The sequence below is a fragment of the Arthrobacter gengyunqii genome (genome assembly GCF_023022985.1).
GTDB lineage: Bacteria > Actinomycetota > Actinomycetes > Actinomycetales > Micrococcaceae > Arthrobacter_B > Arthrobacter_B gengyunqii.
In genome coordinates, this window is sequence record NZ_CP095461.1 from 3,465,257 (window position 1) to 3,520,633 (window position 55,377).

57 protein-coding genes and 1 tRNA gene (1 of these 58 running past the window's edge) are annotated in these 55,377 nt (G+C 65.7%); 24 read left to right on the forward strand and 34 right to left on the reverse strand.

Annotated elements, in window-relative coordinates; translation table 11 throughout:
- Nucleotides 1-3: 3 nt before the first annotated feature.
- Both MUG94_RS16070 and MUG94_RS16075 read left to right on the forward strand, forming a co-directional pair.
- Nucleotides 4-522 carry a GNAT family N-acetyltransferase gene (locus tag MUG94_RS16070; RefSeq protein ID WP_227907131.1) on the forward strand — a complete coding sequence of 173 codons (519 nt, stop codon included), beginning with the start codon at nt 4-6 and terminating at the stop codon, nt 520-522.
- A 9-nt stretch (nt 523-531) separates the two neighbouring features.
- Nucleotides 532-1,116 carry a GNAT family N-acetyltransferase gene (locus MUG94_RS16075; RefSeq protein WP_227907132.1) on the forward strand — a complete coding sequence of 195 codons (585 nt, stop codon included), beginning with the start codon at nt 532-534 and terminating at the stop codon, nt 1,114-1,116.
- A 32-nt stretch (nt 1,117-1,148) separates the two neighbouring features.
- Here the strand turns inward: MUG94_RS16075 and MUG94_RS16080 are convergent, their stop codons facing one another.
- From MUG94_RS16080 to MUG94_RS16090, 3 genes are read right to left on the reverse strand one after another with little or no spacing between them, the layout of a single operon-like run.
- The gene (locus MUG94_RS16080; protein WP_227907133.1) at nt 1,149-2,027 is read right to left on the reverse strand and encodes an ABC transporter permease; all 879 of its coding nucleotides are present in this window, start codon (nt 2,025-2,027) and stop codon (nt 1,149-1,151) included.
- On the reverse strand, nt 2,024-2,959 hold the full coding sequence (locus tag MUG94_RS16085; RefSeq protein ID WP_227907134.1) for an ABC transporter ATP-binding protein: 936 nt from the start codon (nt 2,957-2,959) through the stop codon (nt 2,024-2,026). Before MUG94_RS16085 ends, MUG94_RS16080 begins: the two co-directional genes overlap by 4 nt.
- A 54-nt stretch (nt 2,960-3,013) precedes the next feature.
- Entirely contained in the window at nt 3,014-3,568 is a 555-nt protein-coding gene (locus MUG94_RS16090; protein WP_227907135.1) for a GNAT family N-acetyltransferase, read from the reverse strand.
- A 77-nt stretch (nt 3,569-3,645) separates the two neighbouring features.
- Between MUG94_RS16090 and MUG94_RS16095 the strand changes: the two genes are divergently transcribed.
- The 4 genes from MUG94_RS16095 to MUG94_RS16110 all read left to right on the forward strand — a co-directional run bounded on the left by MUG94_RS16095 (nt 3,646) and on the right by MUG94_RS16110 (nt 6,508).
- Nucleotides 3,646-4,329 (forward strand): DUF6308 family protein, encoded by a 684-nt coding sequence (locus tag MUG94_RS16095; protein ID WP_227907136.1) that lies wholly within the window; start codon nt 3,646-3,648, stop codon nt 4,327-4,329.
- On the forward strand, nt 4,326-4,679 hold the full coding sequence (locus MUG94_RS16100) for a hypothetical protein (protein WP_227907137.1): 354 nt from the start codon (nt 4,326-4,328) through the stop codon (nt 4,677-4,679). Before MUG94_RS16095 ends, MUG94_RS16100 begins: the two co-directional genes overlap by 4 nt.
- An 87-nt stretch (nt 4,680-4,766) precedes the next feature.
- A complete protein-coding gene (locus tag MUG94_RS16105) occupies nt 4,767-5,192 on the forward strand; it encodes a LexA family protein (RefSeq protein WP_227907138.1) in 426 nt (141 codons plus the stop codon).
- Between the two features lie 29 nt (nt 5,193-5,221).
- A complete protein-coding gene (locus tag MUG94_RS16110; protein ID WP_227907139.1) occupies nt 5,222-6,508 on the forward strand; it encodes a Y-family DNA polymerase in 1,287 nt (428 codons plus the stop codon).
- On the opposite strand, the gene MUG94_RS16115 is transcribed toward MUG94_RS16110, so the two are convergent.
- Genes MUG94_RS16115 through MUG94_RS16125 form a run of 3 tightly spaced genes read right to left on the reverse strand, consistent with a single transcriptional unit; the run spans nt 6,505 to nt 7,752 of the window.
- Nucleotides 6,505-6,873, reverse strand: a complete 369-nt coding sequence (locus MUG94_RS16115; RefSeq protein WP_227907140.1) for an SdpI family protein — start codon at nt 6,871-6,873, stop codon at nt 6,505-6,507. The genes MUG94_RS16110 and MUG94_RS16115 overlap by 4 nt on opposite strands.
- A 34-nt stretch (nt 6,874-6,907) precedes the next feature.
- Nucleotides 6,908-7,297 (reverse strand): helix-turn-helix transcriptional regulator, encoded by a 390-nt coding sequence (locus MUG94_RS16120; RefSeq protein ID WP_227907141.1) that lies wholly within the window; start codon nt 7,295-7,297, stop codon nt 6,908-6,910.
- A gap of 2 nt (nt 7,298-7,299) precedes the next feature.
- Nucleotides 7,300-7,752: a hypothetical protein gene (locus MUG94_RS16125; RefSeq protein WP_227907142.1), complete on the reverse strand. Its 453-nt coding sequence runs from the start codon at nt 7,750-7,752 to the stop codon at nt 7,300-7,302.
- A gap of 85 nt (nt 7,753-7,837) precedes the next feature.
- Here MUG94_RS16125 and arfB point away from each other — a divergent pair, with 85 nt between their 5' ends.
- Complete coding sequence (gene arfB, locus MUG94_RS16130; RefSeq protein WP_227907143.1) at nt 7,838-8,260, forward strand: alternative ribosome rescue aminoacyl-tRNA hydrolase ArfB; 423 nt, start codon at nt 7,838-7,840, stop codon at nt 8,258-8,260.
- 529 nt (nt 8,261-8,789) lie between these two features.
- Here the strand turns inward: arfB and MUG94_RS16135 are convergent.
- Nucleotides 8,790-9,674, reverse strand: coding sequence for an NAD-dependent epimerase/dehydratase family protein (locus tag MUG94_RS16135; protein WP_227907144.1), 885 nt, complete (start codon nt 9,672-9,674; stop codon nt 8,790-8,792).
- Nucleotides 9,675-9,805: 131 nt separating this feature from the next.
- Here MUG94_RS16135 and MUG94_RS16140 point away from each other — a divergent pair, with 131 nt between their 5' ends.
- Entirely contained in the window at nt 9,806-10,255 is a 450-nt protein-coding gene (locus MUG94_RS16140) for a hypothetical protein (protein ID WP_227907145.1), read from the forward strand.
- Nucleotides 10,256-10,355: 100 nt separating this feature from the next.
- On the opposite strand, the gene MUG94_RS16145 is transcribed toward MUG94_RS16140, so the two are convergent.
- Nucleotides 10,356-10,428, reverse strand: a tRNA-Ala gene (locus MUG94_RS16145).
- A 231-nt stretch (nt 10,429-10,659) separates the two neighbouring features.
- Here MUG94_RS16145 and MUG94_RS16150 point away from each other — a divergent pair.
- Nucleotides 10,660-11,079: a four-helix bundle copper-binding protein gene (locus MUG94_RS16150; RefSeq protein WP_227890738.1), complete on the forward strand. Its 420-nt coding sequence runs from the start codon at nt 10,660-10,662 to the stop codon at nt 11,077-11,079.
- Between the two features lie 48 nt (nt 11,080-11,127).
- Here the strand turns inward: MUG94_RS16150 and MUG94_RS16155 are convergent, their stop codons facing one another.
- Nucleotides 11,128-11,643, reverse strand: a complete 516-nt coding sequence (locus MUG94_RS16155; protein WP_227890739.1) for a mycothiol transferase — start codon at nt 11,641-11,643, stop codon at nt 11,128-11,130.
- 190 nt (nt 11,644-11,833) lie between these two features.
- Here MUG94_RS16155 and MUG94_RS16160 point away from each other — a divergent pair, with 190 nt between their 5' ends.
- From MUG94_RS16160 to MUG94_RS16180, 5 genes are all read left to right on the forward strand, one after another.
- Nucleotides 11,834-12,058: a hypothetical protein gene (locus MUG94_RS16160; RefSeq protein ID WP_227890740.1), complete on the forward strand. Its 225-nt coding sequence runs from the start codon at nt 11,834-11,836 to the stop codon at nt 12,056-12,058.
- Between the two features lie 41 nt (nt 12,059-12,099).
- The gene (locus tag MUG94_RS16165; protein ID WP_227907146.1) at nt 12,100-12,846 is read left to right on the forward strand and encodes an IclR family transcriptional regulator; all 747 of its coding nucleotides are present in this window, start codon (nt 12,100-12,102) and stop codon (nt 12,844-12,846) included.
- Between the two features lie 88 nt (nt 12,847-12,934).
- Nucleotides 12,935-14,857: a heavy metal translocating P-type ATPase gene (locus tag MUG94_RS16170; RefSeq protein ID WP_227907147.1), complete on the forward strand. Its 1,923-nt coding sequence runs from the start codon at nt 12,935-12,937 to the stop codon at nt 14,855-14,857.
- A gap of 119 nt (nt 14,858-14,976) precedes the next feature.
- A complete protein-coding gene (corA, locus tag MUG94_RS16175; RefSeq protein ID WP_227890743.1) occupies nt 14,977-15,972 on the forward strand; it encodes a magnesium/cobalt transporter CorA in 996 nt (331 codons plus the stop codon).
- Entirely contained in the window at nt 15,963-16,343 is a 381-nt protein-coding gene (locus tag MUG94_RS16180) for an META domain-containing protein (protein WP_227907148.1), read from the forward strand. The genes corA and MUG94_RS16180 overlap by 10 nt, the downstream gene beginning before the upstream one ends.
- Nucleotides 16,344-16,347: 4 nt before the next feature.
- Here MUG94_RS16180 and MUG94_RS16185 read toward each other — a convergent pair whose 3' ends face one another.
- The 5 genes from MUG94_RS16185 to MUG94_RS16205 form a co-directional block, all read right to left on the reverse strand.
- Nucleotides 16,348-17,457, reverse strand: coding sequence for an alcohol dehydrogenase catalytic domain-containing protein (locus MUG94_RS16185; RefSeq protein WP_227907149.1), 1,110 nt, complete (start codon nt 17,455-17,457; stop codon nt 16,348-16,350).
- Nucleotides 17,454-18,806 (reverse strand): MFS transporter, encoded by a 1,353-nt coding sequence (locus MUG94_RS16190; protein WP_227907150.1) that lies wholly within the window; start codon nt 18,804-18,806, stop codon nt 17,454-17,456. Before MUG94_RS16190 ends, MUG94_RS16185 begins: the two co-directional genes overlap by 4 nt.
- A 191-nt stretch (nt 18,807-18,997) precedes the next feature.
- Entirely contained in the window at nt 18,998-19,987 is a 990-nt protein-coding gene (locus MUG94_RS16195; protein ID WP_227907151.1) for a glycosyltransferase family 2 protein, read from the reverse strand.
- Nucleotides 19,988-20,079: 92 nt separating this feature from the next.
- Entirely contained in the window at nt 20,080-20,961 is an 882-nt protein-coding gene (locus MUG94_RS16200) for a manganese catalase (RefSeq protein WP_227890748.1), read from the reverse strand.
- A gap of 180 nt (nt 20,962-21,141) precedes the next feature.
- On the reverse strand, nt 21,142-22,302 hold the full coding sequence (locus tag MUG94_RS16205) for an acyl-CoA dehydrogenase family protein (protein ID WP_227907152.1): 1,161 nt from the start codon (nt 22,300-22,302) through the stop codon (nt 21,142-21,144).
- Between the two features lie 180 nt (nt 22,303-22,482).
- Here MUG94_RS16205 and MUG94_RS16210 point away from each other — a divergent pair, with 180 nt between their 5' ends.
- Entirely contained in the window at nt 22,483-24,003 is a 1,521-nt protein-coding gene (locus MUG94_RS16210; protein ID WP_227907153.1) for a S10 family peptidase, read from the forward strand.
- A 20-nt stretch (nt 24,004-24,023) separates the two neighbouring features.
- Here the strand turns inward: MUG94_RS16210 and MUG94_RS16215 are convergent, their stop codons facing one another.
- Nucleotides 24,024-24,524 (reverse strand): DUF456 domain-containing protein, encoded by a 501-nt coding sequence (locus tag MUG94_RS16215; RefSeq protein ID WP_227890751.1) that lies wholly within the window; start codon nt 24,522-24,524, stop codon nt 24,024-24,026.
- A gap of 254 nt (nt 24,525-24,778) precedes the next feature.
- Here MUG94_RS16215 and MUG94_RS16220 point away from each other — a divergent pair, with 254 nt between their 5' ends.
- Nucleotides 24,779-25,783 carry a YrzE family protein gene (locus MUG94_RS16220; protein WP_227907154.1) on the forward strand — a complete coding sequence of 335 codons (1,005 nt, stop codon included), beginning with the start codon at nt 24,779-24,781 and terminating at the stop codon, nt 25,781-25,783.
- Between the two features lie 95 nt (nt 25,784-25,878).
- Here the strand turns inward: MUG94_RS16220 and MUG94_RS16225 are convergent, their stop codons facing one another.
- On the reverse strand, nt 25,879-26,787 hold the full coding sequence (locus tag MUG94_RS16225; RefSeq protein ID WP_227907155.1) for an SDR family oxidoreductase: 909 nt from the start codon (nt 26,785-26,787) through the stop codon (nt 25,879-25,881).
- A gap of 276 nt (nt 26,788-27,063) precedes the next feature.
- A complete protein-coding gene (locus tag MUG94_RS16230; RefSeq protein ID WP_227907156.1) occupies nt 27,064-28,269 on the reverse strand; it encodes a multidrug effflux MFS transporter in 1,206 nt (401 codons plus the stop codon).
- Nucleotides 28,270-28,382: 113 nt separating this feature from the next.
- Here MUG94_RS16230 and MUG94_RS16235 point away from each other — a divergent pair, with 113 nt between their 5' ends.
- On the forward strand, nt 28,383-28,829 hold the full coding sequence (locus tag MUG94_RS16235; protein ID WP_227907157.1) for a universal stress protein: 447 nt from the start codon (nt 28,383-28,385) through the stop codon (nt 28,827-28,829).
- A gap of 42 nt (nt 28,830-28,871) precedes the next feature.
- Here the strand turns inward: MUG94_RS16235 and MUG94_RS16240 are convergent, their stop codons facing one another.
- On the reverse strand, nt 28,872-30,395 hold the full coding sequence (locus MUG94_RS16240) for an MFS transporter (protein WP_227907158.1): 1,524 nt from the start codon (nt 30,393-30,395) through the stop codon (nt 28,872-28,874).
- A gap of 128 nt (nt 30,396-30,523) precedes the next feature.
- Between MUG94_RS16240 and MUG94_RS16245 the strand changes: the two genes are divergently transcribed.
- From MUG94_RS16245 to MUG94_RS16255, 3 genes are read left to right on the forward strand one after another with little or no spacing between them, the layout of a single operon-like run.
- On the forward strand, nt 30,524-31,096 hold the full coding sequence (locus tag MUG94_RS16245; protein WP_227890757.1) for a TetR/AcrR family transcriptional regulator: 573 nt from the start codon (nt 30,524-30,526) through the stop codon (nt 31,094-31,096).
- 19 nt (nt 31,097-31,115) lie between these two features.
- A complete protein-coding gene (rraA, locus tag MUG94_RS16250) occupies nt 31,116-31,583 on the forward strand; it encodes a ribonuclease E activity regulator RraA (RefSeq protein ID WP_227890758.1) in 468 nt (155 codons plus the stop codon).
- An 8-nt stretch (nt 31,584-31,591) separates the two neighbouring features.
- Nucleotides 31,592-32,194 carry a dienelactone hydrolase family protein gene (locus tag MUG94_RS16255; protein ID WP_227907159.1) on the forward strand — a complete coding sequence of 201 codons (603 nt, stop codon included), beginning with the start codon at nt 31,592-31,594 and terminating at the stop codon, nt 32,192-32,194.
- Here the strand turns inward: MUG94_RS16255 and MUG94_RS16260 are convergent.
- The 9 genes from MUG94_RS16260 to MUG94_RS16300 form a co-directional block, all read right to left on the reverse strand.
- Nucleotides 32,173-33,018: an HpcH/HpaI aldolase/citrate lyase family protein gene (locus tag MUG94_RS16260; protein WP_227890770.1), complete on the reverse strand. Its 846-nt coding sequence runs from the start codon at nt 33,016-33,018 to the stop codon at nt 32,173-32,175. The genes MUG94_RS16255 and MUG94_RS16260 overlap by 22 nt on opposite strands.
- A gap of 70 nt (nt 33,019-33,088) precedes the next feature.
- A complete protein-coding gene (gene allB / locus MUG94_RS16265) occupies nt 33,089-34,441 on the reverse strand; it encodes an allantoinase AllB (RefSeq protein WP_227907160.1) in 1,353 nt (450 codons plus the stop codon).
- A complete protein-coding gene (locus tag MUG94_RS16270; protein ID WP_227907161.1) occupies nt 34,438-35,292 on the reverse strand; it encodes a bifunctional allantoicase/(S)-ureidoglycine aminohydrolase in 855 nt (284 codons plus the stop codon). Before MUG94_RS16270 ends, allB begins: the two co-directional genes overlap by 4 nt.
- Entirely contained in the window at nt 35,293-36,600 is a 1,308-nt protein-coding gene (locus MUG94_RS16275; protein ID WP_227907162.1) for a DUF6986 family protein, read from the reverse strand. It lies immediately after the preceding gene.
- 4 nt (nt 36,601-36,604) lie between these two features.
- On the reverse strand, nt 36,605-38,110 hold the full coding sequence (locus MUG94_RS16280; protein ID WP_227907163.1) for a nucleobase:cation symporter-2 family protein: 1,506 nt from the start codon (nt 38,108-38,110) through the stop codon (nt 36,605-36,607).
- A complete protein-coding gene (gene pucL / locus MUG94_RS16285) occupies nt 38,110-39,045 on the reverse strand; it encodes a factor-independent urate hydroxylase (protein ID WP_227907164.1) in 936 nt (311 codons plus the stop codon). Before pucL ends, MUG94_RS16280 begins: the two co-directional genes overlap by 1 nt.
- A gap of 3 nt (nt 39,046-39,048) precedes the next feature.
- Nucleotides 39,049-39,390, reverse strand: coding sequence for a hydroxyisourate hydrolase (uraH, locus tag MUG94_RS16290; RefSeq protein WP_227890775.1), 342 nt, complete (start codon nt 39,388-39,390; stop codon nt 39,049-39,051).
- The gene (uraD, locus tag MUG94_RS16295) at nt 39,387-39,875 is read right to left on the reverse strand and encodes a 2-oxo-4-hydroxy-4-carboxy-5-ureidoimidazoline decarboxylase (RefSeq protein WP_269436904.1); all 489 of its coding nucleotides are present in this window, start codon (nt 39,873-39,875) and stop codon (nt 39,387-39,389) included. Before uraD ends, uraH begins: the two co-directional genes overlap by 4 nt.
- A 371-nt stretch (nt 39,876-40,246) precedes the next feature.
- A complete protein-coding gene (locus tag MUG94_RS16300; RefSeq protein ID WP_227907166.1) occupies nt 40,247-41,617 on the reverse strand; it encodes an 8-oxoguanine deaminase in 1,371 nt (456 codons plus the stop codon).
- 227 nt (nt 41,618-41,844) lie between these two features.
- On the opposite strand from MUG94_RS16300, the gene MUG94_RS16305 reads away from it, so the two are divergent.
- From MUG94_RS16305 to MUG94_RS16320, 4 genes are all read left to right on the forward strand, one after another.
- Complete coding sequence (locus tag MUG94_RS16305; RefSeq protein ID WP_227907167.1) at nt 41,845-42,354, forward strand: DUF3995 domain-containing protein; 510 nt, start codon at nt 41,845-41,847, stop codon at nt 42,352-42,354.
- Between the two features lie 282 nt (nt 42,355-42,636).
- A complete protein-coding gene (locus MUG94_RS16310; protein ID WP_227890778.1) occupies nt 42,637-43,791 on the forward strand; it encodes an XdhC family protein in 1,155 nt (384 codons plus the stop codon).
- A 10-nt stretch (nt 43,792-43,801) separates the two neighbouring features.
- Nucleotides 43,802-44,698, forward strand: coding sequence for an FAD binding domain-containing protein (locus MUG94_RS16315; protein WP_227907168.1), 897 nt, complete (start codon nt 43,802-43,804; stop codon nt 44,696-44,698).
- Complete coding sequence (locus tag MUG94_RS16320) at nt 44,695-47,448, forward strand: molybdopterin-dependent oxidoreductase (RefSeq protein WP_227907169.1); 2,754 nt, start codon at nt 44,695-44,697, stop codon at nt 47,446-47,448. The genes MUG94_RS16315 and MUG94_RS16320 overlap by 4 nt, the downstream gene beginning before the upstream one ends.
- Before the next feature lie 44 nt (nt 47,449-47,492).
- Here the strand turns inward: MUG94_RS16320 and MUG94_RS16325 are convergent, their stop codons facing one another.
- The 7 genes from MUG94_RS16325 to MUG94_RS16355 form a co-directional block, all read right to left on the reverse strand.
- Nucleotides 47,493-48,179 carry a DUF8175 domain-containg protein gene (locus MUG94_RS16325; RefSeq protein WP_227907170.1) on the reverse strand — a complete coding sequence of 229 codons (687 nt, stop codon included), beginning with the start codon at nt 48,177-48,179 and terminating at the stop codon, nt 47,493-47,495.
- A 117-nt stretch (nt 48,180-48,296) separates the two neighbouring features.
- Nucleotides 48,297-48,479, reverse strand: coding sequence for a hypothetical protein (locus MUG94_RS16330; protein ID WP_227907171.1), 183 nt, complete (start codon nt 48,477-48,479; stop codon nt 48,297-48,299).
- 68 nt (nt 48,480-48,547) lie between these two features.
- Nucleotides 48,548-49,945: an FAD-binding oxidoreductase gene (locus tag MUG94_RS16335; RefSeq protein ID WP_227907172.1), complete on the reverse strand. Its 1,398-nt coding sequence runs from the start codon at nt 49,943-49,945 to the stop codon at nt 48,548-48,550.
- Nucleotides 49,946-51,769: an L-lactate permease gene (locus MUG94_RS16340; RefSeq protein ID WP_227907173.1), complete on the reverse strand. Its 1,824-nt coding sequence runs from the start codon at nt 51,767-51,769 to the stop codon at nt 49,946-49,948.
- 260 nt (nt 51,770-52,029) lie between these two features.
- Nucleotides 52,030-53,604, reverse strand: a complete 1,575-nt coding sequence (locus MUG94_RS16345; RefSeq protein WP_227890785.1) for an alanine/glycine:cation symporter family protein — start codon at nt 53,602-53,604, stop codon at nt 52,030-52,032.
- Nucleotides 53,605-53,741: 137 nt separating this feature from the next.
- Nucleotides 53,742-54,164 (reverse strand): ChaB family protein, encoded by a 423-nt coding sequence (locus MUG94_RS16350; protein ID WP_227907174.1) that lies wholly within the window; start codon nt 54,162-54,164, stop codon nt 53,742-53,744.
- Between the two features lie 43 nt (nt 54,165-54,207).
- A protein-coding gene (locus MUG94_RS16355; RefSeq protein WP_227907175.1) for an L-serine ammonia-lyase crosses the window boundary here: on the reverse strand, nt 54,208-55,377 show its 3' portion. 246 nt of this gene lie beyond the right edge of the window; only the last 1,170 of its 1,416 coding nucleotides appear in the window; its start codon lies beyond the right edge, outside the window — the gene reads right to left on this strand; it ends in the stop codon at nt 54,208-54,210.

A 55,377-nucleotide genomic window follows, 5' to 3' on the forward strand; every position in this document is an offset into this window, starting at 1 on the left:
GGTGTGGAGATTCTTCAGCTGCCGCCGGCCGCCATCGACGCGCTGGCCGACGGGGACCTGGACACCGCCAACCAGCGTTCCCAGGTTGCCCTCACCCGGCATTTTTCCCTCGACCGGCAGTCACTGTGGAAAATGCGCAGCGCTCAGCTGGCAGCAGCGCCCGACGACGCCGGCTGGATCACCGGGGCGATCGTCGACCAGGTATCGGGGCAGGCTGTGGGCTGCGCAGGTTTTCACGGACCGCCGGATCCCGACGGCATGGTGGAACTGGGCTATTCCGTGGACCCTTTGTTCCGCCGCCGCGGCTACGCCCGCGCCGCACTGGAACTGCTGCTGGCCCGGGCCGCCCGTGAACCGGACGTCCGCACTGTGCGCGCCACCATCAGCCCGGATAACGAAGCGTCCCGCAACCTGGTGCTGCAGTACGGGTTCGAGGAAAACGGTTCCCAGTGGGATGAGGAGGACGGGCTGGAGATCATTTTCGAAGCCGCGGCGGGAAACCAGTCCGCACAACCCCAGTAGGCTGGCCGGATGCTTCCCGGAAACCTTTTCGCCGATCAGGCCACACTGACCACCGCCCGGCTTCGGCTGGAACCGCTGGGACCCGAGCATTTCGACGGCGCTTGGGCCGCCCTGCAGGATCCGGAAGCACGGCGCCTGACCGGAACCCACGCAGAATTCACGCCCGAACAGATCCGGGCGTGGCTGGCTGGGCTCGCCGCGCAGCATGACCGCGCAGACTGGGCAGTCATCCGCCGCGCAGACGAACAGCACCCGGAGGAACGGTATCTGGGCGAAGTGGTGCTGAACGATCTCGATGCCGACAACGAGTCGGTGGGATTCCGGATTGTCCTGTCCCCGGCCGACGTGCGCGGTCTGGGGTACGGCACCGAGGCGACTGCCGCCGTCGTCGGGCATGCGTTTGACGACCTGGGCCTGCACCGGGTGGCGCTGGAGGTTTTTGCGTTTAATCCGCGCGCCCAGCGGGCCTATGAAAAGGCCGGATTCACCGTGGAAGGACGCCAGCGCGACGCCCTGCTGTGGGACGGCGCCAGGGTGGACGCGGTCAGCATGGGGATTCTCGCTCGCGATCCGCGGCCCGCGCCGGCACCGTAGTCCAGCTGATCCGTAGTTCAGCTGTTTCTGGTTCAGCTGATGCGGCGCCGGATCTGCACGGCAGCCAGCAGGGTGAAGACCACCGTCATGGCGGCCAGGATGAACACCACATATGTGTTGCTGACGGCCCAATCCCCCACCGCCGCCGTGATGCCGAAGAGCGACTCCAGATCGCTGACCGCCTCCGGCTCGCCGCCGGTCATGGCCTGCAGGGAATCGGCCGTCATTTCCTGCCGGACCGGGAGGAACGCCTGCATGAACGGCAGCGCGCTGATCACGGTGCGCACCCCCTCGGGCAGTGCTCCCACCGGAATGTAGGCGCCGGCGAGAAACCCGAGGATGGTGCCCACAATGGTCGAGAGCGCCGAATACGCCCCCGCAGAACGCACCATGGACACCACAAAGGCGCTTAGCGCCGCAAAGGCCAGGCAGCTCAGCGCAAGGAACCCGTACACCGTGACGATCTGCCCCGCGTCAAAGCTGACCCCGTCCACGAAAAACAGGTAGGCGAGGCTGATGATCAGCACCACCGTGGTCATGATCAGGGCGACGACGGCAGCAGAGAGCAGGTAGCCCACGATCAGCGTCTCGCGGCGGATCGGGGAGACCAAGAAGTCCCGGAACCGCCCCGACGACGAATCCTCCACAAACACGTTCATTGCGCCCAGACCGGTGGTGATCGAGGTGATGCCAACAATCCCGGCGAACATCCAAGTGTCCACAAAGCTCTTGACCTCACCTCTGGAGACCCTGGGAAAGGACTCCTGAAGGTTGTCGATCTGGCTGCTGCCCAAAAACAGGGTGTACAGCAGGAAGAGGATCAGTGCCGAGAGCAGCGAGAAGAACACCCCCAGCCGGTCACGGAAGAACAGCCGCAGATTGCGGGACATCAGGGTTCCAACAACACTCATGACGCATCCCCTTCGTGCCCGGTCAGCGCCAGGAAAACGTCGTCCATGGTCCCGTGCCGGAACTCAAAGTCCAGGACGTTGTCCCCGTGCTCCACCAGGATCCTGCGGGCCGACTCGGCACTGTCCACCACCAACCGCACCACCCCGCCGTCGTCCTCCTCGCGGATGCCGGCGCCCTCCGCTGCGGCAAGCGCCAGCAGGGCGGGACGGTCCGCCGAGGTAATGCTCAGGACGGAGTTGCTGTGCCGGGCCCGCAGCTGGGCGGGAGTGCCGTCGGCAATGATCCGGCCGCGTTCGATGATGCACACCCGGTCTGCCTCCTCGGTTTCCTCCATGTAGTGCGTGGTGAGGAAGACGGTGAGCCCGTGCCGATCCCGCAGCTCGCGGATGGTGGACCAGACCATGGCGCGGCTGGCCGGATCAAGTCCGGCGGTCGGTTCGTCCAGAAAGAGGATCGACGGCGAATGCAGCAGTGCGCGGGCAATGTCCACCCGGCGCCGCTGTCCGCCGGAATAGGTGCCGTAGCGGCGGTCCATGAAGTCGTCCAGCCCAATCAGGGCACTCAGTTCGGCGATCCGGGCGTCCGTGGCCGAGGTGTCGGAAGTGTAGAACCGGGCCCGGGACTTCAGGTTCTCCCTGCCGGTGAGCAGCGGGTCCAGCAACGAATCCTGAAACACCACGCCGATGTCCCTGCGGACTTTGCCGGCTTCGCTGCGCACGTCGTGCCCGCTGACGCTGGCTTCACCGGCATTGAAGGTAATGACAGTGGTGAGGCAGGAAATAGTGGTGGATTTACCGGCGCCGTTGACTCCGAGAAAGGCAAAGACGGTGCCGGGCTGAACCTCAAAAGAGAGGTCATCAACAGCCGTGGTGGCACCGTATTTCTTGGTCAGTCCACGCACGGATATAGCGGCGTCTCCGCTTGTTGCCACGATTCCCCCGGATCTTTCAATTCCTCCGGCGGCATCGGCCGGGCTGGGGAAAGTCTAGCGGGAGAGCTGTTCCAGATCGTCCCATTCAAGGGGCGTGGTCTCATTGTTTTCCCAGTCCTGCCGCAGGATGGCATACGCGACCGAGGCGACGCGCGTACCGTCCGCCGTGGGCCAGCCGAGGCGGTAGTGGGCCTCCTTGAGGAAGCCTGCCCGGACGAAAGTCTTGCGCATGGCAACGTTGTCCTCCCGTGTCTGGCCTTCGAACCGCACCGGTTCGGGGAACTTTTCGAACACCAGCGAGCACAGGACCTTCAGGATCTGCGGCCCCAGTCCCCGGCCCCGGCATGCCTCCGCCAGCCTCAGGTCGAACATGGGGGTGTCTTCCTCCAGGTCGTCGAGCACCACCATTCCCACGGTTTCGTCCTCAGCGAGGATCCAGTAACCCACGGATTCTTCCGACCAGAACCTGCCGCTGTCCACCGCTTCCCGTGCCGACTCTGCCGTGTGTTGTGCCGTCACATGGAAAGGAAAACTGTTTGAGGTCAGGAATTGCACAATGGCCTCCGCCTCGGCTGCCGATTCGGTCATGGGGCGAAAGTTGATAACCATGGTGGGAGCCTATCCGACACCAGTAGGGTGATGATTATTATGTCCAGCGGCATTCCTACCCAGACTTGGGGTTATTCATGAGACGAGTTGTTTCGACCGGGGAAATCACTGTTGAGTCGGCGGCACGGAATCTGCAGGACTATTTCACCGAACTCATGCCGCGAACCGGCAGGGTCCGCAGCAGTTCACGGTTTGATTCCTGGGCCGGCGGCGGCGATGCCCCGGAAGTGGTGAACCGGTTCACGTCCGACGACGTCGTGGCCGCATCCTTCCGCTCGGTGAAGATCCCCGCCCGGACGGCGGTTGGCCTGCTGGAAACCCGGGCCGGGGACATTTCCGACCTGCTGGCCGCCATTCCGGCGGACATTGATCTGCCCGACGCGGACGCGGTGCAGGATTTGGGCGCGGGCAGCCCGGCCCGCCAGCTGTGGAACCTCCTGCGCGGCAGGCACGACGACGACGGCGGCTGGGGCGTGGGCCCAAGCACCGCCAGCAAACTTCTTGCCCGCAAGCGGCCCCGGCTGATTCCGGTGTACGACTCCATCATCCGCAGGGTTACGGCGCTGCCCGGCCCCAAGGACCAGTGGGAGTATTGGCACGCCTCCTTCGCGGACGGCGTCCTGGCCGAACGGCTGGCGGAAATCCGGGCCGAATCGGGGATCACGGAACCCATTTCCGACCTTCGGGTTCTGGATATTGTGCTGTCCATGCACGGCAAACGGCAGGGGTTCGAGCCGCAGGAAGAGGATCTCGAGGCATGAGCTCCCACCCGTCTCCACCAGCCGCACCGGCCGTGCGCCCAGGACCCGCCAGCCCGTGGCTGGGCACGCCGTCGGGCATTATTGCCCTCACGGCGCTGGTTCTCTCCATTGTGCTCATTCCGCTTTTCTTTCCGCTGGCCGGGCTCGCTCTGGTGCTGGCGATCATTGCCCTGGTGCGGCGGCGGCCGCGGCCCCGCAGCGCCTGGGTCGTTGCCATCATCAGCGGTGTCCTGCTCGTCGTCGTGGCGGCGATCAGCATTCTGGCGACCCTCGCTTTTCTTGTTCCAGTGGAGTCGGACAGCCCGGGAGTTCCGCAGCCGGCCATCACCTCGGTACCGGCTGCACCCTAAACCCGCGCCCTTCGCCAAGACGTTTTCCGAGGTCGGTGCTAACCTGTTGGTATTCGAAAGTGTGTTCTAGGGAGGTGCGCGGTGCCCGTGTTTTCCTCAGGCCCCGCGCCGCGTTCCGGCAGCGCGAATGAGCAACCGGCCACCCGCGGCTCAACCCTTCCCGCCGGATTCGCGTCGCCCGCCCAGGACTATTACGACGCCGGCATTGACCTGAACCGGCATCTGATCCGCGACGCCACCTCAACGTTCATCATGCGGGTCGCCGGCAATGCCATGGACGGAGCCGGCATCAGTGACGGAGACGAGCTGATCGTGGACCGTTCGCTGACCCCCAAAGACGGGTCCGTCGTCGTCGCCGTCCTCAACGGAGAGCTGATCATCCGGCGGTTGCTGCTCACGGGACAGGGCATCTTCCTGCACGCGGAGAGCCCGGATTCAGAAGACATCCGGGTACCGGACCCGGCGGAACTGTCCGTCTGGGGCGTCGTGACCCGGTGTCTGCACCATGTTTGATTTGCCTTACCACCACAGTGCGGCGTGCCATGGCTGAGCGGCACCGCATCGCCCTGGTGGACGTGAACAGTTTCTACGTCTCCTGCGAGCGCGTCTTCGACCCTTTGCTGGCCGGCATTCCCGTGGTCGTCCTGTCCAACAATGACGGCTGCGTGGTGGCGCGCTCCGATGAGGCCAAAGCCCTGGGCATCAAGACGGGTGAGCCGTGGTTCAAGCTGGCGGAGGCCGCTCCGAAGCTGGGCCTGGTGCAGCGCTCCAGCAACTATGAGCTGTACGGGGATCTGAGCTCACGCGTGATGCAGCTGCTGGCACGCTTCTCCTCCGAGCAGGAGATCTATTCCATTGACGAGTGTTTCCTGCACCTGCACGGCACCGATGAGGAACTGCGGAACCGGGGCACTGACATTCGTGCCGCCGTGGCAAAGAACATCGGCCTGCCGGTCTGCGTGGGGATCGGCCCGACCAAAACCCTGGCCAAATTCGCGAACCGGATCGCCAAGCAGAATCCGCACATGGGCGGGGTCTGCAACCTCGACACCCTGGATCCCGCCGTCGTCGACACCATCATGTCCCGTGTGCCGGTCACCGGACTGTGGGGCGTGGGCGCGCGCAACGGTGCCCGGCTGAACGCGCTGGGCATCCACACCGTCGCGGATCTGCGCGCCGCTGATCCCGCCGTCATCCGCGCGAAGTTCTCCGTGGTGCTGCAGCGCACGGTGCTGGAGCTGAACGGCACCGCCTGCATTCCCATGGAAACCGAGTCCGCGGACAAGCAGCAGGTCCTCTTTTCGCGCAGCTTCGCGACGCCGGTTACTACGCGGGAATCGATGCGTCAGGTCATGAGCCTGTACGCCCAAAAAGCGGCCATTCGGCTTGCCAAGGAGGGGCAGCTGGCCAGCGTCATGACCGTCTTTGCGTCCACCTCGCGGTTCAGCGGCACTGAAGCGTCCTCACCCTCGGCCACGGTCCGGCTCCAGCGGCCCACCGCGGATCCGCTGGTGCTCACCCGGGCCGCGATCACCGCCATGGACTCTCAGGTGGTGGAGGGCGCCCGGTACGCCAAGGCCGGGATCATGCTCACCGGCCTCTCCCCCGCCGGCGCCGAGCCGGTGTTCGACCTGTTCGATGCCGGACCCGAACAGAAGGACATCGGGCCGCTGCTGGCTCAGGTCACCGACAAGTACGGTGCCGCCAGCATTGGCCTGGGCCTGGCCGGAATGTCCTCGGCCAAGCCGGACTGGACCATGGCCCGGAACTTCGCCTCTCCCCGCTACACCACCGAATGGTCCGACCTGCCGGTGGTCAAGGCGGTTTAGCCGTTTTGGCTGTCCACGGACTCGACAACCACACGTTCCGCCGCCCGGCCAGCCTTGACGGAGGCCGCAATGACAAGCCCCAGCGCGACCAGGCAGCCCGCGATGGCGATGAGGGCACCTGTTTCGTCCGTGATGCCGGGCAGCATCAGCGAAAGAACAGCGGCGACAGCGAAGGCCGCGCTCGAAGCGTGCAGAAGGAGCCGCGCCGCACGGTGCCCGGCTAGCCACGCGTCGGCCGAGTGGGTCACGTAGCCCACCCGGATGCCGACTCCTGAATTCACCCCGAGCTGGCCTCTTGCGGTTGCTTCCGCGGTCCAAGACACGGCGACGGCGGACACGATCAGAACGAATTCCAGTAACCCCATTGCGGAAGTCTAGTCGCGCACTGCCGGGACGCCGTTACTCCGGCACGGACCGTTTGGCTCCGGCACCGCCGGACTCAGGGACCGGAAACTCAACCAGGCTGGCGGTGATTCCGGCCAGGAACTGCGCCCCCAAACCCGTCAGGGAGATCTCCTTGCGTTTAGCCCCCGTGCGTGGGACATCAACCTCTGCGCTGTGCAGGAGACCGCTGTCCTGCAGTCTTTTCAGGGTGCGGTAGAGACTGCGTTCGGTGATCTGCCATCCGGTGCTTGCGGCAACCGCCGCTGCAACACTGGCCACCGTCACCGGCTGACGCTCGGCGACCGCCCGCAAAACCACCGGCGTCAACATCGACTTTTTGTAGGTCTCCACCCAGGATTCGACCCGGGCTTCCACCCATTCCTGCTCCTCCCCGGGATGGGCCACGCTCAGTCCTCCCAGCCGCGGCCCAGCACGACGCCGGCGAGATGGATCAGCAGCCCGGCTCCCCAGGCGGCACTCATCACCAGGGTGGCACCGAACCACGGGGTGGCCAGAAGCTCATGGGCAGCGGCGCCGTCGGCTCCGCCGGAAGAACCCAGGGACAGCGTACGGATGACGGCATGCAGGTTGAAGGACGCCGTTACGGTGACAAACGCAAGGGTGTGCGCGATGGCCGGCCCGAAACGGATCTTGGTGAGTTTCCGGCGGGTGCACCAGAACCAGACGGCGATTCCGACTGCAACGAGGGCCGTGAGGACACCGGCGAGAAGGGTAATTCCTCCTCCGGTGAAGGCGATCACTGCTTGTATTGCCGTCATGGCAACCACCAGAACCAGAAGGTACGGCAGGAGCACGGATCGGGCGTTGACTGAAGCCTGAGGCAGAGTGGAAGTAGTCATGTGCGGCACTGTACCAATGGAACACTACCTGCGGAAGAGGGATCCGGCGGATGCCGGATCCCCGAAGCCGTGCGACGCTGGTTGCATGGACTTGACGGTGTCGCCCGCGCTCACGATTCCCGCCTCGGAACTTGCCTGGCGCTTCTCGCGCTCGTCCGGCCCCGGCGGACAGCATGTCAACACCTCCGACAGCCGCGTGGCGCTGTCCTGGAATGTGGCCGCTTCGACGTCGCTGTCGGATACCCAGCGGCAGATCCTGCTGCGACGCCTCAAGCGGCGTCTGATCGCGGGAACCATCACCGTCACCGCCTCCGAGCAGCGCTCCCAGCTGCGCAACCGGGAGATTGCCCTGACCAAACTTGCCGAGATGGTGGCGGACGGTCTTACTCCCGAAGCTGCCCTGCGCCGAAAGACCAAGCCGACCCGAGGCTCAAACTATCGACGTCTCGATGCCAAGAAACAACGGGGCGCCACCAAACGCCAGCGGCAGCGCCCGCCGACCGATTAGCTACCCGCCGGCACATTCCCGGCCGATGTCTCGGAGTTTCAGATCGCAGGACAGTTCAGCGGGCACGGCGGCCTCCTTCAGACAGCACCTTGCGCATCAACGGACCTGACGACCGTGACTTCAGCTGCCCGGTTGGCCTTAATGGAGGCGGCGATCACCAGACCCAGTGAGGCCAGGCAAGCAGCGACTCCGATGGTGCTGCCGGTTGCCTCTGAGATCCCAGGCAAAGTCAGGAGCAGAATCCCGACTACCGCCAACAGCGCCGCCGCAGCATGGAGGAGGACTCTGGCGGCGCGATGCCCGGACAACCAGGCCTCTGGGGAGTAGGTCACGTATCCAACCCGAAGACCTATAACGCGATTGACGCCAATTTTCCCGCGAGCAGTGGCCTCAGCCGAGCATGAGAACGCAACCGCGGCCAAGATCAAGATAATTCCCATAAACCCCATACGAGCACCCTAGCGGGTAACTGCATCTTGCCGGGGATCTTCTGACTCTGCTGCTCCGACTGCCGGCTGCTGCGGCCGATCTACTTGTTGAGTGCCTTTCCATCGGCGTCCAGGTAGTCGTGCCAGGAGCGCTTGGGCTTCCAGCCGAGCATCCTTTGAGCCTTGGCACTCGAGATGCCTGAAGCATCGGTCCGGTCGAGATCCTTCAACTGGATCTGGTCGCCGTAGTACTTCGTCAGGACCTCGGCGAAGTCGTGACCGCCCGCGTTGTCCGGTGAGGCGATGTAGAAAACTTCGTGTCCGGGCAGGTCGGATTCGGCGGCGAGGACAATGGCGTCGGCCAGGTCATACACGTCGATGTAGCTCCACAACCCGGGGCTGAGCACTGAAGCGTCGCGGATCTGCGGGCCCAGATTGTTTTCGTAGTTGCCCTCGAACTGCACCCAGCTGGGCCGGATGGAGATGCATTGGATGTCCGACCGGGCAACAGCGGCGTCCATGAGCTGCTCGCTGAAGTGCTTGGCGAGCGCGTACGGGTCCTGCGGGTGGATCGGGTGCTCTTCATCCACGGGGGCGTACTCCGGAAGGAAATCGCGTTCCGGGAAGAAAAAGCCGGGCACGGTTTCGCTGGAGAGGAAGACAAAACGCTTGATGCCGAAGCTGACGGCTGCCTCAAGGACGTTGAACGTGGACATGAGGTTGTTCTGGAAGACAACGTGGGGAGCGTGGCCCGTGGGCTCGGGGATGGCGGCAATGTGCACGACGGCGTCGGCTCCCTTGACGACGGCGTAGGCCTGGCCGGCGTCGGTGAGGTCGGCCATGACGTAGCGCGGCGTGCCTTCCGGCTTCCGCTCGTAGCTTGGCCGGCTGAGGTCGGTGGTGATGACTTCGTGTCCGGCGTCGATCATTGCCTGCGTGGCGGCGCGTCCGACTTTTCCGTGGGCTCCGGTGATGAGGACTTTCATGGTTGCTCCTTGGATGTGATGCACGTCGGATCTGTGCTGTCGGATTCATTGCACGTCGCCCGAGTATAGGTCAAGGAATCGTGCGGGACTCAGCCACATGACTTCGGGACACAGCTTATAAAATTGGGGATATGCCCCGAACCGATGCAATACAGGTTCGGCCCCGGGAGTCTGGTCGAAGAGCCCTCCCCAAGCGTCCTCCCTCATCAACTACTGAAAGGAAGACCGTGAGCATCCCGATCCTCGAGTTCGCTTCCCACACCAAAGGCAGGAACGCACAGGTTCGCATTTTCCACGACCGCATTGAGTGGGAATTGAAACGGGGCCTGTCCGCCGGCAAGCTCACTGCCGGGGTTTTGACTGCGGGCGTATCCCTCTTGGGCACCGGGGTGAAGCACGGAAACGCCTTCACGGAGATGATCCCGCTCAAGAGAGTTTCATCTGTGGTCACAAGGCGTGACGGAATGATGTACACCATCGTTTCCGTGATCACGACCGGAAACACCATCGATTTCCGCGTCTCCCACTCCGAGGCAAAGCACATAACGGACACGCTGAACCGCCTCATCATGCAGGCGTGACCATTCGGCGTCGTTTCGACGTAACTGATTGGCCTCTTTGCCGACAGAGAAAGGGGCCTGCTTTCCTTTGTGACAAGGAAACAGACCCCTTTTGAAAGGGTGGAGCTTAGGGGAATCGAACCCCTGACCTTTTCATTGCGAACGAAACGCTCTACCAACTGAGCTAAAGCCCCAGCCCGGCCAAAGCCGGACAGCCCCTGAGGGCATAAGCACGATTCTAGACCCGGGCACAGGCCCATAGGCAAATCGCCGCGGCGTTCTGGCTGCCCGCGGCACCTGCGGCCGCTCCAGCTCTGGTCCGGTCTTCCGGCACGGAGCTATCCTGACAGCCCGGGCCGCAGAACTTCCCGGCCGCACTCCCCGCGAAACCGCACCAATCAGCGAACGCAAAAAGGAGCAGTGCCATGAGCCTCATCGAATCCATCCTCAGCGAACGTCCCGACGGCGCCGGAACGGACCTCGAAGCCGTCTCCACCTGCGTCATCGCCTGCTTTGACTGCGTCCAGGTCTGCACCGCCTGCGCCGACGCCTGCCTCAGTGAGGACATGCTCGGCGACATGGTGGAGTGCATCCGCAAGGACCTCAACTGCGCCGACATTTGCGCCGCCACCGGAACGGTGGTGGCCCGGGTCGGAACCCGGTACGCCGGCTATCCGGACAGCACGGCGGCTCTGCTGCGTGCCTGTGCCGCAGCCTGCCGCCAGTGCGCGGAAGAATGCGCCCAGCATGCCGCCGAACACGGACACTGCCGGATCTGTGCGGAAACCTGCCGCCGCTGCGCCGCCATGTGCGAAGAACTGCTGGTGGTCATGTCCCGCAGCTGAGGAAACCCCTGCCCGCCAACGGCTGGCCCTACGACGACGGCCAGCCGGCTACAAACCGGCCGCCACCACCATCCCGCGGAGGTAGGCGGCCTGGCCAACATGTTCCAGCCCGTCACCGAGGATGCTGATCAGCCGTACCCCCAGGGTTACGGGCGGATCCCAGGCGGTGTCCACCACTTGATCCAGGTCCTGTCCGGAAAGACCGGAGACAAAGGCAGACGTGCGCGAATGCACCGCCTCGTAATATCCGAGCAGCACGTCCGCCGACGGCACCTGAACGAGGGCCACCTGGTCGGAATCGTGGCCGTATCCGGTGTCTTCGACAGCAAGCGGCAGCCCCACCCGCTCGTACCAGCCATCTGCGGTCCAAGCCTGTTCATGCCCGGCCAACGGAGCAATCTGGGCATCCTCACCCCGGGCTAAATGCCAGATCAGCCAGGAAATGGAGTTGCCCTGCGGGTAGGGGCGGTGGTTCAACGCCGCCGCGTCCAAGCCGTGGGTTGCCTGGCGGACGGTCTGGGGAAGGCGGCCGAAGGCGTCGATGAGGAGATCGCTCTGTTCCATGTCAGTGCTCCAAGGGTTACGGTGACGGGCGGCCGCAGCGGCAACGTGCAGGGCGCGGCACACAGGATCGCGGCAATCCTTTCACGGGCACACGCGCCGGGAAAGAGCAGCGGCGCGCACCGGGGGCCACTGCGAAAAAAGGCACCTGCAACCGGGTGCATCCGGGTGCAGGCAGTCCTAAACTTTCCGCATGAGTTGGACCGACGAGCGTCCTCCATGGCTTCCGCCCCTGCCCTCGCCCCACCCCGGCCGCATCCGCATCGTGGTGGGCATGACCATGGTGGTTGCCTGCATGCTGGGAATCCTGGTTGTTGCCTTTCTGGGCGAAACCCTGAGCATGTACACCTGGTGGCCGCTGGCTGCCGGCCTCACGTTCCTGATGTCCGGCCTGCTGAGCCGCCGCCGGATGCCGTAGCCGCAGCCGTTCCTGCGCCGAGTCATCCTAAGATGGGGCTCATGACTGAACCCTCCGGCCCTTCCGCATCCGCACCTTCCCCGGGGTCCGGCGGAGCCGGGTCCTTGTCCCAGACCCTCTCGCGCGGCCTGCGGGCGCTGGAACTGCTGGCCGACGCCGAGGCGCCGATGACCATCGCTGAACTGTCCCAGGGCCTCGGCGTCCACCGCTCCATCGCCTACCGCATCCTGCGGACGCTCGAGGCACATTCGCTGGTAATGCGCGACGACGCCGGCCGGGTGGCGACGGCGCCCGGCCTCGCCGCGCTGGCCCGCGGCGTATCCCGGGACCTCCAGACGGCGGCATTGCCCGAGCTGACGGTGCTGGCCGATGAACTCTCCATGACCGCGTTCGTGGCTGTGTGGGATCAGCATGACTGCGTCACGCTGGTGACGGTGGAGCCAAGACACAGCCGCACGGCACTGGTTCAGCGGCCGGGAACCCGGCACTCCTTCGCCTCCGGAGCCCCCGGCATTGCCATTCAGTCCGCCGTGGGCGAGGAACAATGGGCCAAGCTGGCCCCCGGGCAGCCCTACCGGCCGGAATCCACTCTGGCCCGAACCCGGGGTTATGCGGTCAGCCACGACGAAGTCATCGGCGGAGTCTCCGCCGTGGCATCGCCCATCACCGTGTCCGGGCAGCTGCCTGCGGCCGTGTCGGTGGTGTACTTCGGTTCCGGCAGGGATGAGGAAACCCTGGGCCGGCGGCTGGCGAAAACCGCACGCCTGATCACTGCCCGGCTGAACTAATCCGGCGTGGGCAGTCAGGCCCGCGTGGGCAGTTAGGCAAGCCAAATCTTGCTGGCGGGGCGCGCACAGCAGGCCTATAACAAGAGACATGACAGTTCTTCGCGCAATCCGGAAGTACCCGGTGGTGGCGGCAACCGTCGTCGTCGGCTTGGCAGTTTTTGCGCTGCTCGGAGCCGATCTGGACACCGCCGCCGCCTGGCTGGCCTCAACTTACGCCGTGCTTATCGCGGCTGGAGCCGGCGTCCGCATGATCCGGGACATTATGCACGGCCACTGGGGCCTGGACATCCTGGCGGTGGTGGCCATCCTCTCCACCGTGGCGGTGGGCGAATACGTCGCCTCGCTGATCATCGTGCTCATGCTCTCCGGCGGCGAAGCCCTGGAAGACTACGCGGCGGGACGGGCACGCGGAGAACTGGATGCCCTGCTTTCCCGGGCGCCGCAGGCAGCGCACCGCTTGCCGCCCAACTCCCAAACACCCGCGGATATCGCCGCAGACGAGGTGGTTCCGGGTGACGTTCTCCTGGTCAAACCCGCCGAGCTGGTTCCCGTGGACGGCGTCCTGCTCAGCCCGGAAGGCAGCTTTGACGAATCCTCGCTGACCGGAGAACCGCTGCCGGTGACCATCTCCGAGGGACAAACAGTGATGAGCGGCTCGGTCAACGGATCGCAGGCTGTGCTGATCCGGGCAACGGCGGCAACGGCGGACAGCCAATACCAGCGCATCGTCGCCCTGGTGCGCGAGGCCGCGGAATCCAAAGCGCCGGTGGTCCGGCTGGCGGACCGTTTTGCCGTCCCGTTCACTGTCTTTTCCCTGCTCCTTGCCGGCGTTGCCTGGTGGGTGAGCGGGGAGCCGGTCCGTTTCGCCGAGGTGCTGGTGCTGGCCACTCCGTGCCCCCTGCTGATCGCTGCACCGGTGGCCTTCATGGGCGGCATGAGCCGGGCCGCCAAGGACGGCATCATCGTCAAGGGCGGAGCAACCCTGCAGCAGCTGGCCGGAGCCCGCAGCATTGCCTTCGACAAGACCGGCACGCTGACCTACGGCAAACCCGAGCTGACAGCCATTCAGCCCGCTTCCTCCTTCACCGCCGAGGACGTGCTGCGGCTGGCGGCCTCCGCTGAACAGTATTCATCCCATGTGCTGGCCGCTGCCGTGCAGAATGCCGCCCAGGAACGCGGGCTGCAGCTGAGCCCGGCCACCACCGCTTCCGAAGTTGCGACCAACGGCGTGCGGGCGATTGTGGACGGCCGCACCGTTCTCGTGGGCAAGCGCCGCTTCGTTGAGGCTGAGGCTCCGGACACCGGAGACGGCGCTGAAGCGCCGGCCGGAGCGCCCGGAGCCGGTCAGCTCAGGGTGTACGTGGCCGTGGACGGACACTTCGCCGGCACCCTGCTGCTCAGTGACACGCCGCGGCGGAACGCAAAAGCCACTTTGGAGCGGCTCGCCCGGCTCGGCTTGGAACCGCCCGTCATGCTCACCGGGGACGGCCCTGCTTCGGCGGAAAGCACCGCTGCGGCCTTGGGAATCCAGCAGGTCCACGCGGAGCTCCTGCCCGAAGACAAGGTCCGGCTGGTCGCAGCGATGCCCTCGCGTCCGGTGATCATGGTGGGCGACGGTGTCAATGACGCGCCGGTGCTGGCTGCGGCCGACGTCGGCATTGCCATGGGCGCACGCGGTTCAACCGCCGCGGGAGAATCAGCCGACGCGGTGATCGCAACGGACGACATTTCCAAGGTGTCAGACGCCGTCATCATTGGCCGGCGGACGATGCGGATTGCACTGGGCAGCATCTGGCTGGGCATCTCCCTCAGCGTCGGGCTGATGGTGGCGGCGGCCTTCGGGTTCATCCCCGCCGTGGCCGGCGCTCTGATCCAGGAGCTCGTGGACCTGGCCGCCATCCTCAACGCCCTGCGAGCCCTGGGCGGCGGATCCGCCTCGGAGAAGCTGCAGCCCGGGGCCAGGGCGCTCCCGCAGCCGCGCGACTCTGTAACGCGGCCGGCTCAGAACTGAAGTCTGCGAAACAGTCCTCCGGCCGCGGGCCCGCTTCCGGAGACAACAGCAGGGATAATGGTCTTTCGTCCGCCGCACTTGCCGCGGACGGTCGGAGGCAGCACAGCGAGGGGACGTTCATGACACTGATCGACAATGGAGTGTATGTGGACGGAAAGCGCCAGCACACGCCGGACAGTCTGGATGAGACCTTCGAGCTGACCCGCACTTCAGGCGGCATGGCGTGGATCGGCTTGTACCGCCCCGATGACATTGAGCTGCTGGCCGTGGCCGAGGAGTTTGGCCTGAACCTGCTGACCGTGGAGGACGCGCTGGCGGGCCACCAGCGGGCCAAGCTGGAGCACTACGACACCACGCTGTTCACGGTCCTGCGTCCGGCCCGGTACCTGGACGACGTCGAACGCGTCGAGTTCGGTGAACTGCACCTGTTTGTCGGGCCGAACTTCGTGGTGACGGTCCGGCACGCCGAGTCCCCGGATCTGGGCCGTGTCCGCAAACGCCTGGAACAGGAACCGGAGCTGCTGGCCCTTGGCCCCCACGCTGTGCTGTACGCCGTCCTGGACCAGGTGGTGGACGAATACGCACCGGTGGCAGCCGGGCTGGAGAACGACATCGACGAGATCGAGGACCAGCTTTTCGGCGGCGACGCTGAAGTGTCCCGGCGCATCTATGAACTCTCCCGCGAAGTCATCCAGTTCCAGCGCGCCATCGCACCGCTCGAAGCCATGGTGGGCACCCTGCGGAGCAACACCGGAGAGTTTGGCATCCCGGATCAGCTGCAGGACAACCTGGGCGACGTCCTGGACCATGTCCTGCGCCTGATCGACCGGGTCAACGCCTACCGCGCGCTGCTGGAGAACGCGCTGAACCTCTCCTCCACCCTGGCATCGAACCGGCTGGCAGAAACCTCCATTGCGCAGAACGAGCAGGTCAAACGCATCTCCTCCTGGGCTGCCATCCTGTTCGCCCCAACCCTCATTGGCGCCATCTACGGCATGAACTTCGAAAACATGCCCGAACTGTCCTGGGAATGGGGATACCCGTTGGCCCTGGGCGCGATGGTGGTCATGGCGGCAGCTCTGTATCTGACCTTCAAACGGAACAAGTGGCTGTGAGCCGCCGGGCGCGCGGCGCAATCCTGCTTGCAGCCGCTCTGGGGGCCGGCCTGTTGTCATCCTGCGTGGGCCCCGCCGGTTCGCCCGACTCGTCCGTTGAAGGCAGCTGGGGCAACACCGAGGATTCGAGCATGCCGTCCCTCGTGTTTGAGTCCGCCGGCCGGTTCAGCGGCACCGACGGCTGCAACACCCTGATGGGCCGCTGGGACCAGGAAGGCTCCTCGGTGGAGCTGACAGACGTCACCTCCACCTTGGTGGGCTGCATCGGCGTCGACACCTGGCTGTCCGACGCGGCCGCCGCCGAGGTTGACGGCGAAACTCTCGCACTGTTCAACAACGACGGCGACCCCATCGGCACGCTTCAGCGCTAGATGATCATTCCGCCTCAAAATGGATGATCTGGCGCAGGGCCCGGCCTTCGGCGAGATCGTCCATGGCGGCGTTGATGTCCTCCAGCGGGATTCGGGCGGAGACCAGTCTCTCCACCGGCAGCCGTCCCTGCCGCCAGAGGTCGGCAAAGATGGGCACGTCGCGGGAAGGGACCGCTGATCCCAGGTAGCTGCCGATGATGGTCCGAGCCTCAGCCACCAGCGTGAGCGGTGAAATCTGCGCCATGGCAGTCGGCGCAGGCAGCCCCACTGTGATGGTGGTGCCGCCGGGCTCGGTCAGCGCCACAGCGGTCTCAAAGGCACGGGCGTTGCCGGCGGCTTCCACCACGGTGGGTGCCGTGATGCCCAGCTCCGCCGCAGCCGCCGGCGTGTAGGCGGCCGCGGCACCCAGCGCCTGGGCCTGTCCCAGTTTTTCCTCGTTGGCGTCAATTCCAATGACCTCCGCGCCGAGGGCGCGTGCCGTGAGCAGGGCGGCCATTCCCACACCGCCCAGACCCACCACCATCAGGGTGTCCCCCGGCTTAGGTTTGGCCAGGTTGAGCACAGCCCCGCCTCCGGTGAGGACGGCGCAGCCCAGCAGTGCGGCAACTTCGGGCGGCACATCGGCAGCAACTTTGACCACCGACCGCTTGTCGACGACGGCGTGGGTGGCGAAGCCGGAAACGCCCAGGTGATGCAGCACATCTTTGCCGCCGCGGTGCAGCCGGACCTGTCCCGACAACAGGGTTCCTTTGGTGTTGGAAGCGGTTCCTTCACTGCAGGGAAGCAGCCCGTTGGACCGGCATCCGCGGCATTGCCCGCAGCGGGGCAGGAAGGTCATGACCACGCGGTCACCCGGAACCAGCTCGGTCACGGTGTCGCCGACGCTTTCCACAATGCCTGCGGCTTCATGCCCCAGGAGCATGGGCACGGGGCGCATCCGGTCGCCGTTGACCACGGACAAGTCCGAGTGGCAGATCCCGGCGCATTCGATCCGGACCCGTATTTCATCGCCGACCGGCTCATCCAGTTCCAGGTCACAGATGGTCAGCGGCCGGGAATCTGCGTAGTTGGGTGTCCTGCCGATCTCCTCGAGCACCGCTCCCCGGATCTTCACCGCTTGGTCTTGTGCACTTCGTCGACGTGCAGGTCAGCACCCCTGGTCTCTTTGACCATGGTCACTGCAGCGAACGAGATCACGCACAGCACCATGATGTAGATTCCGATTGACGGCGACCATCCGGTTTCGTTGAGCAGCATCTGCGCGATGGTGGGAGCAAAGGCGCCGCCGAGGATTGCACCCAGCGCATAGCCGATGGACACCCCGGAGTACCGGACCCGGGCGGGGAACATCTCAGCGTAAAGAGCCGACTGCGGCCCGTAGGACAGACCCAGTCCGATGGTCAGCACAAAGATGGCCACGGCAAACAGGACGATGTTGGCGGTGTCGATAAGCAGGAACATGGGAACGGCCCAGAGGAACACCCAGGCGTAACCGATCTGGAAGGTCCGGATCCGGCCGATCCGGTCCGAGAGAATCCCGCCGTACATGGTGAAAATCAGCCATCCGAAGGAGCCCAAAGTGGTGGCCAGCAGCACTGAGGGGCGGTGCATCCCCAGCCCGCCGGCGTCGGCCTTGCCTGTGGCATAGGAGGCGAAAAACGCGATGACCAGGTAGCCGGCGGCGTTGTTGGCGATGAAGATCAGGGCGCTGAGGACCACTTCGCGGGTGTTGTGCTTGAACAGCTGGGCCAGCGGTGCGGAGGATTCCTTTTTGCGTTCCTGGATTTCCAGGAAGACCGGGCTTTCATCAACGGAGCGGCGGATGAAGTAGCCCACCCCGATCAGCACCACGGAGAACAGGAACGGGATGCGCCAGCCCCAGGACAGGAACTGGTCTTCTGTGAGGCTGGTGCTGAGCACGTACATGACGAACGTTGCCAGGATCATTCCAATCGGCACGCCGATCTGCGGATAGGCGCCGAAGAGGCCGCGCTTGTTCACCGGCGCGTGTTCCACCGACAGCAGGGCCGCACCGCCCCACTCGCCGCCGGCTGAGAAGCCCTGCAGGATGCGCAGGAGCACCAGCAGAATGGGAGCGGCGACGCCGATTTGGGCGTAGGTGGGAACGATGCCGATCAGGGCCGTCGAAGCGCCCATCATCAGTAGGGTGAAAACCAGCATTTTCTTGCGGCCGAGCTTGTCGCCCAGGTGGCCGGCGACTACGGCGCCCAGCGGACGGAAAAGGAAGCTGATGCCGATGGTGGCAAAGGACACCACCTGCCCCAGCGGCCCCTCGCTCACCGGGCCGAAATAAAGCGTGGCCAGAACCAGCCCGGCGGCCTGGGCATAAATGAAGAAGTCGTACCATTCGATGGTGGTGCCCACCAGGGTTCCCGCAAGTACCTTGCGTTCCTCTCTGGTCATCTTGCCGTCGGCGGGGGCTCCCGCGATGCTGCTGCTCATGAAAACTCCATTGTTCACTCAAGGGGGTGGGAATAACTGAAAGAACGTTCGGTAGTGTGCCTGCGGATAAGATACCGGAAATGTGACCCAAAGCACAGACCTGTCCGGAGTCTGGTTTGAGTTAGATTCACGGCCCGGTTGAGGCCCGGCTTGAGGGCTGGTTTAAGGGCTGGTTTGAGGCCCGGCTCGGGTCAGAAATGCCGCGGCGTTCCGCGCCGGACCGTCCTGCGGAGCTGCCGCAGGGAATGCCCGGCAGTGAAGAGCCGCTTCCCGGCGTAGGGCACTCCGCCCCGCAGCCTCCACCCCAGCGCCAGCCAGATGCTGACGGCACGCTCACCCACCCACAGCGGAGCCCACAGGGCAGCATCCGCCGCGAACACCCGTCCTCCGTCCGCGCGGCGCCGGCCCATCTCGGCCGTAATAATGGTGGCGCCCGCAAACAGCACCAGACGCACCGGCTTCCGCAGGAGCGTCAGCAGCAGCGGCAGCAGTGCGGCCTCAACGGCCAGGCGTCCCGGCTGGGCAAAGTCGTCATAGGCCTGCCGCACCCGCTGGCCCCGGAAATGACGGGCTGAACAACAGATCCGGGCGACAAAGAGGTCATCGGCGCGGATCTCACGGCCGCCTGCGGCCCGGATGGTGCGGAGGAGCTCGAGGTTCTCGAAGAGGACATCGCCGCTGTAACCGCCGGCGGCCTGGAGTGTTGATCTGCGGACGGCCAGCGTCCCGGGATAGTCGGACCCAAAGGCCCGGTTGATCAACGTTCGGGCAGTGTCCCACCGTGCGTGCCAGGGCCTTAAGTCCTCGAAATAATTCTGGGGCCGGACAACATCGGCATCTGCGAGCAGCGAGACGACACGCTTCAGGGATTCCCGGGTGTACCGCACATCGTCGTCGGCAATCACGAGGTATTCAGACCCGCTCAGCTGTACGCCGGTCAGCACACCCTCGACTTTTCCGTTCGCGCAGCCCAGCGGATGAGGGTGGCATTGCCGCACGGCTGCTGGAAAAACCTGCGCATGCAGCGCGAATTGCGCGTCCGGGGAACCGTCAACCACCAGTACACAGATCCACTGACTCAGCTCTTCCAGATACTTGCAGAGCGAGGAAAGGTCTCCGCCGTCGTTCCATTTAAGCGGCAGGATGTATGCCGCCTCTGCCAATCCGGGCCCGGCCAACACCCGAATCACCCCCTTGTTGAGCCGGTCATTATTGCGCCGGCGCCCGGGACTGCCGCTGAACCTGCGGCAGTCCCGGGCCCCGGGCGTTTCCGCTATTCCTTGTTCAGTTTGTCCTGCACCGCCCCCGCAGTCTTCTCGACGATATTGGGAAGATCGGTGGTGCCGTAGTAGCGGGCATCCACCCGGGTGGGCGGCGGCATGGGCGCCGTCGTCGTGGGTCCATCGTGGTAGGTGAATTCGCCGTGTCCGTCCGGAGTGGGGCCGGACGCCCAGCTGCCCTCGGAGGCAGCCTTGCCATCGGAGAAGTTCAGGTACTGGTAGGAAACCTCGCGGTGCTCCTTTTTCAACGGGAAGTTGCTGGGAACGGGCAGCTGCTCCATTCCGCTTGCCTGGAGCTCCAGGGCGGCAGTGGTCCACTGGTTCTGATGCATGGTGTCACGGGCCAGCAGGAAGGAGAGCAGGTCCCGCACGCCGTGGTCATCGGTCATATGGTAAAGCCGGGCAACAGCGAGCCTGCCCTGCATTTCGGCGTTGGCGTTGGCGGTGAAGTCGGCCAACAGGTTACCGCTGGCAGTGATGTAGCTGCCCTGCCAGGGATTGCCGTTGGAATCCACCGGACGCGCACCGGCGCCGGCCACGATGGCATGCTGCACATCCATGCCTCCAACCACAGCCGCCACTGTTGGGTCATTCTGGACGGCGTCTTCCGTGATTCCCAGCGGCGCCTTCTCCAGCAACTGAGCAATCATGACGGCCAGCATCTCCACGTGACCCATTTCCTCGGCGCCAATTCCGAAGAGCAGGTCACGGTATTTGCCGGGAATGTGCGTGTTCCAGGCTTGGAATTCATACTGCAGTGCAACCGTGATTTCGCCGTACTGGCCGCCGAGCACTTCCTGAAGCTTGCGGGCGTAGACGGCATCCGGCTGATCCGGCGTGGACTTGAACTGGAGTTCCTGCTTGTGGAAAAACATAGATACCTCCGGGAGGGGTTGGAGCACCCGCTTCCGCGCCGTCGTAGGGGCCGGCGAGCCGGTGCGCGTTTGCCCAAACTAGCCCGGGGACACGTTCCAATGGAAGAGTAATCAGCCTACTTATCAATCCCGCACCCGGCGGTGATGACGTGGTGTCCCGATGCAGAGGAAGCCATCACCTCAGCGGAACGCGGGAATCCCGGTAATGTGCTGGCCCAGGATCAGCAGATGGACCTCGTCTGTGCCTTCGTACGTGCGCACTGATTCCAGGTTGTTCGCGTGCCGCAGGGGTGAATAATCCAGAGTGATGCCGTTGCCGCCCAGGATGGTGCGCGCCTCCCTGCAGATGGCGATCGCTTCCCGGCAATTGTTGAGCTTGCCGGCCGAAATCTGATGCTTTTGCAGCCGGCCGGCGTCCTTCAACCGGCCGATCTGCAGGGCCAGAAGCGTTCCCTTGTTAATTTCCAGCGCCATGTTCACCAGCTTCTCCTGGGTGAGCTGATAGCCGGCCAGCGGCTTGTCAAACTGCAGACGCTCCCGGGCATAGCCCAGCGCCGCCTCGTAACTGTCCCGGGCTGCGCCCATGGCTCCCCAAATAATCCCGTAGCGCGCTTCGTTGAGACACTCGAACGGCCCGCGCAGGCCCTTGGCCTTGGGCAGCACGGCGCTGCCGGGCAGCCGCACATCGGTGAGTTCGACGTCGCACTGGATGGACGCACGCATCGAGAGTTTCTGCACAATGGGCGTGGCCTTGAAGCCGGGGGTGTCAGTGGGCACCACGAAGCCGCGGACGCCGTCGTCGGTCATTGTCCAGATCACTGCCACCTGTGCCACTGATGCCAGCCCGATCCACCGCTTGGACCCGTTGATGACCCAGTCATCCCCGTCCCGGCGGGCGTAGGTGAGCATGTTGCCCGGATCGGATCCGGCGGTAGGTTCCGTCAGCCCAAAGCAGCCGATGGCGGTTCCGGCGGCCATCCGGGGCAGCCACTCGTTTTTCTGCTCCTCGGAACCGTGCTTGTGGATTGCGCTCATGGCCAGGGACCCCTGGACGGAAACAAAGGTTCGCAGCCCCGAGTCCCCTGCTTCGAGTTCCAGGGCCGCCAAGCCGTATTCGACGGCGCTCCGTCCGGGGCAGCCGTACCCCTCCAGATGCATGCCGAGCAGCCCCAGCCCGGCCATCTGCGGAACGATTTCAAGCGGAAAGTAAGCGGTGTCGTACCAGCGGGCAATGTGAGGCTTGATCTCGGTGTCCACGAAAGTGCGCACGCGGTCGCGGAGGGCCAGTTCCTCGGTGCTCAGGAGGGAATCAATGTCCAGAAGATCGGTGCTGTCCGTCATGGTCTTCACTTTCGGTAGGGGCGGCGGCCGGGGCGTCGGTCACGGGTACTCCCGCACTGGATATGCGCTCACCTGGCAAAGCCTAGCCGCTGCGGCGGGGACACCCCGTCACAGCGTGCAGCATGAAGGACTCCGGCCTGCCGCGGCCGGTCCGCCGGAAGGAGTCGCTAGACTACCCGGATGCCTCATGATGATCAGCCCCGGGATGCCGAAAACCAACCCTCCCCGAAAGACGAAGCCACCGACGACTTCGTGGAGCGCAGCCACACCCTGCCCTCCGGACTTCGCTACACCACCACCGCCGGACGCATGGTGCTGCGGCGGGAGGAAACCAAGGACGGGAAGACGGACGGCTTCCGGCCCAAGGCGGAGATTTTCCTGGTCGCCTACACCGCTGATCCTGCCGGCACGGCCGAGTCAGCGGGCACCGATTCCCAGGCCGCCGACTCACAGGCATCTGTCCCGCCGGCCAACCGCCGGCCGGTGGTGTTCGCATTCAACGGCGGCCCCGGTTCATCGTCGGTGTGGCTGCACATGGGCCTGCTGGGACCGCGGATGGTGGACTCCGGGGATGTTGGCGCACTGACCCCTCCCCCGTTTGGCTTGGTGGACAACCCGGAAACGATCCTGCAGCACGCAGACCTCGTGATGATCGATCCGGTCAACACCGGGTTTTCCCGGGTGGTGGACGGCAACGAGGCCGGAGAGTTCCACGGCTTCGAAGAGGACCGGGACCTGGTGGCGGAGGTGATCCGGCTTTGGACCACCCGCAACAACCGCTGGCTGAGTCCGAAGTATCTGGTGGGCGAGTCCTACGGCACCCTCCGCGCTGTCGCCGTCGCCGGCCGGCTCTTCGACGCCTACGGCATGGCGGTCAACGGACTCGGCCTGATTTCCACCGTCCTGAACATGGCCACATTGGACTTTGCGCCGGGCCGCGACACCCCGTACGCGCTTCACCTGCCCACCTACGCGGCCATCGCCCACTTCCACGGGCGGCACGGGAACCGGCAGCTGACTGACGTGGTGCGCGAAGCCGAGGACTTCGCCGGACGCGAATTCGGCTACGCCCTCACCCGGGGTTCCCGGCTGAGCGCGGAAGAGTTCGACGACGTCGTCCGCCGGCTGGCCGAAATCACCACCCTGGACGAGGGTTTTATCCGGCGCACCAACCTGCGCTGGGACTACGCCCAGTTCTCCGCCGAGCTGCTGCGGGACGAGAATCTGGTGGTGGGGCGGATCGACGGCCGGTTCACGGCACCTCCTGCGAACCAGCAGGATTCCATCAACTGGGATGATCCCAGCCTGAGCGCCATCAACGGACCGTATTCGGCGGCCGTCAACCACTATGTCCGGGCCGAGCTGGGCTACGAAAATGACCTGCCGTATGAAATCCTCACCGGCCGGGTCCAGCCGTGGAGCTACAAGAGCTTCGAGGGGGTTCCCGTGGACGTCACCGGCACGCTCGAACGGCTTCTGGCCCACAACGCCCACCTGCGCGTGCACGTGGACTACGGCTACCACGACGGCGCCACGCCTCACTTCGCGGCCGAATACGTCTGGGCGCACATGCGGCTGAATGACGCGGCGCGGGCCCGGTTCACGCACCATTATCACGAGGCCGGACACATGATGTATCTGAAGCCGGAGTGCCGGACCGACCAGCTCGCCGCCCTGGCGGAGTTTGTCAGCGCGGGCTAGCTCGACGGCGGGTTAGCTGGTCAGCGGCTGGCGAAATGCCACCAGATCCCGCCCACGAACACGGTTCCCGCAGCAAAGGCCAGCCCCAGCTCCACCAGGATGCCCAGGCCCATCGCTTTCAGCGCGGCATAGCTGGCCGACCATGCCGCGGCGAGGCTTCGGCGGCGAAGAAACTCGCTGAGCAGCAGCCCCACCACAAAGCCCACGATGAGCCCCACCACGGGGATGAGGAACATCCCTACAACGCCCACCACCACTCCGGCCAGCACCGAGGTGTTGGGGACCTGACGCTGCTTCAAGCGTCTCCCGGTCAGCACCGCACTGGAAAGCAACCCTGCCAGCGCCAGCACCGCACCCACCCCGAAGGCCCACCAGGCGGCGGCACTTTGCATTCCCAGCGCCCAGCCCAGGAGCGCGGCAATGATAAGGATGCTGCCCGGCAGGACCGGAATGACGATTCCGGTCAGACCCACGGCAATGGCTAGCGCAGCAATGACGGTAATGACGATATCGGGGTCCATTCCCCCAGTGTTTCATTGGCCGTCCTGCCCCGATTGCACACCTCCCGCTGCGTGTTTCCCTCCGGTATGGGATTCTGCTCCGGTTTGGGAAAATCCGTCCGGTCCGCAGTGGCAGGAATTTCCCAAACCGGTCGATTTTTCCCTGACCGGAGTTTAATCAGCCAAGGCAGCTCGCCGGCAGGTGGAGAAAATAGTAAGGATGCTTATAAACTGGCTCCGACAGTCCGATTACTCGATGGCAACAGGAGACACTTATGAGCACCGAACCAGGCAACAACGGCCGGGCCGGAGCCGACGGCTCCGGCGACTTCGGAAATTCCACGGGTCCGGACGGCGGACGCCTCCGCGACCGGTCGGACCGGATGGCTTCGGCCGACGAAACCCAGGTCCTGCCCACAGGCAACGGATCCGACGCACCCACATCGCCGGCAACCGGGGCAACCGGGGCGACCGCCGCCGGGACCTCTGCAACAGGAACCTCGGCGGACACTTCCGCCAACAGCACCGACGACGGCGGGCGCACCCGGGCGATGCCGCTGAGCCACACCAAGGATCCCAACGCGGATTATGACGACGACTCCGACTATCGCCCCGAGGACAACAGAAGGCACACAGGCAACGACGCCGGCAACACGGGCACCGCCCGCACCGCTGACGCCGGGGTTGGACTGCCCGGCAAGGCCAACCGCGAGGCGCTGCTGGCAATGGAAAAGGAACGCTTTGGCGGCATGAAGTTCGGAGCAGCCTTCTTTGGCTGGCTGACCGCCACCGGAATGGTGGTGCTCCTGTCCGCACTGGCTGCGGCCATTGGCGCCGCCGTCGACTTCAACACCGACAATGACCTGGGCCAGTCCCTGGACCAGGCGATGGCCAACCAGAGTGCCGGCATCATCGGCACGATCATCCTGCTGCTGGTCCTGCTGCTGGCCTACTTCGCCGGCGGGTACGTGGCAGGACGGATGGCACGCTTCAACGGCCTCAAGCAGGGTCTGGCCGTTTGGCTGTGGGCACTGATCGCCGGAGTCATTGTGGTGGTACTGGGACTCATCTTCGGTGACGATATCCGCAGCATCACCCAGCTCAACACGGTGGCGCCGCTGCCCGAGGACCTTGACGGCGCCACCGCGGCAGCCTGGATCGGTGTGGCGGCAACCCTGGCGGCAACGCTGATCGGTGCACTGCTCGGCGGCCTGGCCGGCATGCGCTATCACCGCCGGATTGACCGCGCCGACTACAGCGACACGGACGTCCGCGCCTGATCTGTTCTGACTTTCCGGAGCAGACGAAAGAACCGGCCCGCACCTCGAAGGTGCGGGCCGGTTCTCTTTAGGTATTTACGCGATGCGCCTGCCCGCTACGGGGTGGGCATGCCGCCGTTGACGTTCAGGGTTTCACCGATGACATAGCTCGATTCCGGCGACGCCAGGAAGACGTAGGCCGGGGCAAGCTCGGTGGGCTGTCCGGCGCGGCCAAGCGCGGTGTCCTTGCCGAACTCCGGCAGGGCTTCCTTGGGCTGGCCGTCGGACACCTGCAGCGGCGTCCAGAACGGACCCGGAGCCACGGCGTTGACGCGGATTCCCTTGGGTGCCAGCTGCATCGACAATCCCTTGGTGAAGTTATTGATGGCCGCCTTGGTGCTGGCGTAATCCAGCAGGAACGGCGAGGGGCTGTAGGCCTGAATGGAGGTGGTGTTGATGATGCTCGATCCGGCCGGCAGGTGCGGCAGAGCAGCCTTGGTGATGCGGAAGAACGCGTAGATGTTGGTCTTGAACGTGTCATCCAGCTGCTCGTCGGAGAGTTCTTCAAGATTTTCCACGGCAACCTGCTTGCCTGCGTTGTTGACCAGGATGTCCAGGCCGCCGAGGGCCTCCACGGCATCCGCCACCAGCTGCTTGCAGTAAGCCGCGTCGCGCACATCGCCGGGAAGGGCCACGGCCTTGCGGCCGGCATCCTCAACGAGGCGCACAATTTCCCGGGCGTCTTCCTCTTCTTCGGGCAGGTAGGCCAGTGCGACGTCGGCGCCTTCACGTGCGTACGCAATGGCAACGGCAGCACCAATACCGGAGTCGGCGCCGGTGATCAGGGCCTTACGGCCTTCCAACCGGCCGGTGCCGCGGTAGGAATCCTCGCCGCGGTCCGTTTTGGGTTCCAGGGTCGCGTCCAGGCCGGGCTCTGGCTGGTCCTGCTTCGGCGGCGTGATGGTCGGGAAGCGGTCGACGGGGTTCTGGAAGGTGTACTGGTCGTTCGTGTTGCCGTTGGTCATAGAGTTTCCCACTTTCGGTAGGTCATTCTGCATGCGGTACGCCTGTTGCGGGCGGACTTTCACCGCCCCAACATGAAGCGTAAGTATGCTTACTACCCTAGACCCATGAGCCTGCGGGGCTCAAGTTTGAGGCCGCCGCGCACGTGGGACGGTGGCGCGGGGCGGTCAGAAAAGCATGCCGAGGAAACCGACGCTGAGGCTGCCTACCAGCGCAATAATGAGGAGCCAGACAATGAGCGTTCGGTACTTGTTCATGGTTCGCATAGTCCGTCGAGTCTACCGACCGGGGGCGGAGCGCGTGCGGGTGGCCACCAGGGCAGCCACGGCCAGCAGTGCGGACAGCGTCATGATGATCGCCAGCGGCACCGCGGATTCCTTGCCCGCAAGCCCCGTCAGCGGCGAGACCAGCGCACCGGCAAAGAACTGGCCGGCGCCCAGCACCGCGGATCCGCTTCCCGCTGCGAGCCCCACTTCTGCGAGAGCCAGGGACGTGGTGTTACCCATGATGAAGCCCACCGAGCTGGCCGCGAAGAAAATGGGCACCGCCAGCAGCTGCGGAGGTGCCGCCGAAACGGACAGCACCAGCACGGCAACGGACATGGTGAGCAGCACGCTCACGGCCACAGTGACGGTTTTCCGCGGCGGTATCCGGCGGGCCAGCCGGGCGGAGATAAAGCCGGCACCCACCAGTCCCATGGCGTTGAGTCCGAAGGCAAGCCCGTAGGCCGACGCCGTGATCCCCATGAGGTTTTGATACACAAAGGGCGAAGCCGAGATGTAGGCCATGAGCACGCCGAAGGTGCTGGCAAACAGGACCGCGTATCCCAGGAACTTCCGGCTGGCCACCACCCCTTTCAGCCCGGCCAGCACCGGACCGCTGCTGCGGTGGCTCCGGGGCTGGGACTCGGCAAGCACCCCAGCCACGCACACGAACATGAGCAGGGCCAGCCCGGCCAGCACCCACAGAACGCCCCGCCAGCCCAGATGCTCCGCGAGCAGACCGCCCACGGTCGGCGCCACCACCGGAGCCACCCCGCCGATGGTCATGAGCAGGCTAAAGGTTCGCGCCGACGTCGCACCCGTGGTCAGGTCAGCCACCATGGCGCGTGCAATGACGACCCCGGCCGAAGCACAAAGTCCCTGCACCAGCCGGGCCGCCACGAGCACGGCCAGATTGGGTGCCAGGGCGCACGCCGCCGACGCCACAACAAAGCCTGCTGATCCCAGGAGCAGAGGGCGGAAGCGGCCGTACCGGTCCGAGAGCGGGCCGAACACCAGCTGGCCGGTCCCCATGCCGAGAAGGAACGCGGTGAGGGTCAGCTGCACTGCGGTGGCGGATGCCTTGAGCTCATCGGTCATGGCCGGGAAGGAGGGCAGGTAGAGATCCGTGGCGAAGGGGCCGGTGGCCGAGAGCAGTGCCAGAACCAGCAGCAGGCCGGTGGTCATGGCCGTGACCGGCTTCCGGCGAAAAGGACTAAACATAGGCCTGATGGTACGGGGGACCCTCCCCCGCAGCTCCATTCAGGGGGAGGATGGCAGCAAAACATCAGTCGGCACGCCCCAGAAAACCACCAGCAAGAAGGACGGAATGCATGATGAGCAACGGCGAACAGGACCGCAAGCGCATTGTTGTGGGGGTGGACGGCTCCCGGCTCTCCATTGAAGCGCTCTGGAAAGCCCGGCGTCTGGCTGCTGTCCTGGGCTGTTCTTTGGAGGTGGTGACGGTCTGGGAGTACAGCATCTCCCTTGCCCCGCCTGTTCCCTCGGACGTTTGGTCTCCGCAGACCCAGGCCGAGCGGACGCTCAAGGAGGCGGTGGGCGAAGCCTTCGGCGAGGACATCCCGCCGGATCTCAAGCAGACTCCCCTGGTGGGCCTGCCGGTGGAGCTGCTTATCGAAGCCAGCCGCGGGGCGGAAATGCTGGTGGTGGGCAACCGCGGGCGCGGCGGCTTCGCCGGCCTGCTGCTCGGATCCGTCAGCTCAACGCTGGCGGCTCATGCGCACTGTCCGGTGCTGATCGTGCACCGCGGCGAATCGGCCTAGTCGGGAAAGCAGCGAAGTCCGGAACGGCTTCCGCGGCGGCCCTTAGTGTCCGGCCGGGGCCTTGCGCAGCAGCACTCCGGCACCGGCGGCCGCCGCCAGCATGATCACGACGCCGATCAGGGACGTGATGCTGACGCCTGAGTCGAACGCCGCCTGCGCCGAGTGCAGCAGGGCCGAGCCCTGCTCCGGCGGCAGCGCCTGCACTGCATCCACGGCACCGCCGAGGGTTTCGCCCGCCGATTCGGCCTGTTCCGGGCTCAGCCCGGAGGGAACCTGCACGCCGTTGCGGTAGGCGGCGGTGAGGATGCTGCCCAGCACCGCAGTGCCCAGGACGGAGCCGATCTCATACGCCGTCTCGGAGATGGCCGAGGCGGATCCGGCACGGGACGGCGGAACACTGGCAAGGATCAGGTCATTGGAAATGGTCTCCGCTGCCCCCACGCCCACGCCCAGGAAGAGGAAGGCCACCACGAGCTGCAGCACGGTGACCGTTTCTCCGGCGAAAAACACCACGGCATAGCCGGCAGCATTGAACAACAGCCCGCCGACCACCACGTAGGCCGGGCGCAGATGCTTAACCAGCGGCACTACGGCCAGGCCAGTGATGACGGTCAGCACCAGGCCGGGCAGCATGGTCAGGCCGGCTTCGATGGGTGACTGCCCCACGACCAGCTGCAAATGCTGGGAGAGGAAGAAGATGAAGCCCACCATGGCGAAGAGACTGAGCAGGTTGGCGCTGATGGAGCCGGTGAACACCGGGTTGCGGAACAGGCGGACGTCCAGCATCGGCTTTTCACGGCTCAGCTGCCGGCGCACAAACAGCGTGCCCAGCACCAGACCGAGGAGGATGAACGGCAGGCCGTGGGCCGCGCCGTCGGACGCAAAGGACTTGATGCCGTAGGTGATGGACAGCATGGCACCCATCACCAGCAGGACGCCGGGCACGTCCACGGCGCCCGGGCTCGGATCCTTGGATTCAGGCAGGAGCCGGGGGCCGAAGACCAGCAGCGGCAGCAGCACCGGAATGGACAGCAGGAACACCGAGCCCCACCAGAAGTTCTCCAGCAGCACGCCGCCCACGATCGGGCCCAAGGCGGCACCGCCGGAGAAGCCCGCCGCCCAGATCGCCACTGCAACGCGACGCTGGGATGGAACCGTGAAAATATTTCGGATCAGGGACAGCGTGGCGGGCATCAGCATGGCACCGAAAACACCCATGAGGGCGCGGGCCAGGATCAGCATGGAGGCCGAGGGGGCAAACGCGGCAACCAGCGACATAACGCCGAAGCCCACGCTGCCGATCATCAGCACCCGCCGGCGTCCGATCCGGTCTCCGAGACTGCCCATGGGTACCAGCAGTCCTGCCAGCACCAGGGCGTAGATGTCCACGATCCAGAGCAATTGCGTGCCGCTGGGTGCCAACGCCCGGGACAGCGACGGGATGGCGAAGCTGAGCACGTTGTTGTCGATGGAGATCAGCAGAACGGGCAGCATCAGGACAGCAAGTCCCCACCATTCGCGCTTGCCTGCACGCGTATCAGCGGGCCTTTCCTGAACGGCCGTCACGGCGTCCTCCTTCTAAAAAGTCTTGGGGGTTTTTGGGCAGAGAGAAGCCCAGCAAGCTACTGTACCGTCTAGACTGTACAGTACCCAAATTGCGGCTGTTTCCCGTCCCGATGGCGTAGCGTAAAAGCATGTCCAACACTCGTCCCGCTCGGGACCGCATCCTCGACGCCTATGAGGAGCTGCTGATCAACGAAGGCCCGCGCGGCGCCACCATGGATGCCGTCATTGCTCTGGCCGGGGTGTCGAAAGGCGGGCTCCTCTATCACTTCAAGAACAAGGAAGCGCTGGCTTCGGCCCTCATCGGCCGCCTCGAGGAACTTGCGGCTGCCGACATCGAGCGCATGGGCGCCGACCCGGAAGGACCGTCACGGTACCTGGTCCGGGAGTCCGTCTACGTGGGCAGCGCCCTCGACCGCGCCCTCATCGGCGTCGTCCGCCTTGCCCAGGCCTCCGATCCGGAAGCATCAGCGGTGCTGGAACGGATCCACCGCAGCTGGATGGACCTCGTCCTCGAAGAAGTTGGCAATCCGGCCATTGCCCGCGCCATTGTCCTGCTGGGCGACGGCCTCTATTACAACGAGGGACTGCCGGGAGGATGGCCGCGGGACAAAGACTCTTCCGCCGCCCAATCGGTGGCTGACCTGCTGGAGGTCGTGGACGTCCTGAAGTCGCATGCGGCCAACGTTCCGCAAAACCAATAACTCGTGCCACAGTGGACGCATGGAAATCAGCACAGCAGATCTGTATGACCAGCACGGTGAGTCATTGGCTTCCGTTTCCCTGCAGTTCCAGGACCTCGGCGGGCACCTCTCCTTCACGGGTCCCGTCCGGACCATCCGCTGCCGGGAAGACAACGGCCTGGTGAAGTCCGTCCTCAACTCTCCCGGCAACGGTGCGGTGCTGGTGGTGGACGGCGCCGGTTCCCTCAACAGCGCACTCATGGGCGACATGATTGCGGAGGCGGCCGTTGCCAACGGCTGGGCAGGCGTGATTATCAACGGCCCCATCAGGGACCGCTCCGCCGTCGCCAAGCTGCCGCTGGGCGTGAAGGCGCTGGGCTCCAACCCGCGCAAGAGCGCCAAGGACTCTGTTGGTGAGGTGGACGTGCCCGTAGAGTTCGGCGGTGTCACCTTCCGTCCCGGGGCTACGCTGTACGCCGACGAGGACGGAATCCTCGTAGAACGTTAGGAGCCGGGATGGCCAATGTCCTGCTTTTCCATCACGCCCAGGGCCTGACTCCCGGCATGGATGCGTTCGCGGACGTCCTGCGCGAAGCCGGCCACACCGTCACCGTGCCCGATCTTTATGACGGGCGCACCTTCAGCGAACTGGAGGACGGAGTTGCCTACGCCCAGAAGATCGGCATGGACACCATCGAGGAGCTGGGCGTCAGTATTGCGAACCGGTTCCCGGAGGAAATGGTCTACATCGGCTTCTCCCTCGGCGTGATCCCGGCCCAGCGGCTGGCGCAGACCCGCCCCGGTGCCCGTGGCGCGGTGCTGATCAGCGGCTGCGTGCCGCTTGGCGCCTTCGACGACGCCTGGCCGGCCGGTGTGCCGGTGCAGATCCACGGGATGGATGCCGATGAGGAGTTTGTCGACTCCGGCGATCTGGACGCCGCAGAGAACCTGGCCGCGTCCACCCCGGACGCCGAGCTTTATCTATACCCGGGCACCTCACACCTTTTCGCGGACATCAGCCTGCCGGATTATGACCCGGACCATGCCTTTGCCCTCACCCGCATGGTGTTGCAGCTGCTGGACCGGGTGGATGAAGGCTACGCGTTCCAGAGCCCGTAGGAATCGGCCAGCGAAGAGATCTTCTGGGCACGCGCCAGGCGCGGCAGGTAGGACCCGTCACCCACGACGGCGCCCGCGGCGTGTGCCTCCAGCAGCTCATGGGCCCACTGGACCTCGGATTCGCTGGGAGAGAGCCCGTGGTTGATGGTGTCCGCGGCGTCGGGCAGGAGGCACAGCTTGCCCGTCATGCCCATGGACTGTGTGACCTTGCAGGCGTCGAGGAGTTTCTCGCCCAGGGCGCCGACGGTGGGGCCGTCGATCGGACCGGGAAGCTGCCCCACGCGGGACGCCACCACAAGCTTGGACCGGGCGTAGGCCAGCGCCATGGGATCGTCGGAGGCACCCGTGTCGCGGCGGAAGTCCCCCACGCCGAAGGCCAGCCGGAAGGTGCCGGGTGCCGAGGCGATCGCCGTCGCGTTTTCAATGCCCAGCGCGGACTCCACCAAAGCCAGCACGGGGGTGCCGGCCTGCAGGCGCATGGCCGTGTGGGTGACCTGCTCCGGCTTCTCGGTCATGGCCAGCATGACGCCGCGCAGGCCCGGAGCCTTGGACAGCGCCGCCAGGTCATCGGCCCAGTAGTCGGTCTCGATGCCGTTGACTCGCACCCAGGCGGTCATACCGGTGGACAGGGCTTCGACCACGCGATCCCGGGCCTCAGCCTTGCCGGGCGCAGGAACAGCGTCCTCCATGTCAAAGACGACGGAGTCCGCTTCCGACGCAAGCGCCGGCCCAAAATTGGCTTCATCGGCAGCAGATGCCAGAAGCCAGGAACGGGACAGTTTTGCAGGCAGCGACGCGGCGCGGCTGTTACGGAAAGGAGCCATACCTAGACCCTACTTTCCGGGCTGGCCGTTCCTTAAATGCGACGCCCGCATTTGTGGCGGCCATCACTGTCTACCGGCGCAGCAGGCGACCGGCCGGAACAGCAGGGTCGACGTCGGCACCCGCCAGCACGGTGCGGCGCACCACGCCGGTGAGCTGCTTGCCGGCGTAGGGGGTGATCGGATTGCGGTGCTGCAGCGCGGCCGGGTCCACGGTGAAGGTGTCCTCCGCCGCGAACACCGCAAAATCGGCGTCCTTGCCCTCAACAATGCCGCCCTTGCGGTCCAGACCGGCCAGAGCCGCCGGCGCCGCGGACATCCAGTGCAACACCCGTTCCAGCTCGATGCCGCGGGTGCGGGCCTCGGTCCAGATCAGCGACAGGCCCAACTGCAGGGAGGACACCCCGCCCCAGGCCACGCTGAAGTCTCCGTTCTCGAGATCCTTCAGATCCAGCGTGCTGGGCGAATGATCCGAGACAATGCAGTCGATGGTTCCGTCGGCGAGACCGGCCCAGAGCTGTTCCCGGTTGGCATCCCCGCGGATGGGCGGGCAGCACTTGAACGCGGTGGCGCCGTCGGGAATCTCCTCTGCCGCCAAGGTGAGGTAATGCGGGCAGGTTTCGGCTGTGATCCGGACGCCGTCGACCTTTGCCGCCCGGATCCGCGGCAGCGCTTCGGCGGAGGACAGGTGCAGGATATGGGCGCGCGCGCCGGTGCGTGCCGCCGCGTCAATGACACCGGATATGGCGGTGTTCTCCGCCGCCGGCGGGCGGGAGGCCAAAAACCCCGCATAACCGCTGCCCGGCGGTGTGTCCCGGATGGCTGCCGGATCCTCGGCGTGCACAATCAGCAGACCGTCAAAGGACTTCAGCTCGGCGAGCGCTTCCTCCATTTCCGCCGGTTCCAGGTGCGGAAACTCATCGACGCCCGAGTGGACCAGGAAACACTTGAAGCCGAAGACCCCGGCCTCGTGCAGCGGCCGCAGATCGGCAAGGTTTCCCGGAACGGCACCGCCCCAGAAGCCCACGTCCACCACAACCTGCGGACCGGCGCAGGCCCGCTTGGTGTCCAGAGCCTCGACGCTCACGGTGGACGGAATGCTGTTCAGCGGCATGTCGATCAGCGTGGTGACCCCGCCGGCGGCCGCGGCGCGGGTGGCGGAAGCAAAGCCCTCCCACTCCGTGCGTCCGGGCTCGTTGATGTGCACGTGCGTGTCCACCAGGCCGGGCAGCAGGGTTTCGTCCGCGGCCAGTTCAATGAGCCGCCCCCCTTCCAGCCCGGCACCTAAGGGCACGACGGCGGCAATCACCCCGTTCTTCACTCCCACTTCGGCCGGGATGGTTCCCCCGGGGGTCAGCACGGCGTGCCCGCGGATCACCAGGTCAAAAGGTTCAGGCGCCGATGCATCCGGCAACCCAGCGGTCACGGCTGGCCGCCGAGCACGATCTGGCGGTTGACGTCCTTATAGAGGAGGTAGCGGAAGTTGGCAGGTCCGCCGGCGTAACAGGCCTGCGGGCAGAAGGCGCGCAGGGACATGTAGTCGCCCTCTTCCACCTCCACCCAGTCCTGGTTCAGCCGGTACACGGCCTTGCCCTCCAGCACGTACAGCCCGTGTTCCATGACATGGGTTTCCGCGAACGGAATGACGGCGCCGGGTTCAAACGTCACCACGTTGACGTGCATGTCATAGGCGACGTCATCCACCGGGATCATCCGGGTGGTGCGCCACTTGTTGTCCGTGCCCGGCATGGGTGTGGGCTCAATCTCTGTCTCGTTGCCGAACACCGGCTGCGGGGTGTGGCCCGCCAGCGGCTGATAGGCCTTGCGGATCCACTGAAACTTGACCGGTTCACCGGATTCGTTGAAGGCACTCCACTGTGCGTCGGGCGGCAGGTAGGCGAAACCACCGGGAGCCAGGACGTGGTCCTCACCCCGCAGGCGGACGGCCAGCGTGCCCTCGAGGATAAAGACGAAGGATTCCACGGTGGGCTGCGGTTCCGGTGAGTTGGAGCCGCCGCCCGGGGCAACCTCCACCAGGTACTGGGCGAAAGTGGTGGCGCCGCCGGCCACCGGCCGGTTCAGGATCCAGGTGCGGGTATCGGTCCATTCGGGCAGCACGCTGGTGACAATGTCGCGCAGCACGCCGCGCGGAATCACCGTGTAGGCCTCGGTCACCACGGCCCGACCGGTGAGCAGCTCGGTCTGGGCGGGCAGGCCGCCAGCGGCTGCGTAGTAGCGCGGGGTGCCCCGGTGTGGGGTGTTGGGCTGGGCAGTCATCTAGCGGACCTTCTCTTTGGTGGGCGATGCGGCAGCTTTGGGATGGGCCAGGGCGGCGAGTTCGACGCCGGTCAGCCCGGTGCCCTGTTCAATTTCCGTTTCGGTCAGGGCGCCGCAGAGCAGGCCGCGGTGTACAAACCGGGCCAGCGCGCGGGCGGTGGCCGGTTCATCCAGGACCGTGCCTTCCTGCTTCCGGACGTAAGTGTCCAGCCGGCGGGCAGCGGCGTCGAACCCCTCCCGGTAGAAGGCGTAGGTGGCCAGGAAACGGGTGGGAAGCTGCGCCGGGTGCAGGTCCCAGCCCTGGTAGAAGCCGCGGGCCAGGGAGCGGCGCACCAGCCGGGCGTGCAGCTGCCAGGCGGAGCGGATTTCTTCGGGCGTGCCCAGCGGCAGGATGTTCGTGGAGCCGTCCGAAAGCCGGACTCCCGTGCCGGCGGCGGCCACCTGCATCACGGCCTTGGCGTAATCCGCGGCCGGGTGCTCCATGGACTGGTATTCCGCTGCAATCTGCACCGAATCACTGTAGTCATAGGTGCCGTAGTGCAGGGCCAAGACGCGGCCCTGCCCACGGTGGATCAGCTGGGCGGCAGGCACGGTGCCGTTGGCGGCCAGGATCAGCTGCGGGGTTTCCACCTGCACCTCGAACCGCAGCCGCCCGGGCTCCAGACCGTGCGTCTCTTCGAGCCGCTGGCAGGTGTAAACCATGGCCTCCACCTGTTCCACGGTGGAGACCTTGGGCAGGGTCAGGACCAGTCCGTCCGGCAACTCCCCCGCCGCGAGCAGTCCGGCGAGGAACAGGTCCAGGGTGCGGACACCGCGGGCACGGGTGGCCGCTTCGAAGGATTTGAACCGGATGCCGACGAACGGCGGCGCCGTCCCGGCAGCCACCGCATCGGCCACGGCGGCGGCGGCCTGCACGGCATGCCCGTCCTCCTCCGTGTCGGAGCGGACACCGTAGCCGTCTTCGAAGTCCAGGCGCAGGTCCTCGATCGGTTCATCGCGGAGCTTCGCCTCGACCAGGGGCACGACGGCGGCGGCCAGTTTGGCGTCCAGGCCCACCTGCCCGGCCAGATCCGTCAGGGACCCCTGCGCAGTTGCGGCGGCCAGCGCCTGCTCGCCCCACTCTGCGGGCAGGGCGGGCACGCAGCGGTCCGCGGGGATGTAGACGGTGTGCACGGGCTGGCGGGTGCCGGCGTCACCGGGATAGGCGTCAGCGAGCAGCCGGTCGGTGTCCGCCAGGACGGCGTCGAGCCTTTGCAGGTGCGCGGCGCCGAGAACGGGGGCGGGTTCAGGAGAGGAGTTCACAGTCATGGTCCTAGTGAGGGTCGGTTTCGGCGGTGCCGGTGACGGCCAGCGGCACTTCCCGGCCGTCGGCGTCGAGCAGTTTCCCATCCAGCATGTGGTCGCCGTCCTTCAGAGCCGCCGTGTCCTCGAGGCGCACGATCCGGTTGGATCCTTCGGCCCACGCGGAGGGGTCCTGCGGGTTTCCGGTTCGGATGTGGTTGAAGAGGATGTTCATCAGGATGGCCATCACCGCGGCGGAGCTGATGCCGGAGTGGAAGATGGTGCCGAACCAAGTGGGGAACTCGTCGTAAAAAGTGGGTGCGGCAATCGGAATCATGCCGAACCCGATGGACGTGGCGACAATGATGAAGTTCATGTTGTTGCGGTAATCCACTTTGGCAAGGGTGCGGATGCCGCTGGCGGCCACCGTGCCGAACAGGACAATCCCGGCACCGCCGAGCACCGGCGTCGGAACCGCCGCCACCACCCGGCCCAGGACCGGCAGCAGGCCCAGGATCACCAGGATCAGGCCGCCGGCGCTGACCACGAAGCGGCTCTTGACGCCGGTGATGGCCACCAGTCCCACGTTTTGGGCAAAGGCGCTTTGCGTGAACGAGTTGAAGACCGGGGACAGAGCGCTGGAGAGCATGTCCGCGCGCAGGCCGTTGGCAATGCGCTTGGAGTCCACCTTGGTTTCCACGATCTCGCCCACCGCAATGATGTCCGCGGTGGTCTCGGTCAGGGTCACCAGGATCACGATCACCATGGAGATGATCGCCGCGGCCTCAAAGGTGGGCATGCCGAAGGCGAAGGGTTCCGGGACGGCGAAGATCGCGCCGCTGCCGACGGCGGAAAAATCAGCTTTGCCGGTCACCACGGCAAAGACGGTGCCCAGCACAATGGCGATGAGGATGGAGAGCCGGGAAACGGCCGAGCTGCCGAGCTTGCTCAGCAGCAGCACCAGCAGCAGGGTCAGTCCGGCCAGGCCGATGTTGGAGACGCTGCCGTAGTCCGGGGCGGCGCTGCTGCCGCCCATGGCCCAGTTGGCGGCCACGGGCATCAGCGTCAGGCCGATGGTGGTGATTACGACGCCGGTGACCACCGGCGGGAAGAAGCGGATCACCTTGGCAAACACCGGGGTGATCAGCAGCCCCACCAAGGAGGCCACGATCACCGCGCCGAAGACGGACTGCAGGCCGCCGCCGCCGTCGAGAATGGCCGTCATGGTGGCCACACCGGCGAAGGAAACGCCCTGGACCAGGGGCAGCTGGGAGCCGAAGAACGGGACGCCGATGGTCTGCAGCAGGGTGGCCAGGCCGCCCACGAAGAGGCAGGCGGCCACTAGCATGCCGACGTCGGCGGGATCCAGTCCGGCAGCGGTGCCGACAATCAGCGGCGGGGCGATGATCCCGCCGTACATAGTGAGCACGTGCTGGAAGCCGTAGGCGAAGGTACTGCCCAGCGGCAGCCGGGCGTCTTCCGGACGGGCTGCGGTGCCGACCGTGCCGGCGGCATTGGAGCGCTGTTTGCGGCTCATCAGCAGAAACCGCCCACGGTCTTCCAGACCGGTGATTCGGAGACCGTGCCTTCGCGCAGCACGGAGGCCTCGATCAGGCCGTACGGGCGGTCCGCGGCGAAGAAGACCTCGTTGGGATTGTCCAGGCCAAACGGTGCCAGGTCCACCAGGAAGTGGTGGTTGTTCGGCAGTGAGAGCCGGACTTCGTCAATCTCCGGGTGGGCGGTGATGACGGCCTTGCCCATTTCGAACATGGTCTGCTGCAGGGCCAGGGAGTGCGTGTTGGCGAAGGCGTCCAGCAGCAGGGTGCGGGCGGAGGCGTAGAGGGCATTGAAGTCCAGCGCGCTCAGGTCCGCGTCCGGAGCGTAGCGCCACTTGGCGGTGACGTCGGTGGCAAGGATCCGGTCCGTGGTTTCGGCGAGGGTGGTGTACCGGTCCCGGGGGAAGCCGGAGAACTCGGAGCCGGTGGACTTCAGCACCGTCAGGCCGCTGATGCCGGAGACCAGATGCTGCCGGCCGGCCTCGGAAACCAGCACCGCAGTGCGGATCTCGGACTTGTCCTTGGCAAAAGCGTGGTCATGGTCGCTGATCCGGTTCCAGAAGTACTGTTCGGCGGCCCAGCGGCCCCCGGAAACCCAGTCGAATCCGCCTGTGAAATGCTGCTCCAGCCGCAGCAGGAACTTTTCGGGCGAGCCGACGCCATCGCGGGCGAAGGCGTAGATGGTGTTCTTCTGCGTGTCGGTGGCCACGACATGGGAGTTGTCCCCCGCCGTGTGCGCGGCTTCGAAATCGCCGTGCAGCTGGGAGGTGATGCTGAGGTCCTCGAGGGAGTGCCGGACGGTGTCGCGGGTGACTTTCACCAGCCGAACCTCGGCTTTGCCGTACTGGTTGCTGCCGAGGACAATCCGGGCGGTGTCGGCCGTCTCCCCTGAGGGGGCCTGAGTTGTTTCAGTCATGGTTCAACTTCCTCGGTAGGTGGAGTAGGCGAAGGGGCTCAGCAGCAGCGGTACGTGATAGTGCTGGGCCGCATCGGTCAGGGCGAACGTCAGGGAAACGCTGGGGAAAAAGGTTTCGGTGCCGGTGGCGGCAAAGTACTCTCCGGTGGCGAAGTCGATCCGGTAGGTTCCCGGCTCCAGCTGTTCCGGACCGAGATTGCCCACCCGGCCGTCGTCGTCGGTGGTTCCGTCTCCGATTCGGGTCCAGCTGCCGTCCCGGCTGCCCCAGAGCGATACGGCGACGGCGGCGGCCGGCTTGCCGGCGCCGGTGTCCAGAATGTGCGTGGTGACGTGGCTGCGGGTCATGAGGTGAGCAGTCCTTCCAGGCGCAGGATGGCGATGTCGCGCAGCTGGGCTGCGATGAGCGGAACTTCCTCCACCGGGGTGTGCTGCAGACGCTCCTGCAGAACGGTGAGGATCTCCTCGGCGCTGCGGCCTGCTGCGCGGATCAGGAAGACGCGTCCGTGCTTCTCTTCATAGGCGCGGTTGCCTGCGGCCAGCTGCTCCTGGACATCGTCCAGCCCGGTGACCGACCCCTGCTCACTCCGGGAGAACGTGGCTTCGGTGTCCGAGCCCGCGGGGCGCTCGCCAATCCGCGGATGGCGGGCGAGGGCGGCGTCGATCTCCGCTTCGGTGAAGTCCGGGGCCGCCAGTTCAGCGAAGCTGAGCAGTTCGCCGGGGGTGGCGAAGGGCCGTGCTGCGGCAATCTCATTGCACCAGCGGGGAATGTCCAGGCAGGGACGGAGCATTTCTTCAGCCTCGGCGTAGCCTGCCGTGTTGAAGGCTGCCAGGAAGTCCGGGACCGGAGAGCTGCTTGGGGAGCCTGGGATGGGTTCCTGGTTTGGTGCCGGATCTGATGCTGGGTCTGATGCTGGGCGCACGGGTGTCAGCTTTCGGTAGGTCTGTTCCATTGCCGGCGCTGAACACCCTTGACCATCGGCGGCGCCGACTTGATTCGATGTTTCCGGCAATCAGAATTGTTATTGCGGACAGTCTGGGCGAGGCGTGGCAAATCTGTCAACAGGTAAATAATTGTTGCGGAATAAAACGAAACCGTGTTTCACGGGTGTTAATTCTGTGCAAACAATCCGTCGTGTTTTACAGCAATGCATTGCGTCAGGTTCCGGGGTTTCGCCCGAATCCGGCCCGGAAGCGCGGAAACTTACCCGGCCATCATCCGGCGGGCCGCCGCCGTGTGCCGGGCAATCAGTGCCGGCAGATCGGTACCGGGCAGCGCGCCGTCCACCACCCGCCAGGTCCCACCGACCATCACCCGGTCCGCCCGGTCCGCACCGCAGAGCAGCAGTGCCGAGAGCGGATCGTGGCTGCCGGAGAAGCGCAGATCATCCAGCCGGAACATGGCGAGGTCCGCCTGCCGTCCGGGAGCCAGCTCGCCCACATCCTCTCGGCCTAAAGCCCGTGCAGATCCCTTGGTGGCCCAGCCCAGCGCCCGCTTGGGGGTGATCGCTTCGGCACCGTAGCGCAGCCGCTGCAGGTACAGGGCCTGCCGCGCCTCCAGGATCAGGTTGGAGGCGTCGTTGGACGCCGATCCGTCCACGCCCAGTCCCACCGGCGCTCCGGCGTCCTCCAGTTCCGCCATCCGTCCGATGCCGCTGGCCAGGCGCATGTTCGACGTCGGACAGTGCGCCACGGCGGTGCCGGCGGCACCCAGCCGGGCAATCTCGTCATCGTTAAAATGCACGCCGTGCGCCAGCCAAGTCCGGTTTCCCAACCAGCCAACGCTGTCCAAATAGTCCACCGTGCGCAGCCCGAACATCTCCAGGCAGAAGGCTTCCTCGTCCATGGTTTCGGCCAGGTGGGTGTGCAGCCGGACGTCGTATTCTTCGGCGAGCGCGGCGCTGTCGCGCATGATGTCCCGGGTTACCGAGAACGGCGAGCAGGGCGCCAGACCGATCTGAATCACGGCGCCGTCGCCGCGCTCGTGGTAGTCCCGGATCAGGCGCCGGCTGTCTTCCAGAATCACGTCCGGCGCCTGGACGGTGTGCTGGGGCGGCAGGCCGCCGCCGTCCTCCCCCAGCGTCATGGAACCGCGGGTGAGCATGGCCCGCATGCCCAGTTTCCGCACCACGTCCACCTGCACGTCGATGCCGTCCTCCAGCCCGTCAGGGAAGAGGTAGTGATGGTCCGCGGCGGTGGTGCAGCCGGAGAGCAGCAGCTCGGACAGGGCCACCGTGGTGGCCAGTTCCAGGTCCGCCGGGGTAAGCCGCGCCCACACCGGATAGAGGTTCTTGAGCCACGGGAACAGCGGGGTATTCACCACCGGCGCCCAGGCGCGGGTGAGGGTTTGGTAGAAGTGGTGGTGCGTGTTGATCAGCCCCGGCAGCAGCACGTGGCCGGAGGCGTCAAAAACCTCGGCGCAGGGGACGGCGGGCCTCTGTCCGGCGGCGAGCACCTCGGTGATGATCCCGTTCTCGATCACCAAACCGCCGGCGGCATCCAGATCGTTGGCGGTGAAGGCAGCCAGCGGGTTCTTCACCCAGAGGCGGCCGGTTGCGGGCGTGGCATCAGTCATGGGACATCCTTGGGCAGACAGACCCCTCCCGGGGCCAGCTCAGTGAACTTGTCTGCTGATCCAAGAGGCCGGTCCTGCATTCCGGCGGTGCCGGCGTGCCGGTTCGCGTGCGCCGGTGGCCTGACCGTCCGCACGAGCCCACCCTACACAGACGGCCCCGCCTTCCCGGAGAATGTGAAGGAAGAGTTCCGCTGACGGGCCACCACCAGTTAAGCGATTGGATTCCCATGGATGCCCACACCCGCCGGAAGCTGGGTCTCGCCTGCGTCTGGACCGCGTGTGCCGCCGGCCTGGTGCACGCCGCCTTCAGCCTGTACTGGGCGGCGGGCGGCCAGTGGCTGCTGGACACCGTGGGCCGGTGGGCGGTGCGGCAGTCCCGTGAGGCGCCGCTGCGCACCGGACTCCTGCTGGGGCTGGTGGCACTGACCAAGACAGCCGGCGCGCTGATTCCGGTGGCCGCGGCCTACGGCAGGATGCCCCGGCCCAGTGTCTGGCGCGGGCTTTGCTGGGCAGGGGCCGTGCTCCTGGTGCTCTACGGCGGAGCAAATACCGTGGTGAGCAACGCGGTCCTGGCGGGGCTGGTTCGTCCGGAAGCCGGCTATGACCGGCCCGCGATGATCGGCCACGCCTGGTTGTGGGATCCGCTGTTCCTCCTCTGGGGCGCCGCGCTGCTCGGCTATCTGCTGCTGTCCCGGCGCATTCCCCAAGGAGCCCCGCACGGCCCGGACACGTCTTAAGCGGCGGCGCGTCCCGCCTGCCGGAACGCCGTGGTAGGCTTCCGTGCAATTACTGGAGAAATTACGCCAATATAACCCCTGACGGTACTGGAACCTACATTCTTTTCCTTCTTCATCAGGGGATGATAATCGGCGTTATATATTCCGATATTGTCATTGTTTTGCGGATTCAAGTCCCCTGCCCGTTATCCCGGCAGGGGGAACTCACCGCTTTGGTTACCGGGTTACCAGGTTGCCGGCGGCGGTTTGCCGCCGGCGGATGCTGCTGGAGGGCAGGTGCGCATGTTGGACATGTTGAACGCGCTGGATGCCGCCGCTGAGGACGGTACTCCCTGCGCCGCCGCAACCATCGTGCGCGCGTCCGGATCCGTGCCGCGGCCGGTGGGCACCTCCATGCTGATCAGCGGAACCGGCAGGATCACCGGGTCACTCTCGGGCGGCTGTGTGGAAGCCGCCGTGGTCGCTGCCGCCGAAGAGGTGCTCGCCGACGGGCAACCTCGGCTGGAATTCTTCGGATACAGCGACGAGGATGCCTTCGCCGTCGGGCTCAGCTGCGGCGGCACCCTGGAGATCCTGATTCAGCCGGTGTCCCCGAACGTGTTTCCCGTGATGCCGGACCCTGATGCGCCCTGCGCCCTCATCCGGCGGATTGACGCCGGGGCCTGTGCCGGGCGGGAGCAGGGTGCGGCAGCGTTGCCGCTGTTGGTCACCGATTTGGCTGGCGCCGCATCACCGGCCGATCTCCTGACCGCTCACGGACCCGCGCTGGCCGCGATGCTCGGCACGGACCCGGCCGGCGCCGCCGCCCGAATCGCTCCGCTGCTCGCCGCCGGGCGCACCGGAATCGTGGAATTGGGCGGTCCCGTGCTGTTCCTGGAGTCCAGGCTCGCACCGCCCCGCCTGCTGCTGGTCGGTGCCAACGATTTCTCCGCTGCCCTCGCCCGGCAGGGACGGCTGCTCGGTTACCACGTCACCGTCTGCGATGCCCGGTCCGCCTTCACCACTCCGGACCGCTTCCCCGCCGCCCACCAGATTCAGGTGCAGTGGCCGGACCAGTACCTCCGCCAGGAAGCCGAAGGAGGACGTCTCGACGCCCGATCCGTGCTGTGCGTGCTCAGCCACGACGCCAAATTCGACATCCCGGTGCTGGCCGAGGCGCTGCGGCTTGAGCTGGCTTATGTCGGTGCGCTGGGATCGCGCCGCAGCCATGAGCAGCGAATGACTGCCCTCCGGGCCGAGGGGCTGACCGGCGCAGAGACCGCGAAGCTGCACTCCCCTATTGGGCTGGACATCGGTGCTGCCACGCCCGAGGAAACCGCGTTGTCCGTCTTCGCGGAGATCGTGGCCGCGCGTTCCGGTTCCGCCGTCAGCGGGCTGCCGCTGCGGACGCTCAGCGGTCCCATTCATCCGTTCACCCGTCACCACGTCAGCCACTGAGGATTCATCCATGGACATGCCCACCGTTTCCGAGCTGATCCGCACCAGTGACCCGCAGGATTGGCGCCCCGGGGATGCCTGGCTGGCCGGCGGCACCGTGCTCTTTTCCTACGGCAGCGACACCCTGCAGCGGTTGCTGGACATCACCGCCGCCGGATGGGAGCCGCTGGCTGTGTCCGACGGCGGATTGGAGATCGGCGCCACCTGCACCATCGCGGAACTGCATGCGTTTCCCGGCACCGCCCCGGCCGATGTCCGGACCCGGTGGCCGGCGCTGGTGCTGGTGCGGCCGTGCTGCGAATCCTTCGTGGCTTCGTTCAAGGTGTGGAACGTTTCCACCGTGGGCGGGAACGTCTGCACCGGCCTGCCCGCGGGACCCATGACAGCCCTGACCGCAGCTTTGGACGGCGTGGCCCTGGTTCACTCCCCCGACGGCACCTGCCGCCGGATTCCGGTGGCCGATCTGGTGATCGGCGACGGCGTTACCGCCCTGGCACCGGGAGAACTTCTCCGCAGCATCTCGCTGCCGGAAGCCGCACTGCGGGCCAGGACGGCGTTCCGCCGGCAGTCACTGACAAATCTGGGCCGGTCCGGGGTGCTGCTGATCGGCCGGGTGGACGAGGACGGCGGGTTTGTCCTCACCGTCACTGCGGCCACGAAGCGTCCGGTCCAGCTGCGGTTCCCCGCACTGCCCGCCGCCGTCGAACTGCGGGCGGAGCTCAACGGGACGATCGACGGCGGGCTCTGGCATGACGACGTGCACGGGCTGCCCGAATGGCGGCACTACATGACGGAGCGGCTGGCTGAAGAGATCCGTGCCGAACTGGCGGCAGCTGGTTCCGGACCGGTGTCCGAGCCGGTGTCCGCGCCCGCATCCGCATCCGCACCAAAGGAGGGTTCCCTGTGACGTACCGGATCAATAAAACCGAGGTGGAGGCCGCTCCCCTCCCCGGACAGTGCCTGCGCACGTTCCTCCGCGAGCAGGGCACCCTGGGCGTCAAGAAAGGCTGCGACGCCGGGGACTGCGGCGCCTGCACCGTCCATGTGGACGGCAAGCCCGTGCACAGCTGCCTTTATCCGGCGGTCCGTGCCGAGGGCCGCGAGATCACCACGATTGAAGGGCTGGCCAACGGAGTCAACCTGCATCCCATGCAGCAGCAGTTCCTGGATGCACAGGGCTTCCAGTGTGGATTCTGCACCGCCGGCATGGTGATGACCGCCGCCACGTTCGACGAGGAACAGAAACAGGACCTGCCGCGGAACCTCAAGGGGAACCTCTGCCGCTGCACCGGTTACCGCGCCATCGGGGATGCCGTGTGCGGGCACCGGCACGTCGATGTCCAGAACGAAGGTGCCTCCGCCGGCCCCGATGCCGTGACGGTCTCCGCTCCGCCGACCGTCGGGACCAATGTCCCCGCCCCGGCCGGCCCCGACATTGTCACCGGCCGAGCCCGCTACACCATGGACGTGCCGGCCGCGGACCTGCCGGGGCTGCTGCATTTGAAAATCCTGCGGTCCCCGCACGCCTCGGCCCGCATCGTTTCCATTGACGCAAGCGCTGCTCTGGCGGTGCCTGGCGTCGAGGCGGTCCTCACCCACGAGGATGCTCCGAAGCAGCTGTTCTCCACCGCCCAGCATGAGCTGCACACCGATGATCCGGACGATACCCGGATCCTGGACAACGTGGTCCGTTTCCGCGGCCAGCGGGTGGCAGCGGTCGTCGCCGCGTCAGTGGGCGCCGCCGCCGAGGGAGTGCGCGCCCTCAAGGTGGAGTACGACCTGCTCCCGTCGGTCCCGGACACCGACGCCGCCCTGGCCGACGGCGCCCCCGAGGTCCATCCGGGCACCGGCAACATCGTTGCGGAATTGCACTCCGAAATCGGTGACACCGCTGCCGGACTGGCGGCAGCCGACGTCGTGCATGAAAACACCTACGAAAGCCAGCGCCTGCAGCACATGGCGCTGGAGACGCACGGGTCCATTGCCTTTTTCGACGAGGCGGGCCGGCTGGTGGTGCGCACCTCCACGCAAGTTCCGTTCCTGATCCGGCGGGCTCTGTGCCGGGTGTTCGGCCTGAAACCGGCGTCCGTGCGGGTGCTCACCGGACGGGTGGGCGGCGGATTCGGTGGCAAGCAGGAGATGCTCACCGAGGACCTGGCCGCGCTGGCGGCGATCAAGCTGAATCGGCCGGTGCAGCTGGAGCTGACCCGGCAGGAGCAGTTCACGGCCACCACCGTGCGGCATCCGTTCTCCGTCCGGGTGCGTGCCGGCGCACGCCGGGACGGCACGTTGACCGCGCTGGAGCTGGATGTCACCACCAACACCGGAGCGTACGGAAACCACGCCCCCGGCGTCATGTTCCACGGCTGCGGCGAATCCGTGGCCGTGTACCGGTGCGACAACAAGAAAGTGGACGCCCGGGCCGTTTACACCAACACTGTCCCGTCCGGAGCGTTCCGCGGCTACGGGCTGAGCCAGATGATCTTCGCCGTCGAGTGCGCCATGGATGAGCTGGCGCGCGGCATCGGCACGGATCCGCTGGAGTTCCGCCGCCGCAATGTCATCGCCAAGGGCGACGCCATGCTCTCCACGGCGCCCGTTCCGGCGGAAGACGTGCAGTACGGCAGCTACGGCCTGGACCAGTGCGTGGATCTGGTGCGGGCGGCGCTGGAGCGGGGAGAGCTGTCCGCTGAGACTTCCGGCGAAGCGCTGGACGCCGAGTGGCGGGTTGGCACCGGCACCGCCGTCGCCATGATCGATACGGTTCCGCCCCGCGGGCACATGAGCCACGCCCGCATTTGCCTGCAGGAGGACGGAAGGTACGGGCTCGACGTCGGCACCTCCGAGTTCGGCAACGGCACCACCACCGTGCACACCCAGCTTGCGTCCACCGCCCTGCACACCACGGCGGACCGCATCGTTATCCGGCAGTCGGACACCGATCTGGTGGACCATGACACCGGCGCCTACGGCTCCACCGGCACCGTGGTGGCAGGCAAGGCCTCCCTCGCCGCGGCGGAGGAACTGGCCGTCCTGCTCAAGGGCTTTGCCGCTTCCCTGTTTTCCAACACCTCGGCACAGGTGCGGTTGCTGCCGGACGCGGTGGAGTGCGACGGCGAGCGGATAGCTCTGGCCGACGTCGCCGTCCACGCGCGGGAGGCAGGGATCAACCTGTCAGCCCAGGGACGCTGGGGCGGAACACCGCGGTCCGTGGCGTTCAATGTGCAGGGCTTCCGGGTGGGCGTGCACACAGGAACGGGTGAAATCCGGATCCTGCAGAGCGTACATGCCGCAGACGCCGGCGTGGTGATGAATCCGCTGCAGTGCCGCGGGCAGATTGAAGGCGGCATTGCGCAGGCGCTGGGTGCGGCACTGTTCGAGAAGGTCCGGGTGAGCAGCAGCGGCGAGGTGCAGACGAAGATTCTGCGCGAATACCATGTGCCGGCCTTCGCGGATGTGCCGCGCACGGAGATTTACTTCGCGGAGACCAATGACTCGCTGGGGCCGATGGGTGCCAAGTCCATGAGCGAGAGTCCTTTCAATCCGGTGGCCCCGGCCCTGGCCAACGCTGTCCGGGATGCCACGGGCGTCCGGTTCAGTGCCCTTCCGCTGGCCCGGGACGTGGTTTTCCTGGCGCTGCGGAAAACACCAGACTAAAGGCGTCCGGCCCCCGGGGTTCCGCCCGGCGGCGGCTGAGCTTCTCAGGCTCCGGACCAAAGCACGAAGCCGCTCAAGTCGCTTATCTGCGACATGCCGCTCCAAGGAGTGCCGTCATCGGCCGGCTGCACTTTCCAGTCATCACTCATCCAGCGCAGTGACATGGTCACGCGGAACAGAACGCCTTCAGTGGTTTCGAAGGCAAGGTCCATGTTTGCTTCCGAAGGGGTGTAGGACCTGATGACGAACCCCCGAACTTGGATGTCGGCTGTCCCTGAGGAATCCACGGCAGTGCTGGTGTCCTTGATAGCGGCGTCCCGGCCGGTTCCGGGTACGAAAAGCTGGTCAGCCGTCTTCATCATGACCTCGGGCGAGCCGGAAGAGCCGAGAGCAATGACGTTCATTGCCGCATAGAGGGCGCCGGCTGGTGAGCTGGCGAAACACGACCGGAAGCCGCTCTCCTCCGTTATTCCCGGGCCAAAGGTTAACGAATCACGAGGCGTTGCCATCAGATCCACCAACTCCCAGTTGGATGTCGGCGCGGTATCCAGCGTCAGCTCATCGGTGAGCGGCAAACCACACACGCTTTTCCGTTCGAAGTTGTTGTCGTCTGCCGATACGGACGGGCTGAGAGTAACGGAACTGGAGCTGCTGCCCGTGGTTGGGGCTGGAGCAGACTGTGCGCTGTCATCTTTTGGGGGAAGCAGGAAGTAGACAACGCCGGCAGCCATGAGGGTGACCACCAGTACGGCTGAAAGGATGAAACCCGGCTTGGTGAACGGGTTGTTTTCGGGGGCGTTATCCGGGGACCGGGTCACGGTAAACCTTTCCGTTGTTGGCGGGAAACGCTAGCCGAGCCGACCGGCACCCGGGGTTCCCGGTCCGGCGGCGGCTGAGCGCAGCTCGGCAATGCGCAGCCGGAGGAAGATGATCAGCAGCACCAGTGCCCAGACCGACAAAACCGCGACCGCCGCGACGATGAGGAAGTACAGGATGGCGACAAATGCGCCGACTCCGGACATAGCTGCCATTCGTTTCCCCCGATTAAAGTCGCCCGGGGCGGTGCCGCTCCGGGCTGGTGCCCCGATCCTACACGGGCTCAGATGGCCTTTCCGGGGTTGAGGATGCCCAGTGGATCCAGGGCGCGGCGGATGGAGTGCTGCACCCCCACCGACACGTCACCCAGTTCGGCGCCCACCCAGTCCCGCTTCAGCAATCCCACGCCGTGTTCGCCGGTCAGGGTACCGCCGAGCCGGTTGGCCAGGAAGAACATCTGCCCCAGGGCGTCCTTGGCCGGACCCTCCGTGACGGAATCCTCGGGATCCATCACGATCATGGGATGCAGGTTTCCGTCGGAGGCATGGGCGATGGTGAAAATCCGTACCCCGGTGGCAGCGGAAATCTCTTCGAGGCCCGTGACGGCTTCGGCCAGCCGGCCGCGCGGCACGCCGATGTCGCCGATGGAGACCCGTCCCATCTGTTCCAGCGAGGGAATCGCGTCCCGGCGGGCGCTCACCATCGCCGCTGCCTCGTCGTCGTCGGCCGCCTTCCCGCACGAGCCGGCATAGGGACGCACCGCTTCCAGCACCACGTCCTGCTCCAGGAAGGCACCGTAGCCGTCGGTCTGCACCAGCAGGAACGAGGCCCCGCGGGACCGGTAATCGGAACCGGTGGCAGCATCCACGGCTTCCAGGGTGGGCCCGTCCATGAGTTCCATCATGGACGGCTGGATCCGGGCGGCAACCACGGCGGAAGCTGCTCGGGCAGCGCTTTCGACGTCGGGGAAGAAGGCCGCCACGGTGGCGGTGGCCACCGGCAGAGGCCGCAGGCGCAGCGTGGCTTCAACAACGACGCCGAGAGTTCCTTCGGAGCCGATGATCAGCGCGTTCAGGTCATACCCGGTGACTCCCTTGATGGTTTCCCGGCCGGTGCGCAGTTCACGCCCGTCTGCCAGGATGACCCGCAGTGCCAGCACTGATTCGCGGGTGACACCGTACTTGGCGCAGCGCATGCCGCCGGCGTTGGTGGCAATGTTGCCGCCGATGGAGCAGATGGCGGTGCTCGCCGGATCGGGGGCATAGAACAGGCCGTATTCCGCGGCGGCAGCATTGATCTCGGCATTCAGGACTCCCGGCTGGACCACCGCGAGCTGCTCCAGCGGATCAAGACGCAGGATCTTATTCATGCGGGAGACGTCCAGCACCACTTCCCCCGAGCGGGCGGAGGACCCGCCGGCCAGCCCGGTGCCGGCTCCGCGGGGCACCACCGGTACGCGGTGGAGGGTGGCCAGGCGCAGGGTCTCGGCCACGTCCTCGGCGGACTCGGCAAACACCACGCCGTCCGGATGGGTTTGGGCCACAAAGCCGGAGCGGTCGGTGCTGGCCTGTTCACGGTGCCCCGGCTCGAGGGACGCGTTCGGGGCCAAACCCAGCAAGGTGGCGGTGGGTGCAGGGTCCGGCAGCCCTACAGTTGAATCGGAGTCTGAGAAGATGCTCATCTAGGGAACCATCCAGCCCAGGATAGAGGTTGACTGCAGCCAGATCAGCAGTGTCATCATCACCAGCAGGCCCAGGCTCCAACCGATGAGTTTTCGCAGCAGCGTGCTTTCGGCACCTTCCAGTCCCACAGCGGCTGAGGCGATGGCCAGGTTCTGCAGCGAGAGCATCTTGCCGAGCACTCCGGCGGACGAGTTGGACGCCGCCATCAGGGTGGCGGACAGGCCCGTCTCGTTGGCCGCTGCCACCTGCAACTGGCCGAACAGCGAGTTGGAGGAGGTGTCCGAGCCCGTCAGCGCCACCCCGATCCAGCCCAGCAGCGGCGACAGCAGGGCAAAGAATCCACCGGCGGAGGCAAGGGCCACGCCCAGTGTGGTGGTTTGCCCGGACAGGTTCATCACGAAGGACAGGGCCAGCACGGCGCAGACCGTCACAATGGTCCAGCGCAGCTGCTTCAGGGTTTCCCCGTACACCTGCACACCCTTCCGGGGCTGGATCCGGTAGAGCAGCATGGTCAGGATCCCGGAAAACAGCAGGAGCGTTCCGGTGGCCCGGATGTGGTCGAAGCGCAGCGTTTGGGCTGCCACTGCGTTGCCGTTGGAGTCCACCACGTCCAGTCCCGGCCAGTGGAAAGTGACGCTGCCGATGGACGTCAACCAGGTTTTGATGGCCGGTATCTGGGCGAGCGAGAAGACCACAATGATGATCAGGTACGGGGCTGTGGCCATCCACACGCTGCGGGCATCGGGACGGGCGGTGTTGCTCGTGGACCCTGGGCCGGCCGCGGCCACGGAGCCTGCCCCCGCGGAACCGGCCGCCGTTGCGCCTGCCGGCACGGCTGCCGAACGCCGTCCGCGGCCGGTCTTGACCGGCTCTGCCGGGCCGGATCCATCGAGAGTATCTGCAGCGCTGCCGGTGCCCGCGGCGTCAACCGTTTCCCGCGGAGCTGCGGCGTCCTGGTCTTCCTGCACCTGGCCGGACATGCCGATGATTTCCGCGGGCTGCCAAACGCGGAGCATCAGGAGAACCGCAATAACCGTGGCGACCGCCGCCACGACGTCGGTCAGTTCCACAACGAAGAAGTTCGAGGCGAGGAACTGGGCCAGTCCGAACACAAACCCGCTCACCAGGGCCACCGGCCAGGTTTGTTTCAAGCCGCGCTTGCCGTCCACCAGGAAGACCAGGATGAGCGGCACCACCAGGGCAATGAACGGGGTCTGCCGCCCGGTCATGGAGGACAACTCGTGCAGCGGAATTCCGGTCACCCCGTTCAGCGCAATGATTGGAGCGGCCATGGCTCCGAAGGCGACCGGAGCGGTGTTGGCCAGCAGGGCCACAATCGCCGACTTCAAGGGCTTCATGCCCGCCGCCATGAGCATGGCCGCCGCTATGGCCACCGGAGCACCAAAGCCGGCCAGGGACTCCAGCAGTGCGCCAAAGCAGAAGGCGATCAGGATGGACAGGATGCGCAGGTCATCCGAGATGGAGCGGATGGTCCTGCCGAGGACTTCGAACCACGGGGTGGCTACCGTGAGCTTATAGATCCACAGGGCGTTGATCAGGATCCAGAGAATGGGGAAGATCGCGTAGAACGCTCCCAGCCCGGTGGCAGCTGCCACCTGCCCGATCGGCATTTGCCACCCGATCACTGCCAGCAGGATGGACAGCACCAGCGAGATGAGTCCGGCCTGATAGGCCTTCATGCGGAAGACGCCCAGCAGGACAAACAGCAGCAGCAGCGGCAACGCCGCAAGCAGCGCGGAAAGGCCCAGGGAATCGGCGATGGGATCGAGCGGCTGTTGGAACGCGGCTAGCTGTGTTCTCACAAAAACTCCTTTGTCTTTGTTTCACATCCGTCCGCACTGTGTTGCCGAACCGGCCCCATCCGCGGTAACGATGGGTCGACCCTAGGCCCGCGACAGTTATCCGGTCAACGGTCTGCGGCCGGAAGCATGCGAACAACAGCGCCGCTACGCTCCTCGTTAAATGCTGCGGCCGCCGATGCTCCGGCGATACCGGAACAACGGCGGCCTCAGGCAGAAGGGAAGCACAGGAGGGTTCCCCGGCAGCTCGCTCGTGGTGCGGCTCAGTGGCTGGGAGCTGCTTCCTTGATGTCGTCCTCGTCAATGCCAAGCATTTCGAGCTTTCCACTCTTGCGGTCCGCAAGGTATGCCTTCATTTCCCGCTTGATCACCGGGAGCAGCAGATAGACACCCAGCAGGTTCACGAAGGCGCAGACAAACAGGGCCGCATCGGTGAAGCTGATGACCTGGCTGAAGGAGAGCACGCAGCCGGCCACGGTGAAGGTCAGGAAGATGACCTTGTACGTGATCTCGCGGCGCCGGCCGCGGCCGAAGAGGTATTCCCAGGACTTGAGTCCGTAGTAGGACCAGGTGATGAGGGTCGAGTAGGCAAAGAGCGCGACGGCGATGGACAGCACGATCGGGAACCACGGCAGGACGGTGGCAAAGGCATCGGAGGTGAGGATCACGCCGTCGGGCGCGTCTCCGCCTCCCTGTACCTGATCGATGCCTGCCTGCAGGCTGGGCGCACCGGCCATGATGATCGCCAGTGCCGTCATGGTGCAGATCAGCACCGTGTCCACCAGCGGCTCATACATGGCCACAAAGCCTTCACTGACGGGCCGGCGGGTCTTGACCGCGGAGTGGGCGATGGCGGCGGAACCCACACCGGCCTCATTCGAGAAGGAGGCACGCTGGAACCCGATGATCATGACGCCGATGATGCCGCCGGCGAAGCCCTCGGGACGGAAGGCTCCGTCAATGATGGCGCCGAAGGCGGCGGGCACGTTCTGGAAATTGACGATGATGACGGCCAGGCAGGCAACGATGTAGACAGCCGCCATGGCGGGTACCAGCTTGGAGGTGGTGGCGCCGATGGACTTGATGCCGCCCAGGATCACCACGGCCACCAGCACGGCCAGGACAACGCCGAACAGCAGCGCGGCTCCGGCGCTGCCCAGGATGCCGTCGTCGCCGCCGGTGACGTTCTGGATCTGGGCGAAGGTCTGGTTGGCCTGGAACATGTTGCCGCCGGCCACGCCGAAGAGCAGGATGGCGACCGCGAAAATTCCGGTCAGGATCTTCGCGGGCCACCGGCCGAAACGCTTGAACGCCACGGGCAGGTATTTGAAGGGCCCGCCGCTGATGGATCCGTCGTCATGGACTTCGCGGTACTTCACCCCGAGGGTGCATTCGGCAAACTTTGTGGCCATGCCCAAGAGGCCGGCCAGGATCATCCAGAAGGTTGCCCCCGGTCCGCCCAGGGCCATGGCGGCGCCGACACCGGCGATGTTGCCCAGTCCCACGGTGCCGGACAGGGCGGATGTCAGGGCTTGGAAGTGGGGTACCTCCCCGGGGTCGTCCTTCGAAGAGAACTTGCCGCGGATTACTTGGGCGGAAACTTTCAGGCCGCGGAACTGGATGAACCCGAAGTAAATGGTGAAGACAATGCCGGCAATGATCAGCCAGGCGACAACCACGGGAAAGCTGAGGTCGCCAATGGTGATGGGAACGAACACGATGGCGGAGAAGACTTCCGTGATCGGTTCGAAGAACGAGTTGATGGTGGCGTCAACCGAACCGAGCCATCCCACCTCTTCGGAAGCGGGTGCCGTCTGCACAGATCGGGGTGCGTTCATCGTTCGAACCTCGGTTTTCACTAAGCAAGCTGTCAAATGCGTGGACCCAGCTTGGCTTAAGACCGCGATGTTAGACAAATCACAAACCGATGTATAAGGTGACCCGCTGCTGCCTCAGCGGGCCGGCCGGGCACGGTTCAGCCCTCGCGGGCCTTCCGGGTCGCACCGGCATTGGCCTTCTGCAGCGCGTCCACCAGCTCCTCTTTTGTCATTCTTGACCGGCCGGAGATGTCGAGCTTGGCGGCCAGGTCATACAGGTGCTTCTTGGAGGCATTTGCGTCCACGCCGCCGGCGGTCTTCTTGGCGGAATTCCGCCCTTCCGCAGCCCTGGCGTCGGACGGGCCGTTCTTTTCCTTTTGCTCCCAGTGGTCCCCCACTTTTTCGTGGGTGTGCTTCAGGGCGGCATACGCAGTGCGGGCGGCCCGTTCGGCGTCGCCGTATTCCTCCATGGCCGAGTCATAGGTCTTCGCGAACGTGTCCTGCGCCTTGGAGTCCGATCGCTGCAGGGTTGAAGGCAGCTCATTCTTGACGGGTGATCCGTTTTTGGCTGTCTTGGGCATGGCGCGTCCTCTCCGACAGGAAAACCTCAGAAGGTCCTGAGGGTCAACACTCCACCACGTTCACGGCCAGTCCGCCAAGAGCGGTTTCCTTGTACTTGGAACTCATGTCGCGGCCCGTTTCCCGCATGGTGACGATGACTTCATCCAGCGAAACACGGTGGTCGCCGTCTCCCCAGAGCGCCATTTTGGCGGCATTCACGGCCTTGGCCGCACCGATGGCGTTGCGCTCGATGCAGGGCACCTGCACCAGTCCGCCAATGGGATCGCAGGTCAGGCCAAGGTTGTGTTCCATCGCAATCTCGGCGGCATTTTCCACCTGTTCCGGGGTGCCGCCCAGAATTTCGGCCAGCCCTGCGGCCGCCATGGAGGACGCCGAACCCACCTCGCCCTGGCAGCCCACCTCCGCACCCGAAATGGAGGCCTGCTCCTTGTACAGCACCCCCACGGCGCCGGCAGTGAGCAGGAAGCGCACCACGACGTCGTCCTTCTGTTCCTGTGTGGCGTTTTCCATCCCGGGACCGTAGTGGGTGGCGTAGAACATGACGGCGGGGATGATGCCGGCCGCGCCATTGGTGGGAGCGGTGACCACCCGGCCGCCGGACGCGTTTTCCTCGTTGACGGCCAGCGCCACGAGGTTCACCCACTCCTGCCAGAACTTGGGATCCCGGTTCGGATCCTCGGCGCGCAGCCGGGTGTGCCAGGCGGGAGCCCGACGGCGGACCTTCAGTCCGCCGGGCAGCAGGCCGGTGCGGGCGATGGCGGAGTTTTTGCACTCTTCCATCACGTCGCGGATGTGCAGCAGGCCGGAGCGGATCTCTTCCTCGGTCCGGGACGCTTTTTCGTTGGCGAGCATGACGTCGGAGATGCTCAGGCCGTTGTTCGTGCAGTGTTTCAGCAGGCCGACGGCGGTGCGGAAGGGGAACGGCAGCTGCGCCTTGGTGGACTCCAGCTCTTCACGCGCGGCGTCTTCTTCGCCCTCGCGCACAATGAAGCCGCCGCCCACGGAGAAGAACGTCGCCTCGTGCAGCACCGACCCGTCCGCAGCACTGGCGGCGAACTTGATGCCGTTGGTGTGGCGGGGCAGGACAGTGAGCGGATGCAGGACAATGTCCGCTTCACCGTATTCCAGCACGCAGGCGTCGGCCCCGGGGATCTGGGAGCACAGCTGCAGTTTCCGGGTCGCTTCGATGGCGGCGAGGCGTTCCTCAACCTC

Coding starts and splice junctions, on each gene's coding strand:
- MUG94_RS16075 (WP_227907132.1), top strand. CDS start 532: ATGCTTCCCGGAAACCTTTTCGCCGATCAGGCCACACTGACCACCGCC.
- MUG94_RS16080 (WP_227907133.1), bottom strand. CDS start 2,027: ATGAGTGTTGTTGGAACCCTGATGTCCCGCAATCTGCGGCTGTTCTTC.
- MUG94_RS16090 (WP_227907135.1), bottom strand. CDS start 3,568: ATGGTTATCAACTTTCGCCCCATGACCGAATCGGCAGCCGAGGCGGAG.
- MUG94_RS16095 (WP_227907136.1), top strand. CDS start 3,646: ATGAGACGAGTTGTTTCGACCGGGGAAATCACTGTTGAGTCGGCGGCA.
- MUG94_RS16100 (WP_227907137.1), top strand. CDS start 4,326: ATGAGCTCCCACCCGTCTCCACCAGCCGCACCGGCCGTGCGCCCAGGA.
- MUG94_RS16110 (WP_227907139.1), top strand. CDS start 5,222: ATGGCTGAGCGGCACCGCATCGCCCTGGTGGACGTGAACAGTTTCTAC.
- MUG94_RS16115 (WP_227907140.1), bottom strand. CDS start 6,873: ATGGGGTTACTGGAATTCGTTCTGATCGTGTCCGCCGTCGCCGTGTCT.
- MUG94_RS16125 (WP_227907142.1), bottom strand. CDS start 7,752: ATGACTACTTCCACTCTGCCTCAGGCTTCAGTCAACGCCCGATCCGTG.
- arfB (WP_227907143.1), top strand. CDS start 7,838: ATGGACTTGACGGTGTCGCCCGCGCTCACGATTCCCGCCTCGGAACTT.
- MUG94_RS16135 (WP_227907144.1), bottom strand. CDS start 9,674: ATGAAAGTCCTCATCACCGGAGCCCACGGAAAAGTCGGACGCGCCGCC.
- MUG94_RS16140 (WP_227907145.1), top strand. CDS start 9,806: ATGCCCCGAACCGATGCAATACAGGTTCGGCCCCGGGAGTCTGGTCGA.
- MUG94_RS16150 (WP_227890738.1), top strand. CDS start 10,660: ATGAGCCTCATCGAATCCATCCTCAGCGAACGTCCCGACGGCGCCGGA.
- MUG94_RS16155 (WP_227890739.1), bottom strand. CDS start 11,643: ATGGAACAGAGCGATCTCCTCATCGACGCCTTCGGCCGCCTTCCCCAG.
- MUG94_RS16160 (WP_227890740.1), top strand. CDS start 11,834: ATGAGTTGGACCGACGAGCGTCCTCCATGGCTTCCGCCCCTGCCCTCG.
- MUG94_RS16165 (WP_227907146.1), top strand. CDS start 12,100: ATGACTGAACCCTCCGGCCCTTCCGCATCCGCACCTTCCCCGGGGTCC.
- MUG94_RS16170 (WP_227907147.1), top strand. CDS start 12,935: ATGACAGTTCTTCGCGCAATCCGGAAGTACCCGGTGGTGGCGGCAACC.
- corA (WP_227890743.1), top strand. CDS start 14,977: ATGACACTGATCGACAATGGAGTGTATGTGGACGGAAAGCGCCAGCAC.
- MUG94_RS16190 (WP_227907150.1), bottom strand. CDS start 18,806: ATGAGCAGCAGCATCGCGGGAGCCCCCGCCGACGGCAAGATGACCAGA.
- MUG94_RS16200 (WP_227890748.1), bottom strand. CDS start 20,961: ATGTTTTTCCACAAGCAGGAACTCCAGTTCAAGTCCACGCCGGATCAG.
- MUG94_RS16205 (WP_227907152.1), bottom strand. CDS start 22,302: ATGACGGACAGCACCGATCTTCTGGACATTGATTCCCTCCTGAGCACC.
- MUG94_RS16210 (WP_227907153.1), top strand. CDS start 22,483: ATGCCTCATGATGATCAGCCCCGGGATGCCGAAAACCAACCCTCCCCG.
- MUG94_RS16215 (WP_227890751.1), bottom strand. CDS start 24,524: ATGGACCCCGATATCGTCATTACCGTCATTGCTGCGCTAGCCATTGCC.
- MUG94_RS16220 (WP_227907154.1), top strand. CDS start 24,779: ATGAGCACCGAACCAGGCAACAACGGCCGGGCCGGAGCCGACGGCTCC.
- MUG94_RS16225 (WP_227907155.1), bottom strand. CDS start 26,787: ATGACCAACGGCAACACGAACGACCAGTACACCTTCCAGAACCCCGTC.
- MUG94_RS16230 (WP_227907156.1), bottom strand. CDS start 28,269: ATGTTTAGTCCTTTTCGCCGGAAGCCGGTCACGGCCATGACCACCGGC.
- MUG94_RS16235 (WP_227907157.1), top strand. CDS start 28,383: ATGAGCAACGGCGAACAGGACCGCAAGCGCATTGTTGTGGGGGTGGAC.
- MUG94_RS16245 (WP_227890757.1), top strand. CDS start 30,524: ATGTCCAACACTCGTCCCGCTCGGGACCGCATCCTCGACGCCTATGAG.
- rraA (WP_227890758.1), top strand. CDS start 31,116: ATGGAAATCAGCACAGCAGATCTGTATGACCAGCACGGTGAGTCATTG.
- MUG94_RS16255 (WP_227907159.1), top strand. CDS start 31,592: ATGGCCAATGTCCTGCTTTTCCATCACGCCCAGGGCCTGACTCCCGGC.
- MUG94_RS16260 (WP_227890770.1), bottom strand. CDS start 33,018: ATGGCTCCTTTCCGTAACAGCCGCGCCGCGTCGCTGCCTGCAAAACTG.
- MUG94_RS16270 (WP_227907161.1), bottom strand. CDS start 35,292: ATGACTGCCCAGCCCAACACCCCACACCGGGGCACCCCGCGCTACTAC.
- MUG94_RS16275 (WP_227907162.1), bottom strand. CDS start 36,600: ATGACTGTGAACTCCTCTCCTGAACCCGCCCCCGTTCTCGGCGCCGCG.
- MUG94_RS16280 (WP_227907163.1), bottom strand. CDS start 38,110: ATGAGCCGCAAACAGCGCTCCAATGCCGCCGGCACGGTCGGCACCGCA.
- pucL (WP_227907164.1), bottom strand. CDS start 39,045: ATGACTGAAACAACTCAGGCCCCCTCAGGGGAGACGGCCGACACCGCC.
- uraH (WP_227890775.1), bottom strand. CDS start 39,390: ATGACCCGCAGCCACGTCACCACGCACATTCTGGACACCGGCGCCGGC.
- MUG94_RS16300 (WP_227907166.1), bottom strand. CDS start 41,617: ATGACTGATGCCACGCCCGCAACCGGCCGCCTCTGGGTGAAGAACCCG.
- MUG94_RS16305 (WP_227907167.1), top strand. CDS start 41,845: ATGGATGCCCACACCCGCCGGAAGCTGGGTCTCGCCTGCGTCTGGACC.
- MUG94_RS16310 (WP_227890778.1), top strand. CDS start 42,637: ATGTTGGACATGTTGAACGCGCTGGATGCCGCCGCTGAGGACGGTACT.
- MUG94_RS16315 (WP_227907168.1), top strand. CDS start 43,802: ATGGACATGCCCACCGTTTCCGAGCTGATCCGCACCAGTGACCCGCAG.
- MUG94_RS16325 (WP_227907170.1), bottom strand. CDS start 48,179: ATGGCTGCCGGCGTTGTCTACTTCCTGCTTCCCCCAAAAGATGACAGC.
- MUG94_RS16330 (WP_227907171.1), bottom strand. CDS start 48,479: ATGGCAGCTATGTCCGGAGTCGGCGCATTTGTCGCCATCCTGTACTTC.
- MUG94_RS16335 (WP_227907172.1), bottom strand. CDS start 49,945: ATGAGCATCTTCTCAGACTCCGATTCAACTGTAGGGCTGCCGGACCCT.
- MUG94_RS16345 (WP_227890785.1), bottom strand. CDS start 53,604: ATGAACGCACCCCGATCTGTGCAGACGGCACCCGCTTCCGAAGAGGTG.
- MUG94_RS16350 (WP_227907174.1), bottom strand. CDS start 54,164: ATGCCCAAGACAGCCAAAAACGGATCACCCGTCAAGAATGAGCTGCCT.